This is a genomic window from Blautia sp. BCRC 81119, assembly GCF_003184505.1.
GTDB lineage: Bacteria > Bacillota > Clostridia > Lachnospirales > Lachnospiraceae > Blautia_A > Blautia_A fusiformis.
The window spans coordinates 57,087-114,757 of sequence record NZ_QJHD01000011.1; the positions used below are offsets into that span (position 1 = coordinate 57,087).

At 44.0% G+C, this 57,671-nt stretch carries 53 protein-coding genes and 2 pseudogenes (1 of these 55 only partly in view); 49 read left to right on the forward strand and 6 right to left on the reverse strand.

Features of this window, described 5'->3' with window-relative positions; genetic code table 11:
• Positions 1–279 precede the first annotated feature (279 nt).
• The 16 genes and pseudogenes from DMI82_RS08430 to DMI82_RS08510 all read left to right on the forward strand — a co-directional run bounded on the left by DMI82_RS08430 (position 280) and on the right by DMI82_RS08510 (position 17,010).
• Complete coding sequence (locus DMI82_RS08430; RefSeq protein ID WP_022427030.1) at positions 280–1,248, forward strand: PD-(D/E)XK nuclease family transposase; 969 nt, start codon at positions 280–282, stop codon at positions 1,246–1,248.
• Between the two features lie 361 nt (positions 1,249–1,609).
• A complete protein-coding gene (locus tag DMI82_RS08435; protein ID WP_015525675.1) occupies positions 1,610–2,752 on the forward strand; it encodes a tyrosine-type recombinase/integrase in 1,143 nt (380 codons plus the stop codon).
• A gap of 181 nt (positions 2,753–2,933) precedes the next feature.
• Positions 2,934–4,736, forward strand: a complete 1,803-nt coding sequence (locus DMI82_RS08440; protein WP_110103063.1) for a DUF7601 domain-containing protein — start codon at positions 2,934–2,936, stop codon at positions 4,734–4,736.
• Between the two features lie 11 nt (positions 4,737–4,747).
• The gene (locus DMI82_RS08445) at positions 4,748–5,077 is read left to right on the forward strand and encodes a hypothetical protein (protein WP_146207146.1); all 330 of its coding nucleotides are present in this window, start codon (positions 4,748–4,750) and stop codon (positions 5,075–5,077) included.
• A gap of 42 nt (positions 5,078–5,119) precedes the next feature.
• The gene (gene lepB / locus DMI82_RS08450) at positions 5,120–5,665 is read left to right on the forward strand and encodes a signal peptidase I (protein WP_110103065.1); all 546 of its coding nucleotides are present in this window, start codon (positions 5,120–5,122) and stop codon (positions 5,663–5,665) included.
• A 102-nt stretch (positions 5,666–5,767) separates the two neighbouring features.
• Positions 5,768–6,793, forward strand: a complete 1,026-nt coding sequence (locus DMI82_RS08455; RefSeq protein ID WP_110103066.1) for a DUF7601 domain-containing protein — start codon at positions 5,768–5,770, stop codon at positions 6,791–6,793.
• Between the two features lie 30 nt (positions 6,794–6,823).
• On the forward strand, positions 6,824–7,597 hold the full coding sequence (gene srtB / locus DMI82_RS08460) for a class B sortase (RefSeq protein ID WP_092072940.1): 774 nt from the start codon (positions 6,824–6,826) through the stop codon (positions 7,595–7,597).
• A gap of 7 nt (positions 7,598–7,604) precedes the next feature.
• The gene (locus tag DMI82_RS08465; RefSeq protein ID WP_110103067.1) at positions 7,605–8,372 is read left to right on the forward strand and encodes a Spy0128 family protein; all 768 of its coding nucleotides are present in this window, start codon (positions 7,605–7,607) and stop codon (positions 8,370–8,372) included.
• A gap of 75 nt (positions 8,373–8,447) precedes the next feature.
• Positions 8,448–9,407, forward strand: coding sequence for an aP2 domain (locus DMI82_RS20060; RefSeq protein ID WP_022426562.1), 960 nt, complete (start codon positions 8,448–8,450; stop codon positions 9,405–9,407).
• Positions 9,408–9,659: 252 nt separating this feature from the next.
• Complete coding sequence (locus tag DMI82_RS08475) at positions 9,660–10,139, forward strand: PTS sugar transporter subunit IIA (RefSeq protein WP_015526406.1); 480 nt, start codon at positions 9,660–9,662, stop codon at positions 10,137–10,139.
• Between the two features lie 113 nt (positions 10,140–10,252).
• A pseudogene (locus tag DMI82_RS20660) lies at positions 10,253–11,725 on the forward strand (PTS transporter subunit EIIC).
• Between the two features lie 192 nt (positions 11,726–11,917).
• Positions 11,918–13,018, forward strand: coding sequence for a YibE/F family protein (locus DMI82_RS08485; protein WP_110103068.1), 1,101 nt, complete (start codon positions 11,918–11,920; stop codon positions 13,016–13,018).
• Positions 13,015–13,761 (forward strand): YibE/F family protein, encoded by a 747-nt coding sequence (locus tag DMI82_RS08490; RefSeq protein WP_110103069.1) that lies wholly within the window; start codon positions 13,015–13,017, stop codon positions 13,759–13,761. The genes DMI82_RS08485 and DMI82_RS08490 overlap by 4 nt, the downstream gene beginning before the upstream one ends.
• Positions 13,762–14,179: 418 nt before the next feature.
• A complete protein-coding gene (locus DMI82_RS08500; protein WP_015526401.1) occupies positions 14,180–14,617 on the forward strand; it encodes an Hsp20/alpha crystallin family protein in 438 nt (145 codons plus the stop codon).
• A gap of 403 nt (positions 14,618–15,020) precedes the next feature.
• Positions 15,021–15,983, forward strand: coding sequence for a nucleoside hydrolase (locus tag DMI82_RS08505; protein WP_110103070.1), 963 nt, complete (start codon positions 15,021–15,023; stop codon positions 15,981–15,983).
• A gap of 70 nt (positions 15,984–16,053) precedes the next feature.
• Positions 16,054–17,010: a 3'-5' exonuclease gene (locus DMI82_RS08510; RefSeq protein WP_021650273.1), complete on the forward strand. Its 957-nt coding sequence runs from the start codon at positions 16,054–16,056 to the stop codon at positions 17,008–17,010.
• On the opposite strand, the gene DMI82_RS08515 is transcribed toward DMI82_RS08510, so the two are convergent.
• Positions 16,987–18,276 carry a D-alanyl-D-alanine carboxypeptidase family protein gene (locus DMI82_RS08515; protein ID WP_110103071.1) on the reverse strand — a complete coding sequence of 430 codons (1,290 nt, stop codon included), beginning with the start codon at positions 18,274–18,276 and terminating at the stop codon, positions 16,987–16,989. The genes DMI82_RS08510 and DMI82_RS08515 overlap by 24 nt on opposite strands.
• 791 nt (positions 18,277–19,067) lie before the next feature.
• Here DMI82_RS08515 and ileS point away from each other — a divergent pair.
• Entirely contained in the window at positions 19,068–22,232 is a 3,165-nt protein-coding gene (gene ileS, locus DMI82_RS08520; protein ID WP_110103097.1) for an isoleucine--tRNA ligase, read from the forward strand.
• Positions 22,232–24,694 carry a glycogen/starch/alpha-glucan phosphorylase gene (locus DMI82_RS08525; RefSeq protein WP_021650270.1) on the forward strand — a complete coding sequence of 821 codons (2,463 nt, stop codon included), beginning with the start codon at positions 22,232–22,234 and terminating at the stop codon, positions 24,692–24,694. Before ileS ends, DMI82_RS08525 begins: the two co-directional genes overlap by 1 nt.
• Before the next feature lie 99 nt (positions 24,695–24,793).
• Here the strand turns inward: DMI82_RS08525 and DMI82_RS08530 are convergent, their stop codons facing one another.
• Positions 24,794–25,288 (reverse strand): HD domain-containing protein, encoded by a 495-nt coding sequence (locus tag DMI82_RS08530; protein WP_110103072.1) that lies wholly within the window; start codon positions 25,286–25,288, stop codon positions 24,794–24,796.
• Between the two features lie 221 nt (positions 25,289–25,509).
• Here DMI82_RS08530 and DMI82_RS08535 point away from each other — a divergent pair, with 221 nt between their 5' ends.
• Positions 25,510–26,076: an HD domain-containing protein gene (locus tag DMI82_RS08535; RefSeq protein WP_110103073.1), complete on the forward strand. Its 567-nt coding sequence runs from the start codon at positions 25,510–25,512 to the stop codon at positions 26,074–26,076.
• Positions 26,077–26,164: 88 nt separating this feature from the next.
• On the opposite strand, the gene DMI82_RS08540 is transcribed toward DMI82_RS08535, so the two are convergent.
• Positions 26,165–26,710 (reverse strand): NADH peroxidase, encoded by a 546-nt coding sequence (locus DMI82_RS08540; RefSeq protein ID WP_015526390.1) that lies wholly within the window; start codon positions 26,708–26,710, stop codon positions 26,165–26,167.
• 107 nt (positions 26,711–26,817) lie between these two features.
• Complete coding sequence (locus DMI82_RS08545; protein WP_015526389.1) at positions 26,818–27,222, reverse strand: Fur family transcriptional regulator; 405 nt, start codon at positions 27,220–27,222, stop codon at positions 26,818–26,820.
• A gap of 382 nt (positions 27,223–27,604) precedes the next feature.
• On the opposite strand from DMI82_RS08545, the gene DMI82_RS08550 reads away from it, so the two are divergent.
• The 12 genes and pseudogenes from DMI82_RS08550 (at position 27,605) to DMI82_RS08600 (ending at position 37,223) form a co-directional block, all read left to right on the forward strand.
• A complete protein-coding gene (locus tag DMI82_RS08550; RefSeq protein WP_022426572.1) occupies positions 27,605–28,198 on the forward strand; it encodes a DUF3793 family protein in 594 nt (197 codons plus the stop codon).
• A 30-nt stretch (positions 28,199–28,228) separates the two neighbouring features.
• Positions 28,229–28,654, forward strand: coding sequence for a flavodoxin (locus DMI82_RS08555; protein ID WP_110103074.1), 426 nt, complete (start codon positions 28,229–28,231; stop codon positions 28,652–28,654).
• Positions 28,655–28,906: 252 nt separating this feature from the next.
• Positions 28,907–29,662, forward strand: a complete 756-nt coding sequence (locus DMI82_RS08560; protein WP_110103075.1) for a threonine/serine exporter family protein — start codon at positions 28,907–28,909, stop codon at positions 29,660–29,662.
• Between the two features lie 145 nt (positions 29,663–29,807).
• Positions 29,808–30,254, forward strand: a complete 447-nt coding sequence (locus DMI82_RS08565; protein ID WP_021653090.1) for a threonine/serine exporter family protein — start codon at positions 29,808–29,810, stop codon at positions 30,252–30,254.
• Positions 30,227–30,436 (forward strand): hypothetical protein, encoded by a 210-nt coding sequence (locus DMI82_RS08570; protein WP_110103076.1) that lies wholly within the window; start codon positions 30,227–30,229, stop codon positions 30,434–30,436. The genes DMI82_RS08565 and DMI82_RS08570 overlap by 28 nt, the downstream gene beginning before the upstream one ends.
• A 315-nt stretch (positions 30,437–30,751) precedes the next feature.
• Positions 30,752–32,731 (forward strand): methionine--tRNA ligase, encoded by a 1,980-nt coding sequence (gene metG, locus DMI82_RS08575; protein WP_110103077.1) that lies wholly within the window; start codon positions 30,752–30,754, stop codon positions 32,729–32,731.
• A gap of 12 nt (positions 32,732–32,743) precedes the next feature.
• Positions 32,744–33,223, forward strand: coding sequence for a cyclic pyranopterin monophosphate synthase MoaC (gene moaC, locus DMI82_RS08580; RefSeq protein ID WP_021653088.1), 480 nt, complete (start codon positions 32,744–32,746; stop codon positions 33,221–33,223).
• On the forward strand, positions 33,223–34,212 hold the full coding sequence (moaA, locus tag DMI82_RS08585) for a GTP 3',8-cyclase MoaA (protein WP_110103078.1): 990 nt from the start codon (positions 33,223–33,225) through the stop codon (positions 34,210–34,212). The genes moaC and moaA overlap by 1 nt, the downstream gene beginning before the upstream one ends.
• Before the next feature lie 3 nt (positions 34,213–34,215).
• On the forward strand, positions 34,216–34,704 hold the full coding sequence (locus DMI82_RS08590; RefSeq protein ID WP_015526380.1) for a MogA/MoaB family molybdenum cofactor biosynthesis protein: 489 nt from the start codon (positions 34,216–34,218) through the stop codon (positions 34,702–34,704).
• A gap of 374 nt (positions 34,705–35,078) precedes the next feature.
• Positions 35,079–35,486: pseudogene (locus DMI82_RS20665) on the forward strand (MOSC domain-containing protein); the annotation flags it as partial.
• A gap of 24 nt (positions 35,487–35,510) precedes the next feature.
• Entirely contained in the window at positions 35,511–36,296 is a 786-nt protein-coding gene (locus DMI82_RS20670) for a TatD family hydrolase (protein ID WP_242981825.1), read from the forward strand.
• The gene (locus DMI82_RS08600) at positions 36,297–37,223 is read left to right on the forward strand and encodes a hypothetical protein (RefSeq protein ID WP_110103080.1); all 927 of its coding nucleotides are present in this window, start codon (positions 36,297–36,299) and stop codon (positions 37,221–37,223) included.
• 320 nt (positions 37,224–37,543) lie between these two features.
• Here the strand turns inward: DMI82_RS08600 and DMI82_RS08605 are convergent, their stop codons facing one another.
• Positions 37,544–38,632 carry a pyridoxal phosphate-dependent aminotransferase gene (locus tag DMI82_RS08605; RefSeq protein ID WP_015526367.1) on the reverse strand — a complete coding sequence of 363 codons (1,089 nt, stop codon included), beginning with the start codon at positions 38,630–38,632 and terminating at the stop codon, positions 37,544–37,546.
• Positions 38,633–38,926: 294 nt separating this feature from the next.
• Between DMI82_RS08605 and DMI82_RS08610 the strand changes: the two genes are divergently transcribed.
• From DMI82_RS08610 to tuf, 11 genes are all read left to right on the forward strand, one after another.
• The gene (locus DMI82_RS08610; protein ID WP_110103098.1) at positions 38,927–39,871 is read left to right on the forward strand and encodes a ketopantoate reductase family protein; all 945 of its coding nucleotides are present in this window, start codon (positions 38,927–38,929) and stop codon (positions 39,869–39,871) included.
• A 115-nt stretch (positions 39,872–39,986) separates the two neighbouring features.
• Positions 39,987–40,553, forward strand: coding sequence for a LemA family protein (locus DMI82_RS08615; RefSeq protein WP_110103081.1), 567 nt, complete (start codon positions 39,987–39,989; stop codon positions 40,551–40,553).
• 56 nt (positions 40,554–40,609) lie between these two features.
• Positions 40,610–41,551 carry a TPM domain-containing protein gene (locus DMI82_RS08620; RefSeq protein ID WP_158526441.1) on the forward strand — a complete coding sequence of 314 codons (942 nt, stop codon included), beginning with the start codon at positions 40,610–40,612 and terminating at the stop codon, positions 41,549–41,551.
• A 274-nt stretch (positions 41,552–41,825) separates the two neighbouring features.
• Positions 41,826–42,500 carry a TMEM165/GDT1 family protein gene (locus DMI82_RS08625; protein WP_110103083.1) on the forward strand — a complete coding sequence of 225 codons (675 nt, stop codon included), beginning with the start codon at positions 41,826–41,828 and terminating at the stop codon, positions 42,498–42,500.
• Positions 42,501–42,589: 89 nt separating this feature from the next.
• Positions 42,590–42,847, forward strand: a complete 258-nt coding sequence (gene spoIIID, locus DMI82_RS08630; RefSeq protein WP_110103084.1) for a sporulation transcriptional regulator SpoIIID — start codon at positions 42,590–42,592, stop codon at positions 42,845–42,847.
• 183 nt (positions 42,848–43,030) lie between these two features.
• The gene (locus tag DMI82_RS08635; protein WP_022426578.1) at positions 43,031–43,435 is read left to right on the forward strand and encodes an ACT domain-containing protein; all 405 of its coding nucleotides are present in this window, start codon (positions 43,031–43,033) and stop codon (positions 43,433–43,435) included.
• A 580-nt stretch (positions 43,436–44,015) separates the two neighbouring features.
• On the forward strand, positions 44,016–46,538 hold the full coding sequence (locus tag DMI82_RS08640) for a YfhO family protein (RefSeq protein ID WP_110103085.1): 2,523 nt from the start codon (positions 44,016–44,018) through the stop codon (positions 46,536–46,538).
• A gap of 203 nt (positions 46,539–46,741) precedes the next feature.
• Complete coding sequence (gene rpsL, locus DMI82_RS08645; RefSeq protein WP_015526360.1) at positions 46,742–47,161, forward strand: 30S ribosomal protein S12; 420 nt, start codon at positions 46,742–46,744, stop codon at positions 47,159–47,161.
• Between the two features lie 229 nt (positions 47,162–47,390).
• The gene (rpsG, locus tag DMI82_RS08650; RefSeq protein WP_059086633.1) at positions 47,391–47,861 is read left to right on the forward strand and encodes a 30S ribosomal protein S7; all 471 of its coding nucleotides are present in this window, start codon (positions 47,391–47,393) and stop codon (positions 47,859–47,861) included.
• Positions 47,862–47,879: 18 nt separating this feature from the next.
• Positions 47,880–50,003 carry an elongation factor G gene (gene fusA, locus DMI82_RS08655; protein WP_255363785.1) on the forward strand — a complete coding sequence of 708 codons (2,124 nt, stop codon included), beginning with the start codon at positions 47,880–47,882 and terminating at the stop codon, positions 50,001–50,003.
• Between the two features lie 126 nt (positions 50,004–50,129).
• A complete protein-coding gene (gene tuf, locus DMI82_RS08660; protein ID WP_015526359.1) occupies positions 50,130–51,323 on the forward strand; it encodes an elongation factor Tu in 1,194 nt (397 codons plus the stop codon).
• Positions 51,324–51,589: 266 nt separating this feature from the next.
• Here tuf and DMI82_RS08665 read toward each other — a convergent pair whose 3' ends face one another.
• Positions 51,590–52,123: a helix-turn-helix domain-containing protein gene (locus DMI82_RS08665; protein ID WP_110103086.1), complete on the reverse strand. Its 534-nt coding sequence runs from the start codon at positions 52,121–52,123 to the stop codon at positions 51,590–51,592.
• A 210-nt stretch (positions 52,124–52,333) separates the two neighbouring features.
• Between DMI82_RS08665 and DMI82_RS08670 the strand changes: the two genes are divergently transcribed.
• The 7 genes from DMI82_RS08670 to DMI82_RS08695 all read left to right on the forward strand — a co-directional run.
• Positions 52,334–52,525 (forward strand): helix-turn-helix domain-containing protein, encoded by a 192-nt coding sequence (locus DMI82_RS08670; RefSeq protein ID WP_009243123.1) that lies wholly within the window; start codon positions 52,334–52,336, stop codon positions 52,523–52,525.
• Positions 52,526–52,538: 13 nt separating this feature from the next.
• Positions 52,539–53,591, forward strand: coding sequence for a site-specific integrase (locus DMI82_RS08675; protein ID WP_110103087.1), 1,053 nt, complete (start codon positions 52,539–52,541; stop codon positions 53,589–53,591).
• Positions 53,592–53,609: 18 nt separating this feature from the next.
• Positions 53,610–53,780, forward strand: a complete 171-nt coding sequence (locus tag DMI82_RS20065) for a hypothetical protein (protein WP_165854697.1) — start codon at positions 53,610–53,612, stop codon at positions 53,778–53,780.
• A gap of 186 nt (positions 53,781–53,966) precedes the next feature.
• Entirely contained in the window at positions 53,967–54,641 is a 675-nt protein-coding gene (locus DMI82_RS08680; RefSeq protein ID WP_055056240.1) for a CHC2 zinc finger domain-containing protein, read from the forward strand.
• Positions 54,586–55,923: a virulence-associated E family protein gene (locus DMI82_RS08685; RefSeq protein ID WP_110103088.1), complete on the forward strand. Its 1,338-nt coding sequence runs from the start codon at positions 54,586–54,588 to the stop codon at positions 55,921–55,923. The genes DMI82_RS08680 and DMI82_RS08685 overlap by 56 nt, the downstream gene beginning before the upstream one ends.
• A gap of 117 nt (positions 55,924–56,040) precedes the next feature.
• Positions 56,041–56,268 (forward strand): DUF5348 domain-containing protein, encoded by a 228-nt coding sequence (locus tag DMI82_RS08690; protein WP_035124999.1) that lies wholly within the window; start codon positions 56,041–56,043, stop codon positions 56,266–56,268.
• A gap of 242 nt (positions 56,269–56,510) precedes the next feature.
• A protein-coding gene (locus DMI82_RS08695) for a plasmid recombination protein (protein ID WP_278308642.1) crosses the window boundary here: on the forward strand, positions 56,511–57,671 show its 5' portion. The gene runs 255 nt beyond the window's last position; the window shows 1,161 of its 1,416 coding nt (coding positions 1–1,161); its start codon is at positions 56,511–56,513; its stop codon lies off the right edge, out of view.

Genomic DNA, 57,671 nt, shown 5'->3' on the forward strand with positions numbered 1-57,671 from the left:
AGTCATAAATCAGAAACTCCCTCATGTATCAGAAAAAACTGATATGTGAGGGAGTTTTTTTGCAGAAGGATATTTGTAGTCTGCGCCGTATCTGGTTGATTGCCATAAAATATTGTGTCGAAATACAGAGAAACAACAGGAAGGAAAAATCTTGGATGAAAGATAAAAATATGATATTCTATAAGTATCTTATAAGACTTATTCTAGCCGTATGGCATTCACAGATGTTTCAGATCTGAAACGGAATTTCCATTTTTTATCAGACAAGGAGAAGATTAATTGAATACGAAATTAAAGGCTTATTTTCCAATGATAAGAACCCGCGAGGAGATTTTGCGGGACATTCAGCAGAACATAAATCTGACAGAGAGATTTTATAGCTGGAAAGAAGAACAGAGAGAGGAATTTATGGATTTCTGTACGGGAGTGAAGGGGGTGAAAATGCTGTATGATGCATTTTTTAAGGAAATTATGAATCCGGAAACAGTACCGGAAAGATTAGAGGATTTTCTTGAAGTATTGCTTCAGAGAAAGGTGAAAATTATCGAAGTTTTACCAGGAGATTCTACAAGACTGGCAGATGAGCAGTCTCTTTTGATCATGGATATTCTGGTACGATTTGATGATGGTTCATATTGTAACGTGGAAGTGCAAAAAATAGGTTACGCTTTTCCTGGGGAAAGATGCGCATGTTATTCTTCTGATCTATTATTAAGGCAATATAAAAATGCCCGAAGTACCAGAAAAGAGAATTTTTCCTATAAGGATATAAAAAGTGTATATACAATTGTACTGATTGATAAAAGTACAGGAGATTTTCATAAATATAAAGATAGATACTGCCATATTTTTCAACAGAGATCAGATACAGGATTGGAACTTAATCTGCTTCAGAAATATGTATTTCTTCCGCTTGACATCTTTCGTGAGAATATGCACAATAAAGGTATCACAGATAAACTGGATGCATGGCTGGCATTTTTGAGTATGGATTCTCCGGAAGTAATCGTGAAATTAATAAAAAAATATCCGGAGTTTACGGTCATGTACGAGCACATATATAATATATGCCGGAATGTGGAAGGGATGATGGAAATGTATTCAGAGGAATTAAAGATTCTTGACAGAAACACAGTGAAGTATATGGTTGATCAGATGCAGGAGCAGATTGATAATCAAAAGGAGAAAATTGCAGCTCAGGAAAAAGAAATTCAGATGTTAAAAAGAAAGCTTGAAGAACAGAAATAAAATATAAGATCAGAAACTCCCTCATATATCAGAAAAAAACTGATATGTGAGGGAGTTTTTTTGCTTAAAAAACGGCTTATTTATTTAGATTATAGTTAGTAAATTTCACAGAGCACAATACTCTGTTTCTATAAAAATACCATAAATTTTTCGGAAATTCAAGGTGCAAGTTCCTGAAAACCGGCTTTTTTATCGTGGTTTTTCGCCATATTTTACGGATAATATAGGGCGCAAATATTGTGGTGTCCGAAAAAGGACACTATTCGCCGTCAGTGTCATCGTCAGAGGATAAAAGACCGGCGGATAAAAACTCTTATTTGTGAACAGACTATAAGATTCAGCATAACAGGAGGAAAGATCAATGAGCAGAAAAGGAGAAAACATTTACAAAAGAAAAGACGGACGATGGGAAGCCAGATATATCAAAGAGCATCGGATAAACGGAAGGATACACTATGGCTACTGTTACGGAAAAACATATCATGAAGCCAGAGATAAGGTCAATCAGGCACGTTATGCGCTGATGAATGATCAGCTTCTGCCCGTGAGAGGAAAACGGAATCGCTTTGCAGATTACTGTAATGAATGGCTGTATCTGAAACGAAGCAGCGTGAAACCATCCACTTTTGTAAAATATACAACGATCCTGGAAAAATATATCAAGCCTGATCTCGGGCAGTATTTTTCCGAGGCTGTTTCAGAAATACTTGTAGAACAATTCAGCTACAGGCTTATCCATGAAAGAGGATTGTCACCAAAAACAGTGCGGGATATCCTTTCCGTGCTGCATTCCATTCTGAATTATACAACAAAGCAGAATCCACTGGCAAAACCGGTGGATATCGTATACCCCAGGCAGGATCGAAAAGAAATGCGTGTGCTGACCTGTGAAGAACAGAAAAGGTTTACGGAATATCTTTTACAGGACATGGATCCGTGTAAATTTGGGGTTTTGCTGGCATTGTTGACAGGATTGCGGATCGGAGAAGTATGTGCTCTGAAATGGGAAGATATTTCTCTGGAAAATAAAGTCATCTTTGTACGTCATACCATGCAGCGCCTGAAAAATCTCAATCCTGCAAGTGAAGAAAGGACCCGGATCATAACCGGGGTTCCTAAAAGTGGAAGGTCGGTAAGGATAATCCCCATGAACCAGGATATTGAAAAGCTCTGTAACAAATGGAGAGCAGATGATCTGGAAGCATATGTTCTGACCGGAAAAGCAGGGTATTTCCTGGAGCCCAGAACCCTGCAGTATCGCATGAGGCAATATACGAAAGATTGTAATCTGAAAAATGTTCATTTCCATACTTTGCGGCATAGTTTTGCGACACGGTGTGTGGAGGCCGGATTTGAGATCCGCAGTCTTTCGGAGATCCTGGGGCACTCCAGCACACGGATCACACTGGAATGTTATGTACATTCATCCATGAATCTGAAACGTAAAAATATGGAAAAACTAAAGATCGCAGATACCGTGGAAAAAGAATTTCCGGGAGCCTGAGTTTTTTTATAAACCGTCAAAAACCGCCGTCAGAGAAGAAAGAACCGTTAAATTTACACGGATCGCAGGGAATCTTTCACAGAGTATTGTGCTCTGCGAAAGAGCAGAAATACCGGCATGGACATGTAATGAGCAGTGCCTGTTTTTGACTGCCATAGCATACAAGAAGGAGGTTTGAAGTATGATACATAATCATTCATCTGGAAAACACCGTCTGTGGAGGAAGGTCCTCTCAGTCTGTATTGCGTTTGCAATGATCTGCAGTGTTTCCATCTCAGCGTTTGCGGTAGAGGCCAGCAGTGAAACAGCCAATGAAAATATTGAAACAGTACAGTCCGGATCCGCAGAGGAAGCAGAAGAGCTGACAGCCACAGAAGCGGAAAATGATCAGTCGGTGGATGAATTACAACCGGAAGAACCTGCGGTGACAACCGGAGATGAAAATACAGAGGAACCGACAGATGTTATCGAAGCTCCATCTGAGGATCCGGAGCAGCCGGAAGAGCCATCCGTAGAGCCTGGCGAAGAGCCAATCCAGCCAGCAGATCCGACCGTGACCGAACAGCCGGAGGAGCCGACCGTGACCGAACAGCCCGAAGAACCAGCTGCGACACCGGCGGGAGATGCAGATGCATCGGTAGATGAGGTGCAGGATGTGGAGCTGGAAGCGCAGGCGGATGCACAGACAGTACAGGATATAGAGCAGAAGCAAGATCCGGTAGCGGTGCAGGAACGAAGGGGTAGTTATAACAACTATACCGGAATAGCAGCTATCTATTATCTGGCTACACCAGATGGCATTCCGGAAAGTAATGATACCCAATATTGGGCACCAGAATCAGACAAGAGCAAATTATTTGGAAAAATTAATACTAAGGGGGCAAAATGGGAAAAGGTTGATAACAAGGATAAAAATATTAGGGAAAATGTGAGCAATCATGTTAGTACATGGCCAGATGAAACTGCAGGATCTTCATGGATTGTAAAAAGAAGCGATTCAAGTGGAAATGTGGATGGAAAAACATATTTTAATTATATTTTGGATTCTATTTGGAAAGATTATAAAGGTAATCTGGAAAAGAAATTGGGAATAACAGGTTTAAAAAAAGAAGATGTGACAGAAATTACATTAAAACCATTCAAAATTTCAAGAGATAACAGCACAACATCAGTGCAGAAGTATCATATTGACTGTACGATTGATATTGTATGTAAAAAAACTTTTACTGCAAAATTCTGGATTAAAAGTCCGGAGGCGTCAAAATATGATCTGTACGATGCAAAAGATTATATAAGAGGAAGAAAGGTTGAAACAACAGAAAAAGCTACAATAGGCAGTAAAGAAGTTATCAATGGAATAACATATGTTCTGGATGGCTGGTATCCGGAAAATGCTGGCGGAGGAGCATGTGGAGATCAGAAAATTACAACCTGGCCATATCTTCCAAAAAATACAGAGTTGGCAGATGGTACCGTAAACTTCTATGCCCACTACACACCGCTTTATACGTCAGTAGATATCAAAAAAAGTGTAACCGGAAATATGGGAGATAAGGGTAAAAAGTTCAACTTTACAGTTTCTGTAATAAATGGAAGAAATACTAATCTTCCATTTAAAATCGGTGAGATACAGTATGAAAAGCCAACGACAATTACACTGTCAGATGACCAGACAACAACACTGAAACAGGTTCCAGTTGGAGCAACCGTAACGATCACAGAAGACGATTATAGCAACGATAGATATACGCCTTCCTATGCAATAGACGGTAAGCCTTCTGGTACGAATAATAGAGAGGCGAAAATAACATCTATTTCAAAAAGGGATAATGATGTTCCTCACGAAGTTATCTTCACCAACAATAAAGATGCAATCCCGGACACTGGGCTGGATCTCAATACAACACCATACATTCTGGCATTATGTATCGTAGCTGCCGGAGCAGGTGTGCTGTTATTCAGGCGCAGGAAGCGTTGGAGTTGAAGGCGGTTGTGATGAAGAAGAAACGGTCAGGAAAAAAAGGAAGCTGTAATGCTGGAGCAGAGCGGTTTCCGCAGACAGAGGCGTTAAATCATGAGCACGAAAAGCTGAAGGAGTGGTTCCGGACGGTCAGGTTTCGGAAGGTGCTGTTTGGCGGAGTGGATGAAATTCATCTCTGGAAAAAGCTGGAAGAGCTGAATCAGATTTATGAAACATCCTTAAGCACAGAACGTGCACGGTACGATGCACTGATCGCTGACCATCAGAAAAGCTGTGATGCCATGATTCGCAAATATAAGGAACTTGCTGAAAGAGGGACTACCGGACAGGATACAAATGTCTGATCTGTTCACAGGATATAGTTCCAGAGAAGAGGTGCGGAGGTGATGCGTGCTGAAAAAGATCAAACCTGTTCTCAGACAATCCGGAAAAGAAGATATTCTACAGAAATAAAGGAAGGCTACATCCGTCTTTTCTGGCGGATCGTGTTGATCGTGGCCGTTGGCTGGCTGCTGTTTACACAGGTTTTTCTTATAGGCCAGGCACCGGATAATGAAATGTTCCCGGCAGTGGAGGCCGGAGATCTTCTCATCGGTTATCGGCTGGAACAGAATCTTGAAAAAGAAGATGTTGTCGTGTATGAAGCCGGCGGCAAAACTCATGTAGGGCGTATCCTGGGATGCGAAACCGATGTGATCACAATGGATGACACAGGAACGCTTCTCGTAAACGGAACAGCCCAGACAGGAGAAATTGCATTTCCTACATATGCAAAGGAAGGGATCACATATCCCTATACAGTTCCGGAAGGCAGTGTATTTATCCTGGGAGATTACCGAACCCATGCAAAAGACAGCCGTGAATTCGGCCCCATCTCCACGGAGGATGTAAAAGCAAAAGTGATCACTATACTTCGAAGAAGGGAACTGTAAAAAATTAACTGTTCTCCCATTTCTGAGAGAACATAACAACAAATGTATAAGCTGCTTTTTATGAGCTTATAAATAAATTTATATTTCTAGGAGGATTTTCTTATGAAAAAGACAAAGAAACTGTTAGCATGTTTGATCGCAGCAGCCACCATGTTTACCATGGGAAGTACGGCGTTTGCGGAAGAGACAGTCAACAAAGCACAGACGCCTGTAGAAGGTAAAGTTCAGTTTACTAAAGAATATAAGCTGATCGGTGAAGGAAGCTCACCTGCAGAAACATTTAATTTTACTATTGAGAATGCAGGAGTTACAGATGCAGCAGAGAAGGTAAATGTAACGAATATGCCAACACCAACAGCTGGATCTGTTTCTTATACAAAAGAAGATGGTGCTACTATAGACGGTAACAAGAAGACTGTTGATGTAATTCTTCCAGCTTACGAAAGTGTTGGAGTTTATACTTACACAATTAAAGAGACAGCAGGAACTACAGCAGGTGTAGACTACGATACAGATTCTGTAACAATGAAAGTCACTGTAGTAAATGGTGAGACATTAGGAACATTTAAAGTAGAGTCTGTTTCCTTTGCAAAAAATAAAAACAAACTTGCAAATGATGAAGCTGCATTTAATAACACTTATACAGCTAATAAATTAGAGGTATCTAAACAGGTAACAGGTAATCTTGGTGACAAGTCTAAATATTTCGATTTTACAATTACTTTAACAGGAAAAGATGAAAAAACAGCATATGATAAAAATGGTTATACAGTATCAGGCGGTTCATATGATAAAAATCCAACATTTATCAAAGTTGGTGCAACAACAACATTTAAACTGAAACATAATGATACAATCACTATCGCAAATCTGCCAAAAGATGTTACTTACACAGTAACAGAGACTGCAGTTGATAAATATAAAACAACGGTAAATGGAACAGATGGTAATAAAGCAGAGGGAACAACTACTGCAGTCAAAGCAATTCAGGCATTTGTAAACAGCAAAGGTGGCAACATCGACACCGGCATCAACCTTACAACCCTCCCATACATCCTCGTATTCGCAGGCGTGATCGTAATCGCAGGTGCAGCATTCATCACCAGAAGACGTAAATACGAAGACTAATGATCATCCAGGCAGCAGAGAGGAGGCAGTATGAACGCATCTAAGTTTTTTCTGAAAGCAGCCAACTCTCTGGTTACTGCCATTGTAGCATTGTTTCTGATCCTGGCGGCGGCGTATTCCGGGTATGCACTCTGGGATAACGCACAGGTCTATGGCGCTGTGGACGACATCCAGTCCCAGCTCTTAAAACTGAAACCCGACCCGGAACAGAAAGACGGAGGCACTTCTTTTGAAGAGCTCCGCAAGATCAATCCGGATGTCTGTGGATGGATCACACTGGACCACACAAAGATCGACTATCCGATCCTTCAGGGAGAAGATAACCTGACTTACATCAACACCGATGTATACGGTGATTTTGCTTTGTCAGGAAGCATCTTTCTGGATTCCGGCTGTGACAGGAATTTTCGGGGGAAATATTCTCTCCTGTATGGTCATCACATGGCAGAGCATAAGATGTTCGGAGATCTGGATCTTTACAGAAAAAAGAAATTTTTCAACAAAAGCACCACAGGTACGTTGATTCTGCCTGACCGTTCCTACAAGCTGGAAATTTTTGCATGTATGCAGGTTTCCGCATCTGAGGAGTCTATTTTTGCAACGGGAAAATGGCAGGCGGACACCAGCGGACTTGTGGATTTTGTCAGAAAAAACGCGGAACATGTCCATCAGCAGACAATGGATAACATTGGAAAGTCCGAAGATTTTTCCCAGATACTGGCAATGTCAACCTGCTCTTCGGAATTTACAGATGCAAGAACAGTTCTTCTGGCGGTAATGAAACCTTATTCGCCGGAGACGTAAGGAGGGGATGAAGACGAATATACGAAAATTTCCGGCAGTGCTCCTGCTTGCGGTTCTGTGCCTGACAGTTTTTCCGATTTCAGCTATGGCAGCTGGAGTTGCGGAAGTAAAGATTCCTGTCAGCGTGGAATTGTCAGGTGAGAAGCCATCTCCGGACGAAACTTATACGATCATTCTTCAGGGTGAGGACGAAGCACCCATGCCGGAAGAAAATACGATCACGATCACAGGTGCGGGGAAAGCAGAATTTCCTGCAGTGGAATATGCTGTTCCTGGCGTATACACTTACAGCGTTTCCCAGCAGCCTGGAAAGCTGGAAAACGGACATTATGACAATACCGTTTATTATGTGAAAGTAACAGTAACGAACGGAGAGTCCGGTGATCTGGAAGCAGTTGTGGCTGCACATACCGATGCACAGATGAACAGCGAGAAACAGGATATCGGCTTTGTGAATTCCTACGATCCTGTGGATACGCCGACACCTGTACCGGAAAATACACCGACACCACTTCCGGAAAAAACTCCGACTGCAGTGCCGACCAGAACTCCGGCAGCGACCATAACGAACACGCCGATAAAACCTGACAGCAATCCGCCTGCTTCCGGAACTTCTTCCTATACAGGAAATACTGGTTCCAGTCATGTAAAAGCTATGCCAAAAACAGGAGATAACACAAACATTGCAAAATGGATCGCAGTGATCTGCGTTTCCGGATGCGTGGTATTACTGGCAGCAGTATTTGTCAGAAGAAAAAAGAAAACGGATAAATAACAGGATCCGGACAGCGGTGCGGCAGGAAAAATTTCTACCGCATCGCTTTTTTTGACGAAATGTGAGGGACAGAGGATGGCAAACGGACTTAAACTGGAAGGTCAGAGATTTGGTCATCTGACGGTACTGAAAAAACTGGATGAGCGGGAAAACAGGTATGTTGTATGGCTGTGCAGATGTGATTGTGGAAATGAGATAAAAGTAAATACCAGACATCTGATGCGTGGGACTGTAAAGGACTGTGGATGTATTCCGGAAAACAGTGCCAAGAGAGGACCGGTGGCAGAAGACCTTACAGGCCGGCGTTTCGGGAAACTTGTGGCAGTAAAAAAACTGGAAAGTAAAAACGGCAGGACCAGGTGGGAATGCCGCTGTGACTGCGGGAATATGCATATTTCCACTGCACACAGCCTGAAAGCCGGAAAATGTACCAGCTGCGGTTGCGGCCATTATGTCAGAGGTCGCGGGATCACCGACATCAGCGGACAGCGTTTCGGGCGGCTGACTGCTCTCTATCATACAGATAAAAGGAGCAAAAAGGGCTCTGTGTTCTGGCATTGTCGGTGTGACTGCGGAAATGAAGTGGATGTGACAGAGGATGGCCTTCTTCATGGTAATTACAGAAGCTGTGGCTGTCTGAGACAGGAGATATGGAAGGAGCTTCCCGGGCAGCTGCATATGGTAGATGGAACCTGTGTGGAGATGCTGGAAAAAAGAAAGCACCGCAGTGATAATACCAGCGGATTCCGTGGCGTCTATCAGCTGCGGAATGGAAAATACCGTGCTACCATCGGATTCAAGGGGAAACGATTTTATATCGGAACTTTTGTGGATTATCAGGATGCGGTCCAGGCCCGCCAGGAAGCGGAATCTACCATCCACGAAGGCTTTGTCCGCGCCTGGTACAGCTGGAACCGGCAGGCAGAAAAAGATCCCGGCTGGGCCAGAAATAATCCCCTGGTATACGAGATCCAACGGATCAACGGAGAGTTTCAGGTGACAACGAATATGAAAGAAAAAGAACTGCTGAAGTAAACTGAATATTCTCACATAAGCTGTCGCGTTAATGTGCTACAGCTTATTTTTTTGAAAAATACCGATAAAAATGTGGACAAAACCGAAAATAATGGTTAATATATACACATGCCTAAAAATCAAAAAAATGAAAATTATACGAAATATATAATATAAACCCGGAACGGATAAAAAACATATAGACATATTTACAAATCGACATCGCGGATATCAATACCGGAAGAAGTGGTGAAATAACGGGAGGAAGAGAATATGCTGAAATTTTTTAAAGGAAAAGATAAAGGAAATTTAATCTATGCACCCTGCAAGGGTAGAGTGGTTCCCCTTGCGGAGGTTCCGGACCCTGTCTTTGCGGATAAGGTACTGGGTGACGGTTTTGCCGTGATCCCGGCAGACGGCAGGATATATGCTCCGGCAGACGGTGAGGTGGCAATGGTATTTGATACGCTTCATGCAGTTACGCTGACAAGCACTCAGGGCGCGGAAATACTGATACATATCGGACTGGATACAGTCACACTTAAGGGCGAACCCTTTAAAGCGCACGTTGCAGCAGGTGACAAGGTTAAAAAGGGTGACCTTCTGATAGAGGCTGATCTGGACAAAATTGAGAAAGCCGGTTTAAACACGATTATCCCGGTTCTGATCTGCAACACAGATGATTACGGAAAGATAAGCCTCCAGAAGGAGGGGGATGTTTCGGCGGATGAAGCCGTCCTCAAGCTTTCATGATCATCTTCATGCAGCTGACAGGCTTATAGCAGCCCGGAGATAGTAGCAATTTTCGGGGTGTTATAACCGGAGTGATCCGGTCAAATATATTTATTTTAAGGGAGGGGAAATATATGAAATTTCTTCAAAAACTGGGAAAAGCGTTAATGCTTCCGGTGGCAGTACTGCCAATCTGTGGTATCCTCATGGGTATCGGATACTGGTTATGTCCGGCAACTATGCAGGGTGGAGACATTCATGGCGCAGCCAATCTGATCGGTCTGTTTCTGGTTAAGGCAGGCGGAGCTCTGATCGACAACATGGCAATCCTTTTTGCTATCGGTGTTGGTGTCGGTATGTCAGAAAAGAATGACGGAACCGGCGGAATTGCTGCACTTGCATCCTGGCTGATGCTCACAACACTTCTTTCTACAGGATTTGTTACAACCATCATGCCATCAATCGCTGACAATGCAACAAAGACTCTTGCATTTGACAAAATTGCGAATCCTTTTATCGGAATCCTTGCCGGTATCATCGGATCTACATGCTATAACAAATTCAAGAGCACCAAGCTTCCTGACTGGCTGTCATTCTTCAGCGGCAAGCGCTGCGTAGCGATCATCGCATGAGTGGTTTCCATTATCGTATCTGCTGTATTACTGTTTGTGTGGCCATTACTTTTCAGTGCACTTGTAGCATTAGGAAAAGCAGTTGCAGGTATGGATGTTGTTGGTGCAGGTATCTATGCATTCCTGAACCGTCTGCTGATCCCTACCGGATTACATCACGCACTGAACAATGTATTCTGGTTTGACACCATCGGACTTGGTGATCTTCAGCACTTCTGGGCAGGTGAAACCTCTGCAGATGTATCCTGGAGCCTTGGAATGTACATGTCCGGATTCTTCCCATGTATGATGTTTGGTATTCCTGGTGCAGCACTTGCAATGGTAAGATGTGCGAAACCTGCAAAGAAAAAAGTTGCCATCGGTCTTGTTGCATCTGCAGCGATCTGTGCATTTATCTGTGGTGTAACTGAGCCGTTCGAGTTTGGATTTATGTTCCTTGCTCCTGGCCTTTATGTAATTTATGCATTACTTTACGGTATCTTCACCATGATCACAGTTGCTCTTGGCTTCCGTGCAGGCTTCAGCTTCTCCGCCGGTGCGATGGATTTACTTTTCTCATCCTCACTTCCGGCAGCACAGAAGACATGGCTCATTCTTCCGCTTGGAATTGCAGCATTCATCGTATTCTATGTTGTATTCCTTTTTGCCATCAAGAAATTTGATCTGAAGACTCCGGGAAGAGAAGACGATGACGATCTTGAGGCAGAGAAGAATATCGAGCTTGCAAATGATGACTATACTGCTATTGCCGCAAAGATCCTTGAAGGCTGTGGCGGAAAAGAGAACATCACAAGTATCGATAACTGCATCACAAGACTGAGACTTGAGGTTAAGGATATTACAGCTGTAAATGATAAGGTGATCAAATCTGCAGGTGTTGCAGGCGTGATCAAACCTGGAAAAACTTCTGTACAGGTTATTATCGGAACCAAGGTTCAGTTTGTTGCAGATGCATTTTCTGCGCTTTGTAAATAATGACTTTTTTGGAGTCAGGTATTTGTTAAAATAATTATGGGGGCAGCAGAACTGTGAAAACGGTTCTGCTGCTGTTTTTTTGTATACCTTATATTGACCAATACTTTCAAAAAGCGTACAATGTTACTTCGATAAAAAACAACCGGTCAGTGCGTTTATGATTGCAATATTTCTACAGGGGGAATGAAGTTAATGAAATCCTGCATATTTCACAAAAAATATCTTTTAGCCGGCATATATATTATTTTTGTTCTGTTTACCTGCTGTAATTCCCGATTTTATCATACACCGCTGGCAAAAATATGTTCCGTAACAGAAAAACAGACTCTGAGCAGAGAAGGAACCAGGGGCTCAAAAGAATATTACTATACTCAGAATATTACGGCACGGATATTAAACGGTCCGCATAAAGGGGGAAAAATAACGGTCTCTAATGAATATACATCTTCTCAGGTTCAGACCAAGAAATATCATAAAGGAGACACCGTTCTTTTAAGCGGTTCAAAGGAAAGCCCCGGAAAAACGATACGTTCTGTAAAAAGGGATGGGTATCTGGCATTACTGGCAGGAGGATTATTTTTTCTTCTGATCTGCATTACAGGAAAGCAGGGATTTTACACGATCATATCACTGATACTGAATACAGTCATATTTGCGTATGGATTTCAGGCTTTTACAGAAGGGAAAAATATTTTAAATATCTGTAATGTCATCGCAGTTCTTTTTTCACTGACTACATTGATCTGTTTAAATGGAATTCATAGAAAAACATTTTCCTCAGTTCTTTCAACACTGTGTGTTCTGTTTCTGATCATGGCATTGTTTGAATTTTCTATTTATATGTACGGAGATCTGGATTATTCCAATCTGGAATACCTTGGAAGTACAGGCAATTCAGCAGATATATTCTGGGCAGATATTATGCTGACAGGACTTGGTGCAATTATGGATGTGACGGTGACGATCAGCGCAGCAGTAGGAGAGATCGTGCGGAAAAATCCATCGGTTTCTCTGAAAAGACTGATACATTCCGGTCGTGAAATCGGATATGATATTATGGGAACCATGATAAATGTACTGCTGTTTGTTCTGGCAAGCGGCATGATTCCCATGTTCATACTTAAGATGAATAATGATATAAGCTTTATAACGATCGTGAGATACCACATTCCATATGATATCTGTCGTTTTCTGATAGAAAGTATTGGAATTGTACTGGCAATACCAGTATCTGTTTTTATTGCTTCAGCGATTATGAAAATACCATCACGGAAAAGGGGTGTCAGAGAATGATCATTTTTCTTGCATTGATTTTAATTTTTCTGGTGATCTTGATTGGCGGAGAGCGTGGAGCCATGTCAATTATGACACTGGCGGGGAATATTGTAATTTTGTTTTTTTCAATTATGCTGATGTCTGCCGGTTTTCCTGTACTGCTCCTGATATTGGTGGCAGGTGCAGGTGTCTGTTATATTTCTCTGTTTTATCAGAACGGAAATAATCCAAAGACGCGGGCGGCTTTTCTGGCTACACTGCTGGTAATGTTACTTTTGTTTATTCCGATTTATATTATCACATGGAGATCAGGAAGTTACGGGTTAAATGAGCTGCAGATTTCGGAAGACGATTTTATGTACTATTACAGTACGGACCTTCATATTAACATGCTTCATGTAGGAATATTTGTAACTGTTTTCAGTACTCTTGGGGCTGTTATCGATACAGCATTATCTGTAACATCTTCTGTATATGAAGTCTGGACTCATAAAAACAGTCTGACAGCGAAAGAGCTTACAGCTTCCGGCTATCAGGTTGGGAAAGAAATTATCGGTACAACGGTAAATACGCTGCTGTTTGCCTATCTTGGAGGAACTATTTTATTGTTTTCATACATTCAGACACAGCAATATAGCCTGGAGATCATTCTTAATTCCCAGTTCCTATTCCAGGATGTTGCAGTCATGCTATCTGGTGTGGTAGCCTGCCTTATTACCGTCCCGGTATCGATCAGATGTATTATTCGACAGATCTCATGAAGCATATCTCCACTGCACTGAATACGGAATCCATGGTCCCGATACAGATGTTCTTTCCTGTATTCAGCAGACGTGGGCTCTCTTTTATGAAAGCAGTTATTATATTTATGTATTTATGGGAGTGCTTTTACAGGCAGTTCCATTTCTGATCCTGGGAGTCCTTCTATCTTCGGCGCTTCAGACATATGTATCGGAAAAATGGATCGTAAAATTACGGAAAATGTGAAGAAAGTGTGAAATTAGCACTCGCCTCTTGACAGTGCTAATAATGCGTGTTATAGTACATACAGAACAAAGGAAGAGAGAAAAAAGAAATCTTCCGGAGAAAGTTCTTACAGAATTTGCAGATGTTTTCAGAAACAGTAAATTAAAAACGCCTGCGCAGCACGCAGCGAATATAGATCAGGAGGAATGAGTTATGTTAATGCCAAGTATTTTCGGAGAAGATTTATTTGATGATTTTATGGGATATCCGACAGGCCGTCAGGCAGCTGCCAATGCTTATCCTCAGGTGAAGGATATGATGAAGACAGATATCCGTGATGTAGATGGCAATTATGAACTGGAGATTGATCTTCCGGGATTTAAGAAAGAGGATGTGAAGATCCAGCTGAAGAATGGTTATCTGAACATTCAGGCAACCAGAGAAGAGAAGAAGGACGAGAAGGATGATAAAGGTAAATATGTTCGTAGAGAACGTTATACAGGAACCTGCAACAGAAGCTTTTATGTAGGCTCGAGCATTAAGCATGAAGATATCCATGCGAAATATGAGAACGGAATCCTTCATGTAACCTTCCCGAAGGAAGAAACCAAGAAAGAAGCAGAAGAGAAGAAATTTGTTTCTATTGATTGATCAGCATTTATTGTGAAGCCCCGGTACTGGATTGCAAGCTCCGGGTGATGGGATATAGCATAATAACAATATCCGGAACAACCCAAACGGATATTGCAATATTAAAGCTCCAAATTGCACATTGCATTTGTTTATATAAATGAATATAACCCCCTTTTTTCCACCCCTCTGCCAATGTCCGGCAGAGGGGTTCTTTACGTTTCAGCCTGAAGTACAGAGGTGAATTCTGATTACTGTTTACTGGTAATATTCCGCGAAGCGTGTTGCTGAGAACGGAGTGAACAGTAACGAATTCTGATTAACTTTACACTCTTTCCTCACTCTGTTATACTTGGAACAGGTAAACAGCGGAAATTCGGCAATACTATAAAATTGGGGAAAGAGTTTTTACAGAGGTGAATATATGGGAGATAAGATCAAGGTTATCATGGACTGTGATCCCGGAATCGATGACGGGATCGCACTGGCATATGCGGCAGCACATCAGGATGAACTGGAGCTGCTTGCAGTGACGACATCTGCAGGAAGTACCAGGATAGAAAGAGTGACCCAAAATGCACTGGAGCTGGTGGATTTTTACGGACTGAAGGTTCCGGTGGCAGGAGGCCAGGACCGTCCTCTTGTGAAAGCGGCAATTCATGCGGAAGAATTCCACGGAGAGACAGGGCTTGGCCATTGCGTACTGCCGGAAGCAAAATCAGAGGCTGCTTCTGACAATGCAGTGCTTTTTATCCGTGACATTCTGAATGCCATTCCGGAGGGCGAGCAGGTAGTAATGATCGAAACTGCACCAATGACTAATCTTGCACTTCTGTTGAAGGTTTTTCCTGAAATAAAGAATAAGATCAGAAAAATTGTTTTTACAGGCGGCGCAGCAAAAGGCGGAAACATCACACCGGCAGCGGAATTCAACATCTACGCAGATCCGGAGGCGGCAAAGATCGTATTCGATTCCGGAATCCCACTGATCATGTGTGGACTGGATGCTACCCTGAAATGTAATCTCACCAGAAACCAGATCATGAAGCTGTGCCAGTCCGGTGATCCGGCAGCCAGAGCCTGTGGAGATATGGCTGGCTACGTACTTGAAAATTTTTCCAAATATCGCTGCGTTGCAAGTATCCATGCTGCTGTACCGTTTATGTATCTCATCCATCCGGAGTTCTTTAAAACAGAAAAAGTATTCCTGGATGTGGATTGTTCAGACGGTGCCGGACGGGGTGCCACATTATGCGATTTCCGCTGGTGGCTACACGAAGAAGACGAAATGAAAGATATGATTCTGACAGATGCAGATACAGAAAGCTTCCAGCAGGAGCTGTTTGAAGCGATTTATTCTGTGTCCGAATGCAAAAATATGAAATAGCCGGACAACGATCCGGAAACAGCTGCATTTATGAAGCAGCTGAGCAGTCAGATAAGAGGACAGAAAACCCATGAACTATATTGTATTTGACCTGGAATGGAACCAGAATCCGGATGGAAGAAGACATCCGGATAGTCGGCTCCCGTTTGAGATCATAGAGATCGGGGCAGTAAAATTAAATGAAAAAAGAGAGATCGTTGATACCTTTCAGTGCCTGATCAAGCCCAAAGTGTACCACTGGATCCACGACAGTATCCATGAAGTGATCCACGTGGATTATCATGAACTGGAAAAAGGCATCCCTTTTCCAAGGGCAATCCGGAGATTTCTGGAATGGTGCGGGGAGGAGTATCGCTTTTTTACCTGGGGAGACCAGGATGTGATGGAACTTCAGCGCAATATGAAATACTATAATCTTCTGAAGCTGATGCCAGGGCCGGTGCATTACTACGATGTGCAGAAACTTTTCAGCATAAAATTCGAGGATGGAATATCCAGGCGTTCCCTGGAATATGCTACAGACTACCTGCAGCTTCCCAAAAACCGGGATTTTCACCGGGCACTGGCAGACGCCAGCTATACTGCCAGGATACTCCTGGAGATTGATGAAGCCTGCATGATCCGCCATCCGTCCCTGGATGTATATCAGAATCCAAAATCCAGAGACAGCGAGATCTATATTTCCTATACAGACCATGACAAGTTTGTGTCCAGGGAATTTGTATCAAAGGAGCGTCTGATGAAGGACCGTACTATGGTAAGTACCATGTGTCCTATCTGCAGATGCCCTGCCAAGAGGAAGATCCGCTGGTTCAGTACCAACAATTCCAAGGTATATTACAGCCTTGCCCTTTGCCATGAGCATGGACCTGTTGCCGGAAAGATCCGGATCCGAAAAACCGATGAGGGAAAATATTTCGGGGTGAAGACCCTGAGAGCAGAAGATACAGAAGCGGCGGATGAGATCCGTGAAAAGCACGAATCTCTCCGCCGCAGGAAAATGTTACGAAGCCAGGAGAAGATCTGATACGATGTTTCGTTCGTATTGCATTCCCCATCCGACCATTTGTTTCTTATAATAATATTTGCTTTTCAGACGCAGTGGGCCGACAGCATTCTGAAGAACGGCCTGGCGTTTGTTAAGCTGTGATTTTTTGATACCTTTTGGAAGGGTCACATAAACCTTTGTCTGATAATAAAACGGATAGGTGTTTCCGTTATTCTTAAGGATATATTTGTCACAAGGGAGTACCTTAAACGGGACTGGCTCCATGGACACCTTCATATCCACTTTTTCAAAATTTTCAAAACCATAATTAAAAAGAGAAGCGGTATCGCTGTAAGCATTTGCCGCGGAAGTAGAATTCAGGATCACGGCTACCAGCGTTATATTTCCTCGTTTGCAGTAGGTGACAAGTGTGTTGCCGGATGCATCCGTGTAGCCTGTTTTTCCGCCACGGACGCCTTCATAATAATATTCGCCGTTTTTCATCATCTTGTGATGATTGAGCAGCTGGCGGGCTTCCGCAAATTTATTGGTAGGCGGGATCTCGTAATAACGTTTGGTGCAGTATCGCCGGAAAAGAGGATTCAGCCAGGCGGATTTGGCGATCTTTGCCATGTCGGAGGCTGTGGTGTAATGATTCTCATCCGGAAGACCGTTGGGATTATTAAAGTGTGTGTTCTTGCAGCCAAAAAGCTTGGCGCGCCAGTTCATGAGTTCTGCGAATTTCTTTACAGAGCCGGAAACTTCTTCCGCAATGGCGACAGACATTTCATTAGCGGACTGGAGCATGACAGCCATCAGGGCCTGATCCCTGGTGAATTTTTCACCGGGAGCAGCATAAATACTGGAATCTCCGGCAGTTACACTGGTGGAAGCTTTTTCAGATACGGTAATGTTTGTCTTAGCGTTCAGATTTTCGCAGGCAAGCAGTGTAGTCAGGATCTTCGTGATGCTGGCAGGGTAGAGCTGTGTGTCCGCATTTTTGGAATAAAGAACGGCTTCTGTATTTACATCCATAAGGACTGCAGCCTGTGCTTCGATGCCGGGACCTTTGGGCCACCCGTCAATGGAATCGGTGTCGGCAGCCTGTGAATAATAGCTGGAGTGAGCAGGCGTGACTGCTGCTGCCTGACCATCAGGAACCGGTGTGGCAGTGACGATAGGATCACCATATTCATCGTATCCATAGGCAGCCGCCGCGCAGGGAGCTGCGCCTGTGAGCAGGATCCCTATGCCGAGAATGCCTGCAAAGATCCGGCGCAAGGATCGTTTTTTCATATTTTTCATAACAAGATACCTTTCAGTGATAAATCCGGGCGAGAAGGTTATTATTCATTTGAGGATCAGTAACCGAAAAAATCTTGCCCGTTTTGTGATGAGGTGCAGTATTTCATTAATTATAGCATTGTATTAATGAAACGCTGTATTTTTGCCCTCAAGATTCTGTAGTAGTATACCACTTTCCTCCCGGAAAAACCACTTGCAGTCTGTGAAAATTCCATTAAGAAGAAGTGAACATACATATAATAAGAAAAATCCATGAAAACACTTGACATATGGATTTTCCCCAACCTATAATAGACAGCGTATATAGAAAAAGCTGTGATGGAGACAGTAGGCCATATGGAAAGCTTGCAGCGAACCGGGGATGGTGGGAGCCCGGGACGAGTAAATATGGCGGAATATCACTCCTGAGCTTCAGTTCCGAAGTTGTCCGGCAGCAGCCGGAAGAATATCTGATATACAGATGATCATTAAGTAAGAACTGACGGATTTCCTCCGTTACAGGGAACATATATCGGCAGATACAAAGAATTGTCCGCCATGAACAGACATGGAACAACAGCCCGCGCCATAACACAGAGCATAAGAACACAGCAGAAGACGCAGGGATCCGGACACAGGCCCGTATAATGTAACAGGTGGTACAGCGAATCAGACTTCGTCCTTTTACAGGATGGGGTCTTTTTTTATAAGTGCCCGAAGCATTGGCACGAACAGGTATCTGTGAAGAAACAATCCGCTGTGGCCTTACAGATGAGGCAGCAGCCAGTAATCAGACACAGGAGGTAAATATTGTGTATCGTAAAGTTGACACGAATCTGAATTTTGTTGACCGTGAAAAAGAAGTTGAGAAATTCTGGAAAGACAACAAGATTTTCGAAAAGAGTATGGACAGCCGTAAAGAGGGCGAGACATACACATTCTATGACGGACCGCCTACCGCAAATGGTAAGCCACATATCGGACACGTTCTGACACGAGTTATCAAGGATATGATCCCGAGATACCGTACAATGAAGGGGTACATGGTTCCGAGAAAAGCAGGATGGGATACTCACGGACTTCCGGTTGAGCTTGAGGTTGAGAAGAAGCTTGGCCTTGACGGCAAGGAGCAGATCGAGGAGTACGGAATGGAGCCGTTCATTCAGCAGTGTAAGGAGAGCGTATGGAAATACAAGGGAATGTGGGAGGATTTCTCATCTACCGTTGGTTTCTGGGCTGACATGGAGCATCCGTATGTAACATACGACAACAATTTCATCGAGTCTGAGTGGTGGGCGCTGAAAGAGATCTGGGAAAAAGGTCTCCTTTATAAAGGCTTTAAGATCGTTCCTTATTGCCCACGCTGTGGAACTCCGCTTTCCGCACAGGAGGTTTCTCAGGGCTACAAGACTGTTAAAGAGCGCTCTGCGATCGTACGTTTCAAGGTTGTTGGTGAGGACGCATACTTCCTGGCATGGACAACAACACCATGGACACTTCCGTCCAACGTTGCACTTTGTGTAAACCCGGATGAGATCTACTGCAAGGTAAAAGCAGCAGACGGCTATACCTACTACATGGCAGAGGCACTTCTGGACAAGGTTCTCGGCAAGCTTGCAAAGGATGATGAGCCTGCATATGAGATCCTTGAGAAATATAAAGGAACAGACCTTGAGCGCAGAGAATATGAGCCGCTTTTTGCATGTGCAGGAGAGGCAGCAGCAAAACAGCACAAAAAAGCTCATTTCGTAACCTGTGACAACTACGTTACCATGAGTGATGGTACCGGTATCGTTCATATCGCACCTGCATTTGGTGAGGATGACAGCCGTGTCGGACGTGAGTATGACCTTCCGTTCGTACAGTTCGTAGACGGACAGGGTAACATGACCAAAGAGACACCATACGCAGGTGTATTCGTAAAGAAAGCGGACCCGATGGTTCTCACAGACCTTGACAAAGAGGGCAAGCTTTTTGACGCACCGAAATTCGAGCATGATTATCCGCACTGCTGGAGATGTGACACACCGCTTATCTACTATGCACGTGAGTCCTGGTTCATCAAGATGACTGCAGTAAAGGATGATCTGATCCGTAACAACAATACTATCAACTGGATTCCGGAGAGCATCGGTAAGGGACGTTTCGGTGACTGGCTTGAGAATGTTCAGGACTGGGGTATTTCCAGAAACCGTTACTGGGGAACACCACTGAATATTTGGCAGTGTGAGTGCGGACATATGGAATCCGTAGGAAGCCGTCAGGATCTCTATGAGAAGAGTGGTGACGAGCGCGCGAAGACCATCGAGCTTCACCGTCCATACATTGATGATATCACCATGAAGTGTCCGGACTGCGGCAAGACCATGCACCGTGTACCGGAGGTAATCGACTGCTGGTTCGATTCCGGAGCAATGCCTTTTGCACAGCATCATTATCCATTTGAGAATAAAGACCTGTTCGAGCAGCAGTTCCCGGCAGACTTCATCTCCGAGGCTGTTGACCAGACAAGAGGATGGTTCTACTCCCTTCTTGCTGAGTCCACACTGCTTTTCAACAAGGCTCCGTATAAGAATGTAATCGTTCTGGGACATGTACAGGATGAGAACGGACAGAAGATGAGTAAGTCCAAGGGAAATGCAGTAGATCCGTTTGACGCACTGAACAAATACGGCGCAGATGCAATCCGCTGGTATTTCTACATCAACAGTGCTCCGTGGCTCCCGAACCGTTTCCATGGCAAGGCAGTTGTAGAGGGACAGAGAAAGTTCATGAGCACTCTGTGGAACACCTACGCATTCTTCGTACTGTATGCGAACATTGACAATTTTGATGCAACTAAATATACTTTAAATTACGATAAGCTTCCGGTTATGGATAAATGGCTGCTCAGCAAGCTGAATACCATGGTGAAGACTGTCGATGCGGATCTTGATTCCTACAAGATTCCGGAGGCTGCAAGAGCACTCCAGGAATTTGTTGACGATATGAGTAACTGGTATGTAAGAAGAAGCCGTGAGCGTTTTTGGGCAAAGGGCATGGAGCAGGATAAGATCAATGCTTACATGACACTTTACACAGCACTGGTAACAGTTGCCAAGGCTGCAGCTCCGATGATCCCGTTCATGACTGAGGATATCTACCAGAACCTTGTAAGAAGCATTGATGCAGACGCTCCGGAGAGTATCCATCTCTGCGATTACCCGGAGGTAAACGAAGCATGGATCGACAAGGATCTTGAGGCAAACATGGAAGAGCTTCTTGAGATCGTTGTTCTCGGACGTGCATGCAGAAATACCGCAAACATCAAGAACCGTCAGCCGATCGGAACCATGTATGTAAAAGCTGAGAAAGCTATGGATAAATTCTACACAGATATCATCGCAGATGAGCTTAACGTAAAAGAAGTGAAATTCGCAGATGATGTAGAGTCCTTCATTTCCTACAGCTTCAAGCCGCAGCTTCGTACAGTAGGACCGAAATACGGCAAGCTTCTGAACGGCATCCGTACCGCACTCTCCGAGATCGACGGAACCGCAGCAATGAAAGAGCTGAGAGATAATGGTGTTCTCGTTCTTGACATTGACGGAAACAGCGTCGAGCTTGCAGAGGAAGACTTATTGATCGAAACAGCCCAGAGCGAGGGCTATGTGACAGAGACAGACGGTGAGACATCCGTTGTCCTTGATACAAACCTTACACCCGAACTGATCCAGGAGGGCTTTGTCCGCGAGATCATCAGCAAGGTTCAGACTATGCGTAAAGAGGCTGGTTTCGAAGTCATGGACAAGATCCTTGTCTATGCAAAAGATAACGATAAGATCATGGATATCATGAAAGCAAACCAGGATGAGATCAAACGTGAAGTACTGGCAGAAAACATTATTCTGGGAGAAGCAGAGGGTTATACCAAGGAGTGGAACATCAATAAAGAGGCTGTAACACTGGGAGTATCCAAAGTACAGGAGGAAAACTAATGATTGACAAGCAGTTTGAGAAAGAGGAATTCAAAAAAAGTGTAAAAGAAAACGTAAAATTCCTTTATCGAAAAACACTGGAAGAGGCTACACAGGAGCAGATCTTTCAGGCTGTAAGCTACACTGTGAAGGATGTGATCATTGACAACTGGCTCAAGAGCCAGAAGGCGTATGAAAAACAGGACCCGAAGATCGTATATTATATGTCCATGGAGTTCCTTATGGGCCGTGCCCTTGGAAACAACCTGATCAACCTTGGTGCATACGGCGAGGTTAAGGAGGCTCTTGAGGAGCTTGGACTTGACATTAACTGCATCGAAGACCAGGAGCCGGATCCGGCTCTTGGAAACGGTGGACTTGGAAGACTGGCAGCATGCTTCCTGGATTCTCTTGCAACTCTGAACTACTGTGCATACGGATGCGGAATCCGTTACCGTTATGGTATGTTCAAGCAGGAGATCCGTGACGGTTATCAGGTAGAGGCACCGGATAACTGGCTGAAGAACGGCTATCCTTTCGAGCTCCGTCGTCCGGAGTATGCAAAAGAGGTTCATTTCGGCGGATATGTACGTGTTGAGTGGGATCCGGTGAAGAACGAGAATAAATTCATCCATGAAGGATATCAGGCAGTTAAGGCTGTTCCTTACGATATGCCGATCACAGGTTATAACAACGATGTTGTAAACACACTTCGTATCTGGGATGCAGAGCCGATCGTAGACTTCAACCTTGACTCTTTTGACAAGGGTGATTATCACAACGCAGTAGAGCAGGAGAACCTTGCACGTACTATCGTAGAGGTGCTTTATCCGAATGATAACCATATGGCAGGTAAAGAGCTTCGTCTGAAACAGCAGTACTTCTTCGTATCTGCCAGCCTTCAGGCAGCGATTGCCAAATACAAAAAAACACACGACGACATTACCAAGCTTCATGAGAAGGTTGTATTCCAGATGAATGATACTCATCCGACAGTTGCAGTTGCAGAGTTGATGCGCATTCTTATCGATGAGGAAGGTCTTGGCTGGGATCAGGCATGGGATATCACAACAAAATGCTGTGCTTACACCAACCACACCATCATGTCCGAGGCACTTGAGAAATGGCCGATCGAGCTGTTCTCCAGACTGCTTCCGCGTGTATACCAGATCATCGAGGAGATCAACCGTCGTTTCATTCTTGAGATCCAGCAGAAATATCCTGGAAACTTCGAGAAGATCAAGAAGATGGCGATCATCTATGACGGACAGGTTAAGATGGCTCACCTTGCGATCGTTGCAGGCTACTCTGTAAACGGTGTTGCACGCCTTCATACCGAGATCCTCAAGAATCAGGAGCTGAAGGATTTCTATGAGATGATGCCTGAGAAGTTCAACAACAAAACAAACGGTATCACACAGAGACGTTTCCTTGCTCATGGAAACCCGCTTCTGGCTGATTGGGTAACAGACAAGATCGGACCGGACTGGATCACAGATCTTTCCCAGCTTTCCAAGCTTAAGGTTTACGCAGACGATGAGAAGGCTCTTCAGGAGTTCATGACCATCAAGTTCAAGAACAAAGAGCGTCTTGCAAAATATATCCTGGAGCACAATGGTGTTGAGGTTGACCCGCACTCTATCTTCGATATCCAGGTTAAGAGACTTCATGAGTACAAACGTCAGCTTCTTAACATCCTGCATGTGATCTATCTGTACAACCAGATCAAGGCACATCCGGAGATGGATTTCTATCCAAGAACATTTATCTTTGGTGCAAAAGCTTCCGCAGCTTACGCACGTGCAAAGAAGATCATCAAGCTGATCAACTGTGTGGCAGATGTTGTAAACAATGATGCTTCCATCAACGGTAAGCTGAAGGTTGTATTCATCGAGAACTACCGTGTATCCAACGCTGAGATCATTTTTGCGGCAGCAGATGTTTCCGAGCAGATCTCCACAGCAAGTAAAGAGGCTTCCGGTACAGGTAACATGAAATTCATGCTGAATGGTGCTCCGACACTTGGAACCATGGATGGTGCTAACGTTGAGATCGTACAGGAGGTTGGCGAGGAGAATGCATTTATCTTCGGTATGAGCTCCGACCAGATCATCAACTATGAGAACAACGGCGGTTACGATCCGGACTTCATCTACAACACAGATCCGGAGATCCGTCAGGTACTGATGCAGCTGATCAACGGAACCTTCTCCAGCGATACAGAGATGTTCCGTGACATCTACAATTCACTTCTCGACAAACGCAACATGCCGAGACCTGACCAGTACTTCATCCTTGGCGACTTCCGTTCCTATGCAGAGGCACAGAAGCGTGTTGAGGAAGCATATAAGGATGAGAAACGCTGGGCTAAGATGGCACTTCTCAATACAGCATGCAGCGGTAAGTTCACATCCGACAGAACTATCCAGGAGTATGTAGATGATATCTGGCATCTGGATAAGGTTGTTGTGAAAGAGAACTAAGATATAGAAAGTAATCTGCAAAGTATTACCATAAAATAAATTTCCACACAAAAACAGGGCGCGTCAGAAGTGGTGACGGCCCTGTTTTTTGTGTGGAAATTATGCCGGATTGATGACGATCCGGTTCCGTCTGGCCAGTGCAATGGCGATATGGCAGCTTTCCGCGATGGCGCAGGCTTTATCGGCAAAGCTGATGATCCAGGCTTCCCTGTTGCGTGGAAGAGGTCCCAGAGGGAACATATGTGAGAGTATCGCATCCAGCTCTCTGTCTGTGACATCAAAGTGTGCGGCACTGTTGTCTGCGGCGGCCTTCGGGTGATAAAACGCCTGATGCTCACCGGTTGGTGTCTCCGCCCTGAAGTCATAGGGACAGAAATCGTGGAGAAGCCCTGCCCTTGCGGCGGCTTTCTCGTCACATCCCAGCTTCCTGGCAATGAACCAGGAGAGGTAAGAAACATTGATACTGTGCATGAGCCGTGTGGTCCACTGGTGGTGGGTGTACAGGCTCAGCTTCAGGAACTCTCTGTTACAGAGGATGTTCTTCACAAGCGCATGATATTCCTGTGAGACCTCATCCGACACCGTGATATCCATCGGCAATCACCTTCTTTCTTTTGTTTATAATTTCATTATGACTATTATGGAGAAAAATGCAATAAAGTTTATATTTTTTTTATAAATTAGTTGAGACAAATTTTTTCAGAATGGAATCTTCTGTTTTTCATCTGTTTTCCATGACCGGAGATATGGTATAGTAATGAACAGAATTGGTGTCAGTGAAAATATTATGAAAAGACGGAGGAGAGAGAACGAATATGAAACCAGAAAAACTGATTGAAGTACTTTCTGTTGCAGAACGATTAAAAGATGCAGTGCGTCATTGCTATACATCCGGAGGCAGGCGGGAGAGTGTTGCGGAGCATTCCTGGAGAATTTCTCTGATGGCATATTTTGTCAGCGACGAGTTTCCGGAGGCAGATCTTCTGAAGATCATGAAAATGTGTCTGATCCATGATATGGGAGAAGCTTTTACCGGGGATATCCCAGCTTTTGAAAAAACAGTAAAAGATTCAGAAAAAGAAGCCGATGTGCTGGGTGAATGGGTGAAAACTCTGCCGGAACCATTTGATAAAGAGATGGCAGAACTGTATCAGGAAATGGAAGCACAGCAGACTCTGGAATCCAGAATCTACAAAGCTTTGGACAAACTGGAAGCGCTGATCCAGCACAATGAATCCGACATCAAAACCTGGATCCCACTGGAATATAACCTGCAGATGACCTACGGAAATGAACAGGTGAAATTCTCAGATTATCTGACGGAGTTTCGGGAGCAGGTAAGAGCAGATAGTGTGCGGAAGATTGAAAAATCTGTACACTAATTTGCACATCTCCATCAGAAACATTAAAAAAGAGGGAACCATTTTACGTGGTTCCCTCTTGTAAAAATTCCGATTTTATGCGGATTTCTTATTTACCAAAGTATCTCTTAAGCAGTCCAGCGAATGCTTTGCCGTGTCTTGCTTCGTCTTTAGCCATCTCATGTACTGTGTCATGGATTGCGTCAAGGTCAGCTGCTTTCGCACGTTTTGCAAGGTCGAATTTACCTGCTGTAGCGCCGTTTTCAGCCTCTACACGCATCTGAAGGTTCTTCTCTGTGCTGTCTGTTACAACCTCACCAAGGAGCTCTGCGAATTTAGCTGCATGCTCTGCTTCCTCGTAAGCTGCTTTTTCATAGTACATACCAACTTCCGGATATCCTTCTCTGTGAGCAACTCTAGCCATTGCAAGATACATACCAACCTCAGAGCACTCGCCCTCGAAGTTCGCTCTCAGGTCTGCAAGGATGTCCTCGCTGACACCTTTAGCTACACCTACAACGTGCTCAGCTGCCCATGAGAGCTCGCCTTCCTGTTTCTGGAATTTAGAAGCTGGTGCTTTACATACTGGACAGGCTTCCGGTGCCTGCTCGCCTTCATAAACATATCCACATACTGTACATACCCATTTAGCCATAGTAATGATCTCCTTTTCTTTTTTGAAATATATTGTTTGTTTTTGTTTCTTCTAAATTAATAATAGTAATTATTACTATTTTATGATACCATGTGATCTTTGTTTTGTCAAGCTTGTTTTTCTTCTTTTTTCAGGCATTCCTTGCAGATCCCATAGAAGCTTGCATCTACGTCAAAGACTTTTCCGTGGATAAATTCTGCAGCTGCCTGTTCAAGAATTCCGTTAAGGCTGTCTGACTGCATATCGATCACCCGGTTGCATCTGGTACACATGAAATGTGAGTGTGGTGCGACCCTTCCATCGTAGCGATCCGCGCTTCCGAAATTGGTCAGCTTCCGGATCTCACCGATGTCACTGAGAAGAGAAAGATTACGGTAGACAGTTCCGAGACTGATATTCGGGTAGATCTGTCGGAGATTCTCGTATACTGTATCTGCCGTTGGATGATCTGTTCTGGATCTCAGAAATTCCTTGATGGATTCTCGCTGACGGCTGTATTTAAGTGCTGCCATAATGTTTCCCCCTTTCAGTAATAGTAATTGTTACTGATATTATAATACATGGCAGAGGGAAGTTTGTCAAGAGGTTTGGATATGATTATCCTGAAATATTTTCATTTTATGAGCTGGATGTAAATGAGTATTTTTACGCTGCGGGTGTAGGGGATATTTGCAACCCTGCAGAGGACTTATTTGATTCGGTTAAATGGTGAGAACTGGCAGTCGGATGTCTGACAGAGTGTTTGTTATAAGGAATATTGTGCCCTTAATGATAGGATTTTATCAGTAAAAGTCCGCAAGGAAAATTTTTAAAAAATAAGTTGACAAAGACTAACTTTGGCGGTATATTTACAATAGTTAGAAGAATCTAACTAAAACGTAAAGGAGAATGTAAATGACTTGTGAAAAATTTGAATCTGTCATGGGTTATCATTGTTCCCCTGTATTAATGGGAATGAAACCGGCGAATCTTGTTTCCTTTTCCAAGGAAAAAATGCCGGAGCTGCCGGAGATCATTTCGGATTATGAGGAGAGTCTTGAACGGGAAGGTATCCGTATGGAGATCATCTGTGGATGCAGGAAGCATTATCTTCTTCTGGTGTACCGGCCGGATATGCTGCAGGAATATCTTAAGCAGGATGAAGCCAGGAAACTTTTGCTCCAGGATGGGTATAATATAGATAGTTCTTTGGATGAGATGATCGCCCGTTTGAAGGAGAGATTTTTTCATAAGACGGAGTTTCCTCATGAGATCGGACTTTTCCTGGGTTATCCCATTGAAGACGTGAAGGGCTTCCGGAAGTTCGGAGGCAGTGGCTGCAAGATGTGTGGTTACTGGAAGGTTTATGATGATGTGGAGCAGGCTCGCAGGATTTTTGACAGCTATGATAAGTGCCGGGAGTTTACTGCGGCGCAGATCCGTGCGGGGTATTCGATTTTGCAGGTTGTTGGTATGAAGCATCTCTGTACATCTCAGATGTGCGTATAATATAAAGTTTAAAAACAGGAGGTTTTTAAGATGAGCAAGGTAGGAATTATTTACTGGTCTTCCACAGGCAACACAGAGGCAATGGCACAGGCTGTTGAGGAAGGTGCAAAAGCAGCTGGTGCGGATGTTGAGATCATGGAAGTTGCAGATGCAGATGTAGATAAAGCTCTCTCTTATGATGTTTTGGCACTTGGTTGTCCGGCAATGGGAGATGAGGAGCTTGAGGATGGTGAGTTCGAGCCATTCTTCTCTGATCTGGAAGGCAAACTTTCCGGTAAGAAAGTTGCGCTTTTCGGTTCCTATGACTGGGGCGATGGTGAGTGGATGAGAACCTGGTGTGGCAGAGCTAAGGATGCTGGTGCTGAGCTTGTTGAGGATGAGGGGCTTATTGTAAACAACACACCTGATGATGAAGGACTTGCAGCTTGCCGTGAACTTGGCGGAAAACTTGCATAAGATATATTAGATTTCAAATAAATAAAAACTGAGCAGAGCATTGGATTCTCAAATACAAACACCATCCGGACAGAAGGGATAGATATCTTTTTTGTCCGGGTGGTGTTTTATTTTGAGCGAAAATATCTGCTTATTACTTTGAGAAAATATAGAAGAAATGAATATTAAGACAAAAAATCCTTGTTGATTTTAATATTTACGTGTCCTAAAATAGATAAAAATGAAATAAAGCAGGAAAGTGAGGGATGCCGGATGACGCGGGAGGAAGCGGAACAGTATTTATATTATGCGATGACAATTGGTGAACAGCTTCTTTGCTGCGGAGCAGAGGTTGGACGTGTGGAAGATACCATACGGCGGATCTGCCTGGCATATGGAGCCACCCGGGCAGATGTTTTTTCTATCACATCCAGTATTGTGACGACTATTTATGGAGAGGATTTCGGTATTTGCACCCAGACGCGGCGTGTGCCGGGAATGTCCAATGATCTGGGACGGCTGGATGACCTGAACCAGCTTTCCAGATACATCTGTGAGTATCGGCCGAAGCCGGAGGAGATCCAGAAGGGGCTGGAAAAGATCCGGGATAAACAAGGATATTCTTTTAAAACGCAGATTTTGATCTATGCTGTAATTTCAGGTTCTTTTTCCGTGTTTTTCGGAGGAGATGTCAACGATATGATTGCTTCTGCGCTGATTGGTATCGCTCTGAAGCTGTTTGAGGCTTTTGTAAAAAAGGGCGCATTAAACTCGCTGCTGACAGTGCTTCTTTGCTGCGGAGCCGGCGGAGTACTTTCCAATCTTACAGTTCTGATCGGGCTTGGACATCATGCGGATCTGATCAGTATCGGAAATATCATGCTTCTGATACCGGGAATTGCATTTACCAATTCATTGCGTGATATGTTTTCAGGAGATACCATTACAGGTTTGATCCAATGTATGGAGGCACTTTTGCTGGCACTGGTCGTGGGCCTTGGTTTTACGGTGGCGAATCTGTTGTTTTAACCGAATCAGGGAAGTTCTCTTGAAGGTTGCGAAAAGCAATAAGCAGTGAATGAGGAGGTTACATACTGTATCAATTGTGGAGTAGCGAAATGCAGCAGATAATGGGAGTATTTGAGAGTAGTTATGATTTATTCAGGAGGAAAATATGCGGGAAATCATACAGCTGGTCGTATCCTTCACAGGATCTCTCGGCTTTGCGGCATTATTTAATATCCATGGAAAAAAACTCTGGTTTGCGGCATTGGGTGGATGCCTGTCCTGGGCTGTATATCTGGCAGTAGAGTTCATAACGCCAAGTCCGTATGTGTGCGGTTTCTGGTCAACAGTAGCTATTACCTTGTATGCAGAATGTATGGCAAGAATTCATAAAACGCCGGTAACTGTATTTCTGGTTTCCGCGACAATTCCGCTGATTCCGGGAGCAGCACTTTACCGGACAATGAACTGGATGTTGATGAAGGACTGGGCGAAATTCCAGAAAGACGGAATCTATACGATCCTTTTTGCGGTGAGCATGGCAGCAGGAATGACGCTGACAACTATTGCGTTCCGGATGGCGTGGCGGTGGATGTACAGGCAGAGGAGAATGTAATACAGTATCGAAATTCCCCGTTTACAAACCATCAGAAATGTGTTACGATTTTCCCATATGGAAAACTCATGGAAGAAGAGAGTACATGTGTACACCGTACTACAGGGAAATCCCCGGAGGACTTTTTAGATGCAGGCTGTGACGCAGTTGATGTCATAGATCTGCGGCAGAGTGAATGGTAAAGGTTCACTTTATGCAGGAGTTCCGAGACTGAGAGGGATGTGCAGGCACAGATGGAAGATGGCTTCGGAGAGGCATTGCTGAACCGGTTTAAACGCGATAAGCGAAGTGCGAATGTCCGATTTAACGGATACCGGCAGGCAGTGACAGGACCGCCTGTTATAGCGGAAGGGTATAGAGCTTGCTGTACCTGATGAGGTTTTTGCCGCGAGGCAGGAACGAAAAGAAGTGGTAACACGGGTAATAACTCGTCTTCTCATATCGTTATGGTATGAGAAGGCGTTTTTTTATTTTTATATTTATGGAGGAAAGAAAAGATGGAAAAGCAGAGATATTATATCAGCACTGCCATTGCGTACACATCCGGTAAACCACATATCGGAAATACTTATGAGGTTGTTCTTGCGGATGCGATCGCACGTTTTAAAAGACAGCAGGGTTATGACGTATATTTTCAGACAGGTACTGACGAGCATGGCCAGAAGATCGAGCTGAAGGCTGAGGAGGCTGGTGTTACACCGAAGGAATTCGTAGATAACGTTTCCGGTGAGATCAAACGTATCTGGGATCTGATGAACACATCCTATGATAAATTCATCCGTACAACAGATAAAGACCATGAAGAGCAGGTCAAAAAAATCTTCAAAAAAATGTATGCAAAGGGAGATATCTACAAGGGTCATTATGAAGGAATGTACTGTACACCATGTGAGTCCTTCTTCACAGAGTCCCAGCTTGTAGACGGCAAATGTCCGGATTGCGGACGTCCATGCGTACCTGCCAAGGAAGAGGCATATTTCTTCAAAATGAGTAAATATGCAGATAAGCTTATTGACTACATCAACACACATCCGGATTTCATCCAGCCGGAGTCCCGTAAAAACGAGATGATGAACAACTTCCTTCTTCCGGGACTTCAGGATCTCTGTGTATCCAGAACATCCTTTAAATGGGGAATCCCGGTAGATTTCGATCCGAAGCACGTTGTATATGTATGGCTGGATGCCCTGACAAACTATATCACAGGTATCGGCTATGACTGCGACGGAAACAGCAGCGATAAATTCAACAAATACTGGCCGGCAGATCTTCACCTGATCGGAAAAGATATCATCCGTTTCCATACCATTTACTGGCCGATCTTCCTGATGTCTCTGGATCTTCCGCTTCCGAAACAGGTATTCGGACATCCATGGCTGCTTCAGGGCGATGGAAAAATGAGTAAATCCAAAGGAAATGTAATCTATGCAGATGAGCTGGTTGAGTTCTTCGGTGTAGATGCTGTTCGTTATTTTGTACTCCACGAGATGCCATTTGAGAATGACGGTGTGATCACATGGGAGTTGATGGTTGAGAGACTGAATTCCGACCTTGCAAACACACTTGGAAATCTTGTAAACCGTACAATTTCCATGTCCAACAAATATTTTAACGGAGTCGTTGAGAATAAGAATGTTACTGAGCCGGTTGATGAGGATCTTAAGAGCTTCATCCTTCAGGTTCCGAAGAACGTTTCCGCAAAAATGGACAAGCTTCGTGTGGCAGATGCTATCACAGAGGTATTCTCTCTGTTTAAACGCTGCAACAAATATATCGACGAGACAATGCCATGGGCACTTGCAAAGGATGAGACAAAGCAGGATCGTCTTGCAACAGTTCTCTACAACCTGGTTGAGGGAATCTGCATCGGCGCATCTCTTCTGAAATCCTTTATGCCGCGTACAACAGAGCGTATTCTTGTACAGCTCAACGCAAACGAGAGAACTCTTGAGGAGATGGAGCAGTTTGGTCTTTATCCTTCAGGAAACCGCGTAACCGACAAACCGGAGATCCTTTTTGCGAGACTTGACCTGAAAGAGGTTCTTGAGAAGGTTGAGAAGCTTCATCCGAAGAAAGAAGAGCCGAAAGAAGAGCCGAAGGAACAGGTAGAAGAGGAGAAAACAGAGAATGTGATCGATATCGAGGCAAAGCCGGAGATCACTTTCGATGATTTTGAGAAGCTGCAGTTCCAGGTTGGTGAGATCATCGCCTGTGAGGAGGTTAAGAAATCCAGAAAACTTCTCTGCTCTCAGGTTAAGATCGGAAGCCAGGTTCGTCAGATCGTATCCGGAATCAAGGCTCATTATTCCGCAGAGGAAATGGTGGGCAAAAAGGTTATGGTCGTTACAAACCTGAAGCCTGCCAAGCTTGCCGGAATCCTCAGCGAGGGTATGATCCTCTGTGCAGAGGATGCAGACGGAAATCTTTCCCTGATGGTACCGGAGAAAGAGATGCCTGCAGGCGCTGAGATCTGCTAAGTATAGACAGATATGGAATTGAATCATTTTGATAAAAACGGCAATGCTGTTATGGTGGATGTGTCCGACAAACCGGTCACTCACCGTACGGCAACAGCCACGGGTTCCATTCAGGTAAGCCCGGAGATCATGGCCGCGGTAAAAAGCGGAAATGTGAAAAAGGGTGATGTACTTGGTGTGGCCCGTGTGGCAGGTATCATGGGTGTGAAGCGTACTTCTGAGCTGATCCCCATGTGCCATCCACTTCCCATCCAGAAGTGTTCTGTGGATTTTGAGACCGATGAGGATGCGGGAGTGATCCGTGTATTCTGCACGGTAAAAACAGAGGGAAAAACAGGCGTGGAGATGGAGGCCCTGACAGGTGTTCAGGTGGCGCTTCTTACCATTTATGACATGTGCAAGGCAATTGACAAGCACATGGTCATGTCTGATATCCATCTGGAAGAAAAAACAGGAGGCAAAAGCGGAGATTTCCGTTTTGAGGAAAAATAATGATAGACAGGTGCGGAAGAAATATTGATTATCTCAGGATTTCCGTAACTGACAGATGTAATTTGCGGTGTATTTATTGTATGCCGGAGGAGGGAGTGCAACATGTGGAGCGCTCCCTCATTTTGCAGGAAGAGGAAATTTTGAGGATCTGCCGGGTGATGGCAGAGCTGGGTATCCGGAAGATCAAGCTGACCGGCGGGGAACCGCTTGTACGGCCGCGGATGCCTCAGCTGGTGGAAAAACTGAAAAATATGCCGGGGATCGAGAAGGTGACTCTGACTACAAATGGTGTGCTTCTGAAAGATCAGATGAGTGATTTTGCCCGGGCGGGGCTGGACGGATTGAATATCAGCCTGGATACGCTGGATGAGGCCTGCAGCAGGCGGATCACGCGGCGGGATGAACTGGGGCGGACGCTGGAAGGGATTTCGGAGGCAATGAAGTATCCGGAGATTTCACTGAAGATCAATTGTGTGCCTCTTGGGATCCAGGAGCAGGATCTTTGCCGGGTGGCGCTTTTGGCCAGGGATCACAAGGTGCATGTGCGGTTTATTGAGATGATGCCCATTGGGATGGGAAAAGAATTTCATGGGGTGTCGGAGGAGGAACTGCTTCGGATCCTTGGGGAAAAGCTTCCGCGGTTTTCGCCGTATGTTGGGGAGCCTCTTGGGAATGGACCGTGTCATTATTATGATGTGGATGGTTTTTCCGGAAAGATCGGGTTTATCAGTGCGGTGAGCCATAAGTTCTGTGGGGAGTGTAACCGGATCCGGCTGACTTCTCAGGGCTTTTTGAAGACCTGTCTGCAGTATGCGGCGGGAAGGGATCTTCGGGAGGTGATCCGCAGTGGTGGTTCGGATGAGGTGCTGAAGGCTGTGATCCTGGAGGCTTTGGCGGAGAAACCGGACGGGCATGTTTTTGGCGGAGGTCTGGAGAAACAGAAGGATGATAAGACGGAGAAGCTTTGTATGGCTCAGATCGGAGGTTGAGTGATGAAGAGAGTTGCTGTGATCACTTCTAGTGATAAGGGGTACAGAGGAGAGCGGGAGGATCTCAGTGGTCCTGCTGTGAAGGAGATTATGGAGGCGGCCGGGTATGAGGTTGTTTCTGTGGATGTTTTGCCGGATGACCGTGGGATGCTTGGAAGCCGGATGGCTGAGATCGCAGATCTGGGGCTTGCGGAGCTGATCCTGACTACGGGTGGTACCGGGTTTTCTCAGAGGGATGTGACGCCGGAGGCTACGGAGGATGTGATCGAGCGGCGTGTGCCGGGGATTCCGGAGGCGATGCGGGCGTTTAGTCTGACGATCACGAAGAGGGCGATGCTGAGCCGGGCTACGGCCGGGATCCGGAAGGGGACGTTGATCGTTAATCTGCCGGGGAGCCCTAAGGCTGTCAGGGAGTGTCTGGAGGTTATTATTGAGGCGTTGGGGCATGGGATTGAGATTTTGACCGGCGATGCTGGAGAATGCGGACGGTAGTGTGTGGTGTATACTTAGACTAACGAACGGACGCCCAACGGAGGCAGGGCCAGTACGGTGACACGCTGCGCGGCCTGTTCGGCTGCGTCGCTGGTTTGCTGCCATTCGCGCCAACTCGCCTGCGGCTCAAACAGGGCGCTCGGTGGCAGCAGCTATACTCGCCTCTCGACGGCCGCTCCGCTAACGTCACCGTACTGGTCCTGCCTCCGTTGGGCTGGCTGTTGGATGTGGTAGGTTTTATGATTAAAATTCATCTCCAGCGATTCATAATTCCTGAGGCTTGAGAGTTACATGTGGTAGGTTTTGGAAATCAATATTGCTGGTGTGATATAGGAATAAATTTGGTAATGATGTGTGATTAATAGGAGTTTGTTATGGGAAAAGTACTTGCGGTTTGTATCAGTGAGAAGAAGGGGACTCAGAAGAGGAATGTGGGGTCTGCGGTTTTTGTGGAGGACTGGGGGCTTGAGGGGGATGCTCATGCCGGAAAGTGGCATCGGCAGGTGAGTCTTCTTTCCGGTGAAAAGATCGATGCATTTCGTGCAAAGGGTGCAGAGGTTGAGGATGGTGCTTTTGGTGAGAACCTGGTTGTGGAAGGGATTGATTTTGCAAAGCTTCCGGTTGGCACCAGATTTCGCTGTGGTGAGGTTGTGCTGGAGCTGACTCAGATCGGAAAGGAGTGCCACAATGGCTGTGCTATTTTTCAGAAGATGGGTGAGTGCATCATGCCCCGGGAAGGTGTGTTTACAAGAGTGCTGAAAGGTGGAAAAGTTTCCGTCGGTGACGAGATGACTGTGGATAAAGCTATGATTTTTGATACCCATGCACATTATGATGATGAGGCTTTTGATGAGGATCGTTTTGCCATGCTGGATAGTATGCAGGAGAACGGGATCGGGCATATTGTGGATGTGTGTGCTTCTGTGGGACATTTTGACCGGGTTTATGATCTGGTTGAGAAGTATCCTTTTATTTATGGCGCAGTGGGTGTTCATCCGGATGATGCGGATAAGGTGGATGCAGCTGTGCTGGATGAGATCCGCAGATATTGTGACATGGAAAAAACGGTAGCTGTAGGCGAGATCGGCCTGGATTATTACTGGCATAAGGAGAAGGAAGAGCATCTTCTCCAGCAGAAGGTATTTCGCCAGCAGATGGATATCGCCCGTGAGAAAAAGCTCCCGTTTATGATCCACAGCCGTGATGCAGCAGAGGATACGCTGAATATTGTGAAAGAATATATGCAGGATGGGATGTACGGCGGAGTTATCCATTGCTTTTCCTATAGTAAGGAAATTGCAAGAGAGTATCTGAATATGGGACTTTATCTTGGAATCGGCGGAGTGGTTACTTTTAAGAATTCTCGGAAGCTGAAGGAAGTGGCAGAGTATGCACCGCTGAATCAGATCCTGCTTGAAACCGACTGCCCCTACATGGCACCTGTGCCGAATCGTGGAAAAAGAAACAGCTCCCTGTATCTGCCGGAGGTTGTGAAGACCATTGCGGAGATTAAGGGAATCAGCTGCGAGGAGGTTGTGGCTGTGACGGAGAGTAATGCGTTGAAGATGTTGCTTAATAAGGGCGGTGAGTAAATGAAAGCAAAAAAGTGGCTAACGATTATGTCTCTAATAGTTTCATTGTTGGCTTTAGTGGCTGCATTTGTAATCGGAAAAGACAGTAATTGCATATATTATGATGTTTCTATGGCTCTTCTTGGTAGTGCCGTTCTTGGATTCATAATGTCCATTACAGAATATTATGTTGAAAGACATAAAGCTATGGAAGAGTTTTGGATTCAGGCAACTAATATATTAAAAGAATTGAGAAAAATAAAGCATCTTGATATGGATGCTCCAACTAATTTAATCATAGAAGCATTTGGGGAAGAACGTTCAAATGAGTGGAATCAAATGTTCTCTCTATTGTCTGAAGACAAAGAAATTCAACACAGAGCAAAAGACAACCTGATTTCTTGGTATGAAGAAAATATTTCTCTTCCATTTGATGAAAATACAGATGTTGAAAAAGAATTGGAAAAACTGTATCAGTCAAAAATGGAAGGTTACCAAAAAACATTTATGCATTGTATGAACGGTTACCAACTTGCTTCATCAGTTGAGTTGGGAACATTGGATAACGCTTACGGTAATCTAGATTTTATCTTTGCAAACAAGTGTATTCGCAAGAAGGCATATGATTCAATCTATGATAAAATCAGAAAGATTGTTATCCAGTTTAAAACAGAAGCATATCATTTCAATCTGTTAGAAGACGGGAAGGGAAACTTTCCGGTATGTGCAACAAAAACATCAGATTTAGACAAAGAATATTTTCTATCAAAAGAAGTAACTGAACATGGCTATACTTACACTTTGGTATACCAAAATATCTTTGACGATATTGATGCATCACTAGAGGAGTTTAGAAGCAAAATATATCGAACCAAATATATAGAACCTAAAAGAGAGCCTATTTCTGGTAAGATGATATATTTTGGTGAAGATAAAAATAAAGAATAATAACCTCGCATACCATTTCGGTACTTGAGCATAAGAAAACGACCACACAGGAGCATTCTTACTCTTGTATGGTCGTTATTTCTTTTGTCACCGCTTGAAGACGTCACTCAAAAACTGTTTTTCTTACAATCCCTAAGTGAAGGCTATCTTTGGTGGAAGAATGTTTCATGAGGGAAGCTACGGGATCGACGAAGCAGTAAGGGATGCTATGATCCTTGCAGAAAAATATGCAGGTAAAAAAATGCCTGACAGAAATGTCTGTCAGGCATCGGAGGCATAAAACAGGGGATCCGGAAATCTCGGATTGTATTGTACAGCTTTTACAGCGATTTCAGCACTTTAACAAGCCGTGAATTATCCTCTGGCATCATAATACAGAATCGTACAAATTCCCCGTCCAGGCACTGGAAGGAAGAACAGTCACGGATCATCATGCCTTGTCTGATGCAGGCTTCAAATACGTCATAGGAGGTCAGTCCGTTTTTCAGGATTCGGAGCAGGATAAAGTTTGCATAGGCGGGATAGATTTTGTAGGTGTCTGTGTCCCTCAGCTCCCGGATCATCCGGTCGCGTTCGGAAAGGATCAGATTTCTGGTTTCTTTAATATAATCTTCATCCTGCAGCATGATCTCTCCTGCAAAGGCACCAAGGCTGTTAAGTGACCATGGTGTCTGTTTTTCGCGCATTTTTGCAAGAAAGTCCATATTTCCGGTGATGCCGTAGCCCAGGCGCATTCCGGGAGCGGCGAAGAATTTGGATACGCCGCGGAGTACCATGAGATTGGTGAATTCCCGTGTCAGCGGAACTGCGGTGATGGCGTTGATATCCGGGGCAAATTCCACGTAGGTTTCGTCAATCATCACGAAGATATTTTTTTCTGCACAGAAACCGATAAGTCTGCGAAGCTCTTCCTGGGTGATGGCAGAGGAGGTCGGATTGTTGGGGTTGCAGAGGATGAGAAAATCATAGCCCTGCTCCAGCTTCCGGCAGAGATCCGGAATGTCCGGCTCGAAATCATTGCTTTCCTGAAGGTGGTAGTATTCCTGGGTACTTCCGGAGAAGGAGAGCTCTCTGGAGTATTCAGAATAGGTAGGCCCAAGGATCAGAGTGTGCTTCGGGGCACGCTCCTGGATCAGAAGGGAGATCAGTTCGCTGGAGCCGTTTCCCGGAAGGATGAAATCAGCGGGAATATTGCAGTAGCTGGAAATCGTATTCCGAAGGGATGTGTATTCTCTGTCCGGGTAGGAGGAAAGGATATCCACGTGTTCTGCAATGGCTCTGCCGGCTTTTGGGGAAAGTCCCAGAGGATTGACATTTGCACCGAATTTGACGATGTTTTCTTTTTTCAGATTGTAGTAGCTGCAGATCTTTTCTATATCACTTCCGTGAAAAACGGGTTTGGTATCCATTTTTGTCACCTCACATTTTTATTTTTTTCGTAAAAAATTTATATCCAGTATACACCAGAATCCGGGACAAAAAAAGACGGGATAAAAAGTTTCTGTATTTTTCTATATTTTTTGAACAGGATATTACTGAAAATTGCTTTCTGGAAATGTATGGGAATATTTGATACAATGAGCAGGTAGCGAATGCGGATTGTGAATATCCATGCTGTTTGTCAATGCGGACCGCGAATATCCACATCTTTTCCGGGGCGGGTAAGTTTTCAGGGAGAAACAGCAGGAAAGGAAACAGAAAATATGAATACAGAAGAGAAAAAGATCGCAGTGATCGGAATTGGTGGTGTTGGTGGTTACATAGCCGGGCTGCTGGCGAAGGCGTATCCGCATGTGACGATGGTTGCACGTGGCGCCAGGGCAGAGAGCATCCGGAAAAAAGGCCTGGTGCTCCACAGTGATTATAAGGGTGAGATCGTGGCAAAGCCAGAGCGGGTAGTTCCAATTCAGGATATGGGACAGCAGGATTATATTTTTATCTGTGTAAAAAATTATTCTCTGGCTGAGGTGTGCGAAAGTATCCGGGACATGGTCACGGATAACACAGTGATCATTCCTGTGATGAATGGTGTGGATCCGGGAGAAAACATCCGCCGTCTGGTTGGTAAGGGAACGGTTGTGGATTCGCTGATCTATACGGTGGCTTTTGCCAATGAGGATTTTTCCATTTCCCAGCAGGATACGTTTACGTGGCTTTGTATTGGAATAAAAGATGCGGATGAACGGCAGCAGAAGAAAGTTGCAGAAGTGGCAGGGATCCTGAAAGGTGCGGATATTGACTATAAGGATCAGGGGGATATCGAGGTGGAGATCTGGAGGAAGTATATCCTCAACTGTGCCTTTAATGTGATGACTGCTTTTTATGATAATACCATCGGGGAGCTCCGCAGAGATCCGGTGAAAGCGCAGCAGTATGAGAAGCTTGTATGGGAAGCTGCCAGTGTAGGTCAGGCCAAGGGGGTTGCGCTGACGGATGAGCACATCAATGAGGTGATCCATAAATTCCGTCATGTACATGCAGATAATGCAACCAGCTCCCTGCAGAGAGATTTTCGCATCCGGAGAAAACAGACGGAGCTGGAAACCTTCAGCGGCTATATTGTGAAAGAAGCGAAGAGACTTGGTGTTTCCATTCCGCTTTCCGAAAAAATATATCAGGGACTTATGGAAATGGCAGAAAAATTCTGACCGAAAAGGTGAGTTTTTCTGGTGGAATCCTGTATGCTCTGGTACAATGGGGATATAAAAAATCCTGTATCGCAGGCTGAAAGGTTATCTGTGATACCGGAAGGGAGGAAAAGAGATGAAGAAAGTATTTTTGGCTGTTATTGCAGTGATCGTGGTCCTTGCCGGAGGACTTATGCTCAGTTACAACGGGCTTGCCGGAAGTAAAGAAGCTGTGGAAACTGCAGAGGCTGATGTGGATACCATGCTGCAGAGACGTGCAGATCTGATCCCGAATCTCGTCAGCACGGTAAAAAGTTACACGAAGCATGAGACGGGGGTTGTTGACAGGGTTCTGGAGGCGCGGGACCAGCTGATGAATGCAGATACCGTGGAAGAGAAATCTGAGGCAGATCAGCAGATGGACAGTGCACTTTCCGGTCTGAAGGTTGTGGTGGAAAATTATCCGGAACTGAAAAGTGATACTACTTATGTGGGCCTGATGGATGAACTGTCCGGAAGTGAAAACCGGATCTCTGTAGCGAGAAAAGATTATAATGAGGCTGTGAAAGCTTATAACACAAGGCTTGTGAAATTCCCCGGGAATGTATTTGGTTCCATACTTGGCTTTGAGAAGGCGTCATATTTTGAGGCCGATGCTTCAGCAGCAGATACGCCGGATGTAGGGGATATGCTGGCAGAGTGATCAGATCAGACCATTGTTCTGATGAAATGAAAGAACGGATAGAGGGAGAATATCCTATGAAAAAATGGATCGGACGGATGGCTGTGCTGCTGGCTTTTGTATTGACGCTGTCCGGAAGTACGCTGGCAGCTTTCGGGAAGATCCCGTCTGCCACAAAAGAATTCTATGTTAATGATTATGCAGGGGTTTTCAGCGATACCTGGAAGGAAGAGCTTTGCAAGGCTGGTGAGCAGCTGTATGAGGATACCACAGCGCAGCTGGTTGTCCTTACCGTGGATACCACCGATGGGGAAGACATCAGTGATTATGCAGTGGAAACCGGCCGCAAATGGGGAATTGGTTCAAAGAAGAAAAATAATGGTGTCCTGATCGTCCTTTCGGTTTCGGACCGTAAAGTCTGGGTATCTGTCGGCTACGGTCTTGAGGGAAAGCTGCCTGATTCAAAGACCGGACGACTTCTGGATGAATATGCAGTTCCTTCCTATAAAGACAATCAGTTTGAAAAAGGTACCGTGGAGCTTTATTATGCACTGCTAAATGAGATCCGTGAGGAATACGGCCTGGAGAAAATAACAGCTCCCAGGTATGAGAAGGTGCAGCAGGATGTGGACGACGATGAGGAGGATGGAACTGTCTGGGAGATCGCACTGGGGCTTGTGATGATCGTTTTGCTCATGGTGGGCGCATATCTGCTGTGCGTGATGCTGCCTGTATTTCTTATCGTAACTATGGTTCTGGTTCTGAAGGGCCTGATAATGAAATTGTCGGGAAAGGATACCGCAGACTACTGGAAAAAGAATTTCAGCCGTATGAGTGTACTGCATCGGCTCTTTAATTCCCTGTTTCCGCTGAGCTGGATCCTGGGAAGAGGGGGAAAAAGCAGCGGCGGAAGTTCCGGTAATGACGATGACAGAGATGATGATTATGACAGTTACGACAGCGGAAGCTCCGGAGACGGAGGAAGCTTCGGCGGTGGCGGTGCAGGCAGGGATTTCTAGTGGTGTCGGCATGAATCGCCGGTTCTCTTGTACAGCACAGGCGGAGCTTTTTAATGCTCTTGACAAAATTTCTCAACTTTGCTACAATGACGAAAATCAATTCCGTGAGGGAGTAATTCGCGTGTAGACGTGGTTTGTCAACATACTGGTGCATGCACCTGGCAAATCTTAAAGAATGAGACTCATGTATATTTTATTTCTGTTACAGAGATAAAGTATACGTGGGTCTTTTTTTATGGCTCCGGAGCGGATGAATATGCAAAGGAGAAGAAAAATGCTGTTATTTATGAAAGTGCTTTTTACCCAGTTTATTGCGGAAATGGGTGACAAAACACAGCTGATGCTGGTGGCAATGACTTCCAGGTTCAAGCTGAAGGATATTTTGCTTGGAACCGGTGTTGCTGTCCTGGTGCTCAACGGATTGGCAGTGCTTGCAGGAGGTATTATCAGTACCGTGGTCCCTACCTGGCTGATCCGTCTGATCGCAGGTGCAGCGTTCCTGTTTTTTGCGGTGACAACACTGAAGGGTGACGATGATGAGGAAGAGAATGTTAAGGATCGTAAGATCAGATTTGCACCGCTGTCTGTATTCTGCACATTTTTTGTTGCGGAACTGGGGGATAAGACACAGCTTACCGCAATTACATTTGGTGCCAATGAGGGACTGAGTTCAGCGGTTGTGGTATGGCTTGCCTGTTCACTGGGACTTTTTGCAGCGGATGTGATCGGACTTCTGATCGGATATCTTCTGAAAAGCAAGGCACCGGAGGGAATCCTCAATATAGTTGCATTTGTTATTTTTTCCATCTTTGGAATCCTGACGCTGAGACAGGGATTTGGCCTTCTGCTTGGGGCGGGCTCTTCTATGATCCTTCCGCTTACCGTAGCGGTTACGGTTGTGTTTGTGATCGTCTGTCTTGTGCTTTATAAGCAGGCGAAAAAGAATTAAATTATTATAAGGAGCTTTGCGCAGAATAGGGCTCATACCTGAAAAAGCCTTCGCATACACTGTAAAAAAGCGTCTTCGGGGGCTTGGCAGTGAAGGATTATATTGAAGAACGTGCAGTTGAGATCGCAGGATATATTGTTGAAACAAAGGCTACGGTGCGGCAGGCAGCTAAGAAATTCGGGATCAGTAAGAGTACGGTACATAAGGATTGCGTAGAACGCCTGAAAATGATCAATCCGGCTCTGGCCATAGAAGTTCGCAAGGTACTGGATGTAAACAAGCAGGAGCGACATATCCGGGGAGGTATCGCTACTCGGGAAAAATATCTCCATGCTCACATGCGGTGAACAGGCGGGCCGGGTTAAATGCTGATCATAAAATATCAGTGTTTATGGAGCCGGGTAAACTAAAATATGAATGTCTGTGTTATTATCCGGCTTGCTCTGGTTGACATACCTGATAAGATGTGCGAAGATTTATCATATGATAGAACAGCAAAATAAAGTACATAGGAAAGAGAGGATTTTATCATGCTGAAACAGTTATCCATCTATGCAGAAAATAAAAAGGGTGTCATGCAGAACATTACCGGTATCCTGAAGGACGAGGATATCAACATTCTGGGCTCTGTGACCAATGACAGCGCAGAGTACGGAATCGTACGAATGGTAGTTTCGGAGCCGGATAAGGCAATGGAGGCTCTGATCGCTGCAGGATATCTCTGCCACGTGATCGAGGTGATCGGAGTGGAGGTTGAGGATAAGACCGGAAATCTGAATGATCTGCTTCTTACACTGAAGGACAGTAATGTGAGCGTGGATTATCTGTACCTCTCCTTTAACCGTGATTCCGGCAAGCCGATCATGGTATTCCATACCGAGGATATCATGGAAGTGAGATCCTGCCTGAAATCCAGAGGCTATACCGTTTTATAAAAACAGGATTTTACCGTGTGGTTGAGGCTTTTATCCGTTTGATAAATATTAAAATATTCTATATTATAAACACGAAATATCAATTTTACAAATGTATATGGCCATGCTATCATATATCCATAATAGTTCTTAACCTGTAAACAGCCACCTCAGGATATGTGAATATCCGTATCATACAGGCCGGGAACTAAAAAACTCATCACATAAAGTTAATAATTACACCCATGAAGAGATCTGTGGATCAGCGTACACAGATTCCTTCAGAAAGAAGCTGTTACGTCGGCGGAGTTTTCTGTGTCTCCAAGGATGTGACAGCTTTTTTCTTTTGCTCTGAAAAATTCGCAGTAATTTCACAAAAACATGATACAGTAGGAAACATGCTATAATCTGTTTTGCAAAAATGTTCAAGTTTATGAGCAGGCGATAAAGTAAAACGCAGATATTTGATTTACAGAATACAGAGGATCAGAAAAAAAGACGGAAAAGAAATAACAGTATTTCAGAAAATAACAGCCGATAGATAATTCAGCTGTCCAGAACAGAACGGACTGGAATTACTACAGACAGACGAGGAAATGAAATGAGACCAATAAGAATACAGAAAGCGGAAAAAAACAAAAAACAGGGAAACAGAGGGTGGATCTATCTCCTGGCGTTTCTGTTTCCGGTGCTGATCTTTACGCTGGGCTTTGCATTGAAGGGTGTTTATCCTTTTGGAGAAAATTCGGCGCTGGTGGTAGATGGAGTCCATCAGTATACAGCCTTTTACAGGGAACTTTCAGAGCAGCTTGGAAAGGGAACGGGCTGGACCTGGTCCGCACATGCCATGGGATATAATTTTTACGGATTGTTTTGCTATTATCTCTGCAGTCCGTTCAGCTTCCTAATACTGCTGTTTATGAAATTCATGTATGTAAACGAGGCTGTCACTGCGGTGATTCTGATCAAGGCAGGGCTTTGCAGCGTATCCATGGCATGGTATTCCGGGAAAAAATATCCGGGCAGAGGAAGTATGGCAGTTTCTCTTGGCTGTATGTACGCACTGTCTGATTTTCTTATAGGTTATTACAGCAATGTGATGTGGTTGGACTGTATCATGCTTCTTCCGGTGCTTGCATATCTTATTGAACAGCTGGTGCATACCGGAAAATGGCGAGGGTATTGTCTGGTGCTGGGGTACTGTATTTTAACCAGCTATTATATGGGATTTATGTTATGCACATTTGCTGCTTTTTATTATCTGGCAGAGCTGGCTGCGGCAGAATCCGGTCGACGGCCGGAGAAAATCCGTTTTTCGTTATTGAAATTTGCCGGGGCGTCTGTTGCCGGAGCCGGACTTGCAGGAATCACATTGATCCCCGGAATTGCTGCGGTATCCAGAACTGCAGCGGCGGAAAAGGCAGGCACCGGACTTTCGGGAGTGTACGGAGATATCTGGAAACAGCTGGGAGCATTATTCGAGGATTCCCTGTCCTTTGTAAAATCCGGCGACCAGGGAGATGTGAACCTTTACTGTGGCTGTGCAGTGCTGCTTTTTGCCGGGATTTATTTTCTGAATAAAGAAATCCGCACAGCAGAAAAAATCGTAACAGGTATATTGATCGTTTTGTATTTTGCGGGGATCCATATCACAGCGCTGAATCTGCTTTTTCACGGATTGCATAAACCTGTGGGAATCCCCAATCGTTTTGTGTTCATCCTGATATTTCTGCTGTTGAAAATGTCCTGTGATGCATGGGGAAATGTGGAAAATGAAAGCACAGGAAGAATTTTTGCCGGACTGATCGCTGCAGAGGGCTTCTGTATCGTTGTGGGGATCAAAAGCGGAAATATCTGGGGACTTCTGCTTACAGCAGGGGTTCTTGCAGTATTCTTTCTGGTTATGTGGACGGAACGGTGTATCTGTGGAAAACTGTCCGGTCATGCCTTCTGCTGTGTGGAGATCCGAAAGCTGGGATATCTGGTGCTGGCAGTGCTGATCCTTGCAGAGACAGGAATTCACGGAATCGTCAGTATTACAGATAATGGAACCGCAAACCGTGATATTTATGTGGAAAGTGAGCAGGAGGTTTGTGGATTACTGGAATCTGCCGGTGTGGATCAGGTGGATTACCGTGCCGCCATCGTAAATCCTCTTGTGAGGAATGAAGAGATGCTGTATCAGCTGAACGGGATATCTATGTATTCCTCTACTAATACAGAGGTAATGTGGGATTTTGTAAAAAACATGGGCTTTGAAAATCTGGAAAATCGTTTTCAGTATGCGGGATCCACGGAAGTGACGGATATGCTTCTGGGAATACGATATCTGTTTTGCAGGAATACAAGAAAGCTTCATACTGTTTATAAAAAAATCGGAGAAAGCCAGTCTTTTGATCTCTATGAGAATCCGAGAGCACTGAAAGCAGGATATATGGTCAGTGATTCCGTACTGGACTATGTAATGGAAGGAACAGATCCACTTGAGGTTCAGAACCGGCTGCTTAGCGGTATTGCGGGAAAAAGACTGTACAAAATGCAGACGGTGTCTTCAGAAGCAGTATGGGCCGGGACTGTGGATTTTGATATTTCGCTGAAAAAAGGGGAGCATGGGTATCTCTATATTCCGGGGACAGAGCCGGAAACTGTAACGATCAACGGCCAGGAGCAGAAATCCGATTACTGGAATAATAATTTCCTGGATCTTGGCACTTATGATACGGATACGGTTGTGCATGTAACTGCGGAAACCGGAATGCAGGAAGCGGTTCTGGGAACTTACCGGGAATCGGACCTGGATGAGATCTATGAAATGCTTTCTTCCCGGCAGATGGATCTGAAGAATGGAAAGGGTACCATAGCTGCAGCAAAGGATGGAATGCTCCTTCTCAGCATATTTTATGATCCTGATATGCAGATTTATGTAGATGGGAAAAAGGTCGATGGGAAAAACATCCAGGGGCTTACCGGTGTAAAGCTTTCGGCCGGGACACATACGGTTATTATGAAATATCGGACTCCGGGGCTGCAGGCGGGAGCAGTTCTTTCTATATTAATAGCAGGAATACTGGGAATACTCTGGTATATCAGCAGAAGAAAAATAGGTATTTCCGGCAGGTTGTGACATCTATGGAGAAAACCGTGTAAAACCCCTGTAAAATCAGCAAAAATTCTTTATAAAACACCTTGACAAGCCCTGTATTTACGGTCTATAATGAGCAAGCGTGCGAATGAAACGTTATATTTTCGCATGCCGTAATTTGTAAATAGCAACCGCAAGGCCCCATGGGAAAGCCCATGGAGAAATAAATCGGGAGGTGAAATGGAATGCCAACATTCAACCAGTTAGTAAGAAAGGGCCGTCAGACAGCTGTTAAAAAATCTACAGCACCGGCTCTGCAGAAAACATACAACTCTTTAAGAAAGAAAGCAGTTGATCAGGCTGCTCCACAGAAACGTGGTGTTTGTACTGCTGTTAAAACAGCTACTCCTAAAAAGCCTAACTCAGCTCTTAGAAAGATCGCCAGAGTTCGTCTTTCCAACGGTATCGAGGTAACAAGTTATATTCCAGGAGAGGGTCACAACCTTCAGGAGCATAGCGTTGTTCTTATCCGTGGAGGAAGAGTTAAGGACTTACCTGGTACAAGATACCACATCATCAGAGGTACTCTTGATACCGCAGGTGTCGCTAACAGAAAACAGGCTCGTTCCAAATACGGAGCTAAGAGACCTAAAGTTAAAAAATAATTTTTGTAGATCAGAAATCTACGCCGCTTCCTGATTGCAGATAATCAGGAGGATTACAAAGATATTATTCATCTAATGTATTACAGCGGAAGACTATAAGGATTTGTACGGTATTCCATATACCCTGTCGGTTGCGGGTTAAATATAGGACCTTACCAGTGCGAACATGCAATAGTTTTACTGCGTGAGTACCGATGATATAATCAATATGATTAAGGAGGGAAGTAACGTGCCACGTAAAGGACATACTCAGAAAAGAGACGTTCTGGCTGACCCGATGTACAATAACAAAGTGGTTACCAAGCTTATCAATAACATCATGTTAGACGGTAAGAAAGGTGTTGCTCAGAAAATTGTATACGGTGCATTCACCAGAGTAGAGGAAAAAGCTGGTAAACCAGCAATTGAAGTATTTGAAGAGGCTATGAACAACATCATGCCAGTTCTCGAGGTAAAAGCAAGACGTATCGGTGGTGCTACTTATCAGGTTCCGATCGAGGTAAGAGCAGACAGACGTCAGGCACTTGCTCTTCGTTGGCTTACAATGTTCTCACGTAAGAGAGGCGAGAAGACAATGGAAGAAAGACTGGCTAATGAGCTTCTGGACGCAATGAACAACACAGGTGCATCCGTTAAGAGAAAAGAAGACATGCACAAGATGGCTGAGGCAAATAAAGCATTTGCTCACTATCGCTTCTAATTCGAGGAGGAAAATTCATTGGCTGGAAAAGAAGGAAGAGAATATCCATTAGAGAGAACCAGAAATATCGGTATCATGGCGCATATCGATGCTGGTAAAACAACTCTTACAGAGCGTATTCTTTATTACACAGGTGTTAACTACAAGATCGGTGATACTCATGAAGGTACAGCGACAATGGACTGGATGGAGCAGGAGCAGGAGCGTGGTATCACAATCACATCCGCTGCTACAACATGTCACTGGACTCTTGAGGAGAACTGCAAACCAAAGCCAGGTGCTCTTGAGCATCGTATCAACATCATTGATACACCAGGACACGTAGACTTCACTGTTGAGGTTGAGCGTTCCCTTCGTGTACTTGATGGTGCTGTCGGCGTTTTCTGTGCTAAGGGTGGTGTTGAGCCGCAGTCAGAGAACGTATGGCGTCAGGCTGATACCTACAATGTACCTCGTATGGCATTCATCAACAAGATGGATATCCTTGGTGCAAACTTCTACGGTGCAGTAGAGCAGATCAAGACTCGTCTTGGTAAAAACGCTATCTGCCTTCAGCTTCCGATCGGAAAAGAGGATGACTTCAAAGGAATCATCGATCTTTTCGAGATGAAAGCATACATCTACAATGATGAGAAGGGTGATGACATCTCCATTACTGATATCCCGGAGGATATGCAGGAAGATGCAGAACTTTATCATACAGAGCTGATCGAGAAGATCTGCGAGCTGGATGATGACCTCATGATGGAGTATCTTGAGGGAGATGAGCCTTCTGTAGACAAGCTGAAAGCTGTCCTCAGAAAAGCTACATGTGAGTGTACAGCAGTACCGGTTTGCTGCGGTTCCGCTTACAGAAACAAAGGTGTTCAGAAACTTCTGGATGCAATCCTTGAGTATATGCCGGCTCCTACAGATATCCCGGCTATCAAGGGTGTTGACCTTGACGGCAACGAAGTTGAGAGACATTCATCTGATGATGAGCCGTTCTCCGCTCTTGCATTCAAGATCATGACTGACCCATTCGTAGGAAAACTTGCTTATTTCCGTGTTTATTCAGGAACAATGAACTCCGGTTCTTATGTACTGAATGCCACAAAAGATAAAAAAGAGCGTGTTGGACGTATTCTTCAGATGCACGCTAACAAACGTATGGAGCTGGATAAGGTTTACTCCGGTGATATCGCTGCAGCGATCGGATTCAAATTCACTACAACAGGTGATACAATCTGTGACGAGCAGCATCCGGTAATCCTTGAGTCCATGGAGTTCCCGGAGCCAGTTATCGAGCTCGCGATCGAGCCTAAGACAAAAGCTGGACAGGGCAAACTTGGTGAGGCACTTGCTAAGCTTGCTGAGGAGGACCCGACATTCCGTGCTCATACAGATCAGGAAACTGGACAGACCATTATCGCTGGTATGGGTGAGCTTCACCTGGATATCATCGTTGACCGTCTTCTTCGTGAGTTCAAGGTTGAGGCTAACGTTGGTGCACCTCAGGTTGCTTACAAAGAGACAATCACCAAGCCTGTTGATGTAGACAGCAAGTATGCTAAACAGTCTGGTGGTCGTGGACAGTATGGTCACTGTAAAGTTAAATTCGAGCCTATGGATGCCAACGGAGAAGAGCTGTACAAGTTCGAGTCCACAGTTGTTGGTGGTGCTATTCCGAAGGAATACATCCCGGCAATTGGCGAAGGTATCGAGGAAGCTATGAAAGCTGGTATCCTCGGAGGATTCCCGGTAGTTGGTGTACATGCAAATGTATACGATGGTTCTTACCATGAAGTCGATTCTTCTGAGATGGCATTCCACATTGCAGGTTCTCTTGCATTCAAGGATGCTATGCAGAAAGCAGCTCCGATTCTTCTTGAGCCAATCATGAAGGTCGAAGTTACTACACCAGAGGATTACATGGGTGACGTTATCGGTGATATCAACTCCCGTCGTGGACGTATCGAGGGTATGGAAGATATCGGCGGCGGTAAGATGATCCGTGGATATGTTCCGCTTTCCGAGATGTTCGGATATGCTACAGACCTTCGTTCCAGAACACAGGGACGTGGTAACTACTCTATGTTCTTCGAGAAATATGAGCAGGTTCCGAAGTCTGTACAGGAGAAGATCCTTTCCAAAAAGGACTGATCTGATATAAAATAATAAAATGCTTGCAAATAACCTTGGTTTGCAATATAATCAAGGTTAGCAAGTTTAAATCTGAAAAAATGCTCTAATTTTGATAGAGCCAAGTTTTAAGGAGGACATTTTAAAATGGCAAAGGCTAAGTTTGAGAGAACAAAACCGCATTGTAACATTGGTACCATCGGACACGTTGACCATGGTAAAACAACATTAACAGCAGCTATCACTAAAGTTCTTGCAGAGAGAGTTCCAGGAAACGTAGTAGAGAACTTTGAGGATATCGATAAAGCTCCAGAGGAAAGAGAGCGTGGTATCACAATTTCTACAGCTCACGTTGAGTATCAGACAGAGCGTAGACATTACGCACACGTTGACTGCCCAGGACATGCTGACTACGTTAAGAACATGATCACAGGTGCAGCTCAGATGGATGGTGCTATCCTTGTTGTTGCTGCTACAGACGGTGTTATGGCTCAGACTAAAGAGCATATCCTTCTTTCCCGTCAGGTAGGTGTTCCTTACATCGTTGTATTCATGAACAAATGTGATATGGTAGACGATGAGGAGCTTCTTGAGCTCGTTGAGATGGAGATCCGTGATCTTCTTTCCGAGTATGACTTCCCAGGAGATGACATTCCGGTTATCCAGGGTTCTGCTCTTAAAGCTCTTGAGGATCCGGCTGGCCCATGGGGAGACAAGATCATGGAGCTTATGGATGCTGTTGATGAGTACATTCCGGACCCACAGCGTGACACAGATAAACCGTTCGTAATGCCTGTAGAGGACGTATTCTCCATCACAGGACGTGGTACAGTTGCAACTGGTAGAGTTGAGGCTGGTGTTCTTCACGTATCTGAGGAAGTTGAGATCGTTGGTATCAAAGAGGAGACTCGTAAAGTTGTTGTAACTGGTATCGAGATGTTCCGTAAACTTCTTGATGAGGCTCAGGCTGGTGATAACATCGGAGCACTTCTTCGTGGTGTTCAGAGAAACGAGATCGAGCGTGGACAGGTTCTTGCTAAACCAGGAACACTTACATGCCATACAAAATTCACAGCTCAGGTTTACGTTCTGACTAAAGACGAGGGTGGCCGTCATACACCATTCTTCAACAACTATCGTCCGCAGTTCTATTTCAGAACAACAGACGTAACAGGTGTTTGCAACCTTCCAGAGGGAACAGAGATGTGCATGCCTGGAGATAACATCGAGATGACAATCGAGCTGATTCATCCGATCGCTATGAGCCAGGGTCTTACATTTGCTATCCGTGAAGGTGGACGTACTGTAGGATCAGGACGTGTTGCTACAATCATCGAGTAATATAATCTGAATATAGATTTGTTATCGTAAGATAACGTTGTGTCCAAACGTAAGATACCCGTAGAACTTCGGTTCTACGGGTTTTTCTGTTGCCTGGAAATATAAAAAAAAGTGGAAAAGAATAACGAACAGTATAGAAAAACGGTTGCCGGGAGAGTGTCCTGACAACCGTTTGTGATAACAGAATGATAACAAAATATATAATTTTCGCAAATATGATAACAGATAAAGTGGATTTATCCACAAATCAGAGATGTGACTGTGGATTAAGTCAGATCATACGTCTTAATGTCATTACCTTCAGTGCCTTTCTTAACGATGGTATGACAACCTATCGTAGTTCCCATAGCACGCAGTTTCCATTCTTCCTGGGTAGCGTTGAGCTTATCTAGTTCTTCTTGTCTTTTATCTTCATTTTCGATAGCTAATATTTCAGCTTTTTCCTTTTCATAGACATTTTTAAATTGACACCATTTCCTGAAAAAGTCCTGCATTGTAGGATTATCGAACGTCAGTGAAATCTTCTGATCAGGCATCTCAGCAAGTGAAAGGTTCACTGAATCATCAATAGAAAACAGCAGGGAGAGCACATCTCCGACTGTTTCAATATTAAAATCCAGAAAAACACTAACATTTAATCCCAGTGCAGTTGCTATCTTTTCTAACTGATCCGGTTTTGGATTCCGAATTCCCAGTTCATATTTTCTGATCGTTCCTACGTTAATGCCGGACAGCTCGGCTAATTGTATCTGACTGTATCCTCTAAATTCCCGGAATGCCCGGATTTTTTTACCAATCATAATGCTGCCTCCTTAATAATATTTGTGCTTCTATTCTAGCACAAAAGTGAATGATACAAAAGAGTGAGATTTAACAAATTGTTGATACGAAAGCGATAGGTATGGAATGGAAAAAATAAATTCGCAAATGTTTATTGACAAATTCACAAAAGTGAATTATTATAAGAGAACAACGAAAGAGTCACAAAAGTGACTGGAAAGGAGGACGATATGAGAACTAATTATATGATGACTGTTGATGATGTCATGGAAGAATTAGGAGTGAAACGCAGTAAAGCATATTCTATTCTGAAGCAGCTCAATGATGAACTGGCAAAGGAAGGATATGTAGCAGTTCGTGGAAAGATTCCACGTCCCTACTGGGAAACAAAATTTTATGGATGCTCTCAGAGAGCAGTATGAAGGAGGTTTTAAGATGTCAGCTTACAAAGACAAAACACAGGGAACCTGGTATGTGAGCTTCCGCTATATTGACTGGACAGGAAAGAAAACACAGAAGCTGAAAAGAGGGTTCAAGACAAAGAAAGAAGCATTAAATTATGAAAAGGAATTCATAAGAAAAACTGCAGCGGATATGAAAATGGAGATGAACAGTTTTATTCAAGTCTATTTTGAAGATAAAAAGAATGAACTGAAAGAAAATTCAATCCGTAATAAGCAGCACATGATGAACAAGCACATTGTTCCGTATTTTGGAACAAGAAAAATGAATGAGATTACACCGGCTGAGATTATCCAGTGGCAGAACACCATTCAGGAAAAAGGATACAGCAAGACTTATGAGCGTATGATTCAGAATCAGTTAAATGCACTGTTTAACCATGCACAGAAAATTTATAATCTGAAGGAAAATCCATGTAAGAAAGTAAAAAAGATGGGGAAATCGGATGCAAATAAGCTGGAATTCTGGACGAAAGCAGAATATGACAGATTTATCGCCGGGATTGAGCCGGGGAGTGAGGATTATCTGATATTTGAAATTCTGTTCTGGACAGGAATCAGGGAAGGAGAGCTTCTGGCATTGAGTCTTTCAGATTTTGATATGAGTGGAAATCTCCTGCATATCAATAAGACGTATAACCGGATCAGGAAAAGAGATGTGATTGATACTCCAAAAACAGAAAATTCAGTCCGTACCATTGATATTCCTAATTTTCTTAAAGAAGAGGTGCAGGAGTATGCGAAGAAGCATTATGGATTTCCGGAAAATCAGCGGTTATTTCCGATTGTGGCGAGAACACTGCAGAAACGGCTCAAGAAATATGAAGCATTGACCGGTATAAAACCAATCAGAGTGCATGATATCCGTCACAGCCATGTAGCATATCTGATTTATCAGGGTGTAGAGCCACTGATCATCAAGGAAAGACTGGGGCACAAAGATATTCAGATGACATTAAACACTTATGGTCACCTGTATCCGTCACAGCAAAAAAAGGTAGCTGAGATGTTGGACAACAAACGTTAAATAAGGAGGAAAAGACACATGAAAACAAAGAAAGTAGTCAGAAAAATATTTGATACGCTCAATTATAGTAAGAAGCTGAAGATAAGTTCCATTTTACCGGATCGAGATTCGGATTATGCGATTCTTCTTGAATTAGAGGATGGAAGCAAATTTGAAATTATCATTATCCCAACAAGGAGATTTGTGTAAGGAGTGGAGCTATGACTACTGACAGACAAAAAGAAAAAGCCCAGACAAAATATCTGAGCAAGTTCTCTGATAATCAGATTCACTGATATACCATCTTGGCAGATTTAGTATATCACGAATTGAAAGATACAACAATTCCCGAATATCTGTTCATCAGAGACTTGCCCGGAGGGGCAGGAGGTAGAAGTGACATTATTTGAACAGGTAAAAGAATGTGTGACAGCCAGACAGGCTGCGGAGCATTACGGGATTAAAGTAAAAAGAAATGGAATGGCGTGTTGTCCGTTTCATAAAGACCGACACCCAAGTATGAAGGCAGATAAAATATATCACTGCTTTGCATGTGGAGTGGGCGGTGATGCGATAGATTTTACAGCAAGGTTATTTGGAATATCACAGTATGAAGCTGCGAAAAAGCTGATAGAAGATTTTGGACTGGATATAAAAGTCGAAGACAGAAACAAATACAAAAGGACGCACCAAAGCAGGAATACTTTGATATCAAAGAAACCTAAAGTTCTGATGATCAGAGAAAAACTGGAGCAGTGGTTGAAACATGCAACTGACGTGCTGATCAGATATCTGAAATGGATTCAGTTCTGGAAAGAGTTTTACAGACCAGAACCGGAAGAAGAATGGCACGAATTATTTACGGAGGCATTGGCAAATGAAAGAAAGATAAATGACTATCTGGACGTGCTGATGTTTGGAACAGGAGAAGAGATTGTAGAGTTTTTCAAGACGAAGAGAAGGGAGGTTGAAAAAATTGAAGAAAGAATTAACGAATATCAGCGAGGAGTCCTTGATGGAATTAGAAGATATTGTGAACGAGGAGATGCTTACAACAGAAGATGTCAATGATATGTTGGAGCATACGGATAAAGGAAGAACAAAGCAGACAATCAGAAATTGTGTAACCGTATTACAAAAAGATCCAGTGCTGAAAAAAGCGATTAAACGAAATGAGCTTTCTGGAAGAATGGACATTGTGAAAGAGGTGCCTTGGGAACGGAGAAATAACAGTTCTACGGTTACAGATACTGATGAAAATAATCTGAAAATGTATCTGGAAGAAAATTATGAACTGACAAGTGAGCGTGTGATCAAAGCAGGAGTAGATATTGTTTCCAATGAAAATAAATATCATCCAATTAGAGATTATCTGGAAAGTCTGGTCTGGGACGGGATTCCAAGAATAGAAAATATGCTTCCGCATTTCCTGGGAGCAGAAAAGAGTAAATACACAATCGGAGTAATGAAAATGCACATGCTGGCAGCGATTTCAAGAATTTATGAACCGGGAATAAAGTATGATATTATGCTGTGTCTGGTTGGAAGTCAGGGAGCCGGAAAGTCCACATTTTTCAAATATCTAGCGATAAAAGAAGAATGGTTCAGCGACAATCTGGATCATTTGGATGATGAAAATATTTACAGAAAACTGCAAAATCACTGGATTATCGAAATGGGAGAAATGAAGGCAACTATCACAGCAAAGAATATTGAACAGATAAAATCGTTTCTGAGCAGACAGAAAGAAACTTATAAAGTACCTTATGAAGTTCACCCAGAAGACAGACCGAGACAGTGTGTATTTTGCGGTACTTCAAATGATCTGAATTTCCTTCCGCTGGACAGAACCGGAAACAGAAGATTTGCTCCGGTGATGACAGATATGTCGAAAGCAGAAGTTCATATTCTGGATAATGAAGCAGAGAGCAAAGCTTATATCGAACAGGCCTGGGCGGAGGCAATGGTACTGTATCGACGGGGAAATGTGTTCTTAGGATTTACAAAGGAAATTGAGGAAGAGGCAAAGCGTCTGCAAAAAGAATTTATGCCGGAAGATACCAATGCCGGAATCATACAGGCATTTCTTGATGACTACGATGACGAGTATGTATGTACCAGAATTCTGTTCGATGAAGCGCTACATCGAACCGGAGAAATGAAACAGTGGGAAGGTAAAGAGATTGCTAATATTATGAACAATGCAATTGAAGGCTGGAAACCACATGGTACACATCGGTTCGGAAAGGAATATGGAATACAGCGTTCATGGAAAAGGATGGAAGATTCTGTGAAGAAAGATAAAGACGGATTTATGGAAGTACCGGAACAGTTGGAGATACCGTTTGAGTAAAGATTATTGTAAACGATGTAAACGGAACTTGAAGGAAAAACTTAAAAAGTTAACTTTTAAAATCTTTTGAGCCCCGTTTACAAATTCCGTTTACAAATTGGAAAGGAGCAGAAAATGATGAAACAGGGAAGATTAGGATACAACAGTAGTAATGGAAGATATGGATTATTATCATCAGACTTATGGATTGATACAGGATTTCACTGTGGAGAAGGACTGGAAGTGCTGGTAGGTGATGAATGGGTACAGACCAGAATGGAGATGAATCTGGCAAGAGAATGGTATCTGGTGGGGACACCTTATTGTGGAGATCTGGAATATGTGCAGGCAAGGATACCTGGATAAATAGGTCTATGATCCGCTTCGGCTGGTGTAAAGCAGACGTCCATCGGACGTTATGCCCCCGGCAGGGCGCAAGGGGACTTTTGATGGACGGTACGGCTGTCGAAAGTGCTTTTGCGTTACTTTTGACAAAAGTAACAAAACCGCCGTATCCGGCGAAAATTTCTTAAATATCGCCATAACTGGCGTAAATAAAAATTATGTGCCATGTCTGGCACTCGAGTAGAAAAGAGGTGAGAAAATTTATGATGAAACGGACAATCAGTGGCATGATCGGAGCCGGTTCACTGGCTCATAACAGACGGAATTTTGTAGCAGAAAATGTAGATCCGGACAGAGTGCAATTGAACATTTGTTATAAGAATGAGAATCTGAAAGAAGTTTATAAGGAACTGTTTGACGATGCTACGGAGAGATACAATGTCGGGAAAAGAAAGGACCGGCAGATTGCAAATTATTATGAAAAAATCCGACAGGGCAAACAGGAGAAGTTGTTCCATGAAGTGATATTCCAGATAGGAAATCGTGAGGATATGGCAGTGGGAACATCAGAAGGAAATCTGGCTGTAAAGATACTGGACGAATATGTGAAAGACTTCCAGAAGCGGAATCCGACACTTCGGGTATTTAGCTGCTATCTGCATCAGGACGAAGCTACTCCGCATCTGCATATTGACTTTGTTCCTTATGTGACCAACTGGAAGGGAAAAGGAATGGATACCAGAGTTTCACTGAAACAGGCATTGAAAAGTCTTGGATTTCAAGGTGGAAATAAGCATGATACAGAACTGAACCAGTGGATAAATCATGAAAAAGGAGTGCTGGCAGAAATTGCAATGCAGCATGGAATTGAATGGGAACAGAAAGGCACACATGAAGAACATCTGGATGTTTATAATTTCAAGAAAAAAGAACGCAAAAAGGAAGTGCAGGAATTGGAACAGGAAAAAGAAAATCTGACAGTGGAGAATGAAGGATTGACTTCTCAGATTGTAGAAGCAAGGGCAGATATCAAGCTACTGGAAGAAGAAAAAATTCAGTTCCAGAAAGATAAAGAGATAGCGGAAAAACGTGCGGAGAAAGCAGAAACGGAATTGAAAAAACTGGAAGACAGAAGAGAATTCCTGCAACCAGTGATGGATAATGTCAGTAAGGAAATAAAAGAATATGGAATGATCAAAACATTTCTGCCGGAAGCTACAGCATTGGAACGTGCGGTAACTTACCGGGATAAGAAAATAAAACCATTATTCATTGAAATGAAAAACAAAATCGGTGCGATGGCTGCACAGGTGAAAGAACTTACAAGAGAAAGAGATAGTTGGAAAAGTAAGTTTCAGAAGAAAAAGCAAGAGCATGAAAAAACAAAAAAGGAACTGGCAGAAGTTCAGAAAGATTATCAGAAA

Coding starts and splice junctions, on each gene's coding strand:
- DMI82_RS08435 (WP_015525675.1), top strand. CDS start 1,610: ATGAGCAGAAAAGGAGAAAACATTTACAAAAGAAAAGACGGACGATGG.
- DMI82_RS08440 (WP_110103063.1), top strand. CDS start 2,934: ATGATACATAATCATTCATCTGGAAAACACCGTCTGTGGAGGAAGGTC.
- DMI82_RS08445 (WP_146207146.1), top strand. CDS start 4,748: ATGAAGAAGAAACGGTCAGGAAAAAAAGGAAGCTGTAATGCTGGAGCA.
- lepB (WP_110103065.1), top strand. CDS start 5,120: ATGCGTGCTGAAAAAGATCAAACCTGTTCTCAGACAATCCGGAAAAGA.
- DMI82_RS08455 (WP_110103066.1), top strand. CDS start 5,768: ATGAAAAAGACAAAGAAACTGTTAGCATGTTTGATCGCAGCAGCCACC.
- srtB (WP_092072940.1), top strand. CDS start 6,824: ATGAACGCATCTAAGTTTTTTCTGAAAGCAGCCAACTCTCTGGTTACT.
- DMI82_RS08465 (WP_110103067.1), top strand. CDS start 7,605: ATGAAGACGAATATACGAAAATTTCCGGCAGTGCTCCTGCTTGCGGTT.
- DMI82_RS20060 (WP_022426562.1), top strand. CDS start 8,448: ATGGCAAACGGACTTAAACTGGAAGGTCAGAGATTTGGTCATCTGACG.
- DMI82_RS08475 (WP_015526406.1), top strand. CDS start 9,660: ATGCTGAAATTTTTTAAAGGAAAAGATAAAGGAAATTTAATCTATGCA.
- DMI82_RS08485 (WP_110103068.1), top strand. CDS start 11,918: ATGAAATCCTGCATATTTCACAAAAAATATCTTTTAGCCGGCATATAT.
- DMI82_RS08490 (WP_110103069.1), top strand. CDS start 13,015: ATGATCATTTTTCTTGCATTGATTTTAATTTTTCTGGTGATCTTGATT.
- DMI82_RS08500 (WP_015526401.1), top strand. CDS start 14,180: ATGTTAATGCCAAGTATTTTCGGAGAAGATTTATTTGATGATTTTATG.
- DMI82_RS08505 (WP_110103070.1), top strand. CDS start 15,021: ATGGGAGATAAGATCAAGGTTATCATGGACTGTGATCCCGGAATCGAT.
- DMI82_RS08510 (WP_021650273.1), top strand. CDS start 16,054: ATGAACTATATTGTATTTGACCTGGAATGGAACCAGAATCCGGATGGA.
- DMI82_RS08515 (WP_110103071.1), bottom strand. CDS start 18,276: ATGAAAAATATGAAAAAACGATCCTTGCGCCGGATCTTTGCAGGCATT.
- DMI82_RS08525 (WP_021650270.1), top strand. CDS start 22,232: ATGATTGACAAGCAGTTTGAGAAAGAGGAATTCAAAAAAAGTGTAAAA.
- DMI82_RS08530 (WP_110103072.1), bottom strand. CDS start 25,288: ATGGATATCACGGTGTCGGATGAGGTCTCACAGGAATATCATGCGCTT.
- DMI82_RS08535 (WP_110103073.1), top strand. CDS start 25,510: ATGAAACCAGAAAAACTGATTGAAGTACTTTCTGTTGCAGAACGATTA.
- DMI82_RS08540 (WP_015526390.1), bottom strand. CDS start 26,710: ATGGCTAAATGGGTATGTACAGTATGTGGATATGTTTATGAAGGCGAG.
- DMI82_RS08545 (WP_015526389.1), bottom strand. CDS start 27,222: ATGGCAGCACTTAAATACAGCCGTCAGCGAGAATCCATCAAGGAATTT.
- DMI82_RS08550 (WP_022426572.1), top strand. CDS start 27,605: ATGACTTGTGAAAAATTTGAATCTGTCATGGGTTATCATTGTTCCCCT.
- DMI82_RS08555 (WP_110103074.1), top strand. CDS start 28,229: ATGAGCAAGGTAGGAATTATTTACTGGTCTTCCACAGGCAACACAGAG.
- DMI82_RS08560 (WP_110103075.1), top strand. CDS start 28,907: ATGACGCGGGAGGAAGCGGAACAGTATTTATATTATGCGATGACAATT.
- DMI82_RS08565 (WP_021653090.1), top strand. CDS start 29,808: ATGCGGGAAATCATACAGCTGGTCGTATCCTTCACAGGATCTCTCGGC.
- metG (WP_110103077.1), top strand. CDS start 30,752: ATGGAAAAGCAGAGATATTATATCAGCACTGCCATTGCGTACACATCC.
- moaC (WP_021653088.1), top strand. CDS start 32,744: ATGGAATTGAATCATTTTGATAAAAACGGCAATGCTGTTATGGTGGAT.
- moaA (WP_110103078.1), top strand. CDS start 33,223: ATGATAGACAGGTGCGGAAGAAATATTGATTATCTCAGGATTTCCGTA.
- DMI82_RS08590 (WP_015526380.1), top strand. CDS start 34,216: ATGAAGAGAGTTGCTGTGATCACTTCTAGTGATAAGGGGTACAGAGGA.
- DMI82_RS20670 (WP_242981825.1), top strand. CDS start 35,511: ATGATTTTTGATACCCATGCACATTATGATGATGAGGCTTTTGATGAG.
- DMI82_RS08600 (WP_110103080.1), top strand. CDS start 36,297: ATGAAAGCAAAAAAGTGGCTAACGATTATGTCTCTAATAGTTTCATTG.
- DMI82_RS08605 (WP_015526367.1), bottom strand. CDS start 38,632: ATGGATACCAAACCCGTTTTTCACGGAAGTGATATAGAAAAGATCTGC.
- DMI82_RS08610 (WP_110103098.1), top strand. CDS start 38,927: ATGAATACAGAAGAGAAAAAGATCGCAGTGATCGGAATTGGTGGTGTT.
- DMI82_RS08615 (WP_110103081.1), top strand. CDS start 39,987: ATGAAGAAAGTATTTTTGGCTGTTATTGCAGTGATCGTGGTCCTTGCC.
- DMI82_RS08620 (WP_158526441.1), top strand. CDS start 40,610: ATGAAAAAATGGATCGGACGGATGGCTGTGCTGCTGGCTTTTGTATTG.
- DMI82_RS08625 (WP_110103083.1), top strand. CDS start 41,826: ATGCTGTTATTTATGAAAGTGCTTTTTACCCAGTTTATTGCGGAAATG.
- DMI82_RS08635 (WP_022426578.1), top strand. CDS start 43,031: ATGCTGAAACAGTTATCCATCTATGCAGAAAATAAAAAGGGTGTCATG.
- DMI82_RS08640 (WP_110103085.1), top strand. CDS start 44,016: ATGAGACCAATAAGAATACAGAAAGCGGAAAAAAACAAAAAACAGGGA.
- rpsL (WP_015526360.1), top strand. CDS start 46,742: ATGCCAACATTCAACCAGTTAGTAAGAAAGGGCCGTCAGACAGCTGTT.
- tuf (WP_015526359.1), top strand. CDS start 50,130: ATGGCAAAGGCTAAGTTTGAGAGAACAAAACCGCATTGTAACATTGGT.
- DMI82_RS08665 (WP_110103086.1), bottom strand. CDS start 52,123: ATGATTGGTAAAAAAATCCGGGCATTCCGGGAATTTAGAGGATACAGT.
- DMI82_RS08670 (WP_009243123.1), top strand. CDS start 52,334: ATGAGAACTAATTATATGATGACTGTTGATGATGTCATGGAAGAATTA.
- DMI82_RS08675 (WP_110103087.1), top strand. CDS start 52,539: ATGTCAGCTTACAAAGACAAAACACAGGGAACCTGGTATGTGAGCTTC.
- DMI82_RS20065 (WP_165854697.1), top strand. CDS start 53,610: ATGAAAACAAAGAAAGTAGTCAGAAAAATATTTGATACGCTCAATTAT.
- DMI82_RS08685 (WP_110103088.1), top strand. CDS start 54,586: ATGGAATTAGAAGATATTGTGAACGAGGAGATGCTTACAACAGAAGAT.
- DMI82_RS08690 (WP_035124999.1), top strand. CDS start 56,041: ATGAAACAGGGAAGATTAGGATACAACAGTAGTAATGGAAGATATGGA.